Raw genomic sequence first — 57,671 nt, forward strand, 5'->3', positions numbered from 1 at the left:
AGCACCAGCGCCGCCATATGCAGGCAATCCAGCCAGGTATCGAGCGCGTCGAACAGCCCTTCTTTATCTTCCTGCATGTCTTTGTTGTACGCCAGCGGCAGACCTTTCAGGGTCATCATCATCCCGGTCAGCGCGCCCTGAACACGGCCACATTTACCACGGATAAGCTCCAGCGCATCCGGGTTTTTCTTCTGCGGCATCAGAGAGGAGCCGGAGGTGACACGGTCGGACAACTCAATAAAACCGGCTTCCCCGGTATTAAAGAAAATCAGGTCTTCGGCAAAGCGTGACAGATGCACCATGCCAATCGATGCATCAGAGAGCAGTTCCAGCACGTGGTCACGGTCAGAAACGCTATCGAGGCTGTTGCGGGTCGCCGAGGCAAAGCCCAGCCAGTCGGCCAGCTGATCGCGGTCGATTTCATAGGCGGTTCCCGCCAGAGCACCGCAGCCCAGCGGGCTGACATCCAGACGTTTCAGAGCATCCTGCAGACGGCTTTCATCACGCGCCAGCATTTCAACATACGCCAGGCACCAGTGGGCAAAAGTCACCGGCTGCGCGCGCTGCAGGTGGGTATACCCCGGCATCACCGCATCCTGGTTGCTCTGTGCCGTCTCCACCAGCGCGCTTTGCAGCTGGCGGTTGGCCGACAGCAGCTCGGCGACCGTGTCTTTACACCACAGTTTCAGGTCGGTGGCGACCTGATCGTTACGGCTTCGCCCGGTATGCAGCTTCTTGCCCAGTTGACCCACTTTGTCGATCAGCTTGCCTTCTACCCAGCTGTGAATATCTTCCGCGTCGCTTTCAAGGATTTGCTGCGGGTTCGCCCGCACCTCTTCCAGCAGCACACCTAATGCCTCTTCCAGCTGCTGTTGCTCGGCGGCACTCAACACGCCCACCGTCACCAGCGCTTTAGACCAGGCGACAGAGCCAACAATATCCTGCTCCGCCAGGCGATAGTCGAAGCGCAAAGAGTCGTTGAACTGTTTGAACCGCTGATCGGCTGCCTGAGTAAAACGCCCGCCCCAAAGTGCCATAATGTGCTTCCTTCAAATTGGTTTTATGCTGCCGGGAAGCCCTGTGCTTCCCGTCTTCAACTGTGTTAAATCAGGCCAGAATGCGCGTACCAATAGGCGTGCCGTTAAACAACGCCGGCAGCTGCTCCGCATGGCGCCACGAGGCGATATCCACCGGACGGCCCAGGGTGCGTGCCGCATCCAGTGCCGCATTCACCTTCACAATCATACCGTCGGTAATAATGCCTTGTTCGATCAGCTGCTCTGCCTTCGCCGCGGTCATCTCCGCAATGCGCTGGCCCTTGCCATCGAGAATGCCGCTGACATCGGACAGCAGAATCAGGTCCGCACCGAGTGTCGCCGCCAGCGCGGTCGCCGCCTGATCGGCATTCACGTTCATCAGTTGCCCTTCATCGGTGACCCCAATGGAGCTGACCACCGGCAGATAGCCGCCCGCCAGCAGGGTGTTAATCAGCGCAGGCGAACCCGGCTGCGCCAGACCAACGTGACCCAGCTCTTCGTCCAGCTGCGTCACCTTAACGCTATCGCCATCGCCGAGGAACAGGCCCACGGAAGCCAGATGGTGTTTTTTTGCCCAGGCCAGCAGCGTTTTATTGGCGGTTCCCGCCAGCGCGCCGGTAATAATGTCGATCTGATCCGCCGGCGTAACCCGCAGACCATTTTTCTTGTTCACCGGCAGGTTGAGCTGCTTCATCAGCTCATCCACCACACAACCACCGCCGTGCACGATAATCAGCGGGCGATGATGGGCTTCACGGTAATTCACCAGCGCGGTAAACAGGCGCTCCAGCGCTTCTTCGCTATCGAGTAACACGCCGCCGAGCTTAATTATTAATGGGTTCATCATCACACCTTAAATAAGAGACTGCGTCTCAGCGTAGCCGAAACGAATATTCGCGCACTGTATTGCCTGTGCCGCCGCACCTTTCAACAGATTATCTTCTGCCGCCACCACAATAATGTGCTGGTCCTGAACGGCAAAACCGATATCACAGAATGGCAGACCCACGACGTTTTTCAATGCCGGCACGCCTTTATCATATAAACGGACCAGGGGCTTATTGGCATAGGCCTGCTGGAACACGGCGGCAACTTGATCTTTGCTCACGCCAGGCTTCAGGCGGCAGGTGATGGTTTCGAGGATCCCACGTTTAAAATTACCAAGGTGAGGGGTAAAAATAACCTCCGCGCCAAGGTGGGTGGAGATTTCCGGGTGGTGACGATGATTGAATACGCCATACGGCTGCAGGCTGACTTCACAGAAGCTATTGCTGATAGCCGCTTTACGCCCTGCGCCGCTGACGCCGCTGGTCGCATTGATCACCGGCCACTGGTTCAGATCCAGCAGGTCCGCATCGATCAACGGTTTCAACGACAACTGGGCCGCCGTCGGATAGCAGCCCGGGACAGCGACTAAGTTCGCCTCTTTCAGCGCGTCAGCGTTCCACTCAGCCAGACCGTAAACCGCCTGCTCAAGCAGGGCCGGATGCTGATGAGTGAAACCGTAATATTTTTCGTAGAACGCACCGTCATTCACGCGGAAGGCGCCGGACAGGTCGAACACCACGCAGCCTGCGGCAAGAAACTGCGGCGCCAGGTCGTGGCTCACTTCATGTGCGGTCGCGAGGAAGACAACATCGACGCCGGCGCTAAATTCGCTGATATCTGACATCGGCTGCAGCGGCAGATCCACAATGCCTTTCAGCTGCGGATGCAAATCGGAAACTAATTTCCCTGCATCATTGCTTTGCGCGGAGACCGTCAAAGCGGTTATGGTCATATGAGGATGGCGATTTACATAGGTCACTAGCTCTGCGCCGGCATAACCGCTGGCACCCACAATCAGCGTCTTCAACATCGGGGCTCTTCACCTTCTTACGTCATATTTGCCCAGGAAGCATCTCGCTTCCTCACCCAGTTAAGCCGTAAGAGTCTCCCTGCATTTTATGGGTTTTCTTACGCTCAACGATAATGTATTTTTATTCACAAATAATGCATGAATATTGATACTATCATGACCCGAGGTGTGTCAACAATGAAAAACAATTTACCGCCCTTTATCGAGATTTACCGCGCATTGATCGCCACACCTTCCATCAGTGCAACCGAAGAAGCACTGGACCAAAGTAATGAGACTTTAATCAATTTACTCGCTGGCTGGTTCCGCGATATTGGCTTCAATGTTGAAGTCCAGCCGGTGCCGGAGACGCGCAATAAATTCAATCTGCTGGCCAGTACCGGCCACGGCGCTGGCGGCCTGCTGCTCGCCGGGCATACAGACACCGTGCCGTTTGATGACGGCCGCTGGACCCGCGATCCTTTCTCCCTGACCGAGCACGACAACAAACTGTACGGTCTCGGCACTGCCGACATGAAAGGCTTTTTCGCCTTTATCCTTGATGCCCTGCGCGATGTCGATGTCAGCACGCTGAAAAAGCCACTCTACATCCTGGCCACCGCCGATGAAGAGACCAGTATGGCCGGCGCCCGCTACTTTGCCGAAACCACCCAGTTGCGTCCGGACTGCGCCATCATCGGTGAACCCACTTCTCTGCAACCGGTGCGAGCGCATAAAGGCCATATGTCCAACGCGATTCGAATCCAGGGCCAGTCCGGCCACTCCAGCGATCCGGCGCGCGGCGTGAATGCCATTGAGCTGATGTACGATGCCATCGGCCGCATCATGCAGCTACGCGACGACTTAAAAGAGCGTTATCACTACGCCGCATTTACCGTGCCGTATCCGACGCTTAACCTCGGCGCGATTCACGGCGGCGATGCCTCAAACCGCATCTGCGCCTGCTGCGAGCTGCATATGGATATTCGCCCGCTGCCGGGCATGACGCTCAACGATCTTAACGGACTGCTGGATGAAGCGCTGGCGCCGGTAAGCGAACGCTGGCCGGGCCGCCTGACGGTATCCGAACTGCATCCGCCGATTCCCGGCTACGAATGTCCGCCGGACCATCGTCTGGTTCAGGTCGTGGAAAAGCTGCTCGGCGCACAAACCGAAGTGGTGAACTACTGCACCGAGGCACCGTTTATCCAGACGTTGTGTCCGACGTTAGTATTAGGCCCAGGCTCCATCAACCAGGCGCACCAGCCGGATGAATACCTGGAAACCCGGTTTATTAAGCCGACCCGGGAGTTAATTACCCAGGTTGTCCATCATTTCTGCTGGCATTAAAGGCAGTCCGTTCCCGCCGCTTTTACCAGGGCGGGACGGTGATTCTGGTCACATTTCCATAAGTAATGCTTATCAGGCGACCTCTGAGTTAAATTTCGCAAATTGCCGTCATTTATTCGTTTGCTGAAGCGATTTCGCAACAATTGACGTGGGGGTTTTTACGTGGCTTTATAAAAGACGGCTGCTTATCCGATGCTCACTGTTGCAGAGCGCCGGATATAACAAAATAAAATGAGATGGGGTGTCTGGGGTAACATGAACGAACAATATTCCGCTTTGCGTAGTAATGTCAGTATGCTCGGTAAGGTGCTAGGCGATACCATCAAGGATGCACTGGGAGAGAACATTCTTGATCGTGTCGAAACTATCCGTAAATTGTCCAAGTCTTCTCGCGCCGGCAATGAAGCCAACCGCCAGGAATTGCTGACCACGCTGCAAAACTTGTCCAATGACGAGCTGCTGCCGGTGGCCCGTGCTTTCAGCCAGTTTCTGAATCTGGCGAATACCGCAGAGCAATACCACAGCATTTCACCGAACGGTGAAGCGGCCAGCAACCCGGAAGTGATTGCCCGCACCCTGAGAAAGCTCAAAGACCAACCTCATCTCAACGAAGAGACCATTAAGAAAGCGGTGGAGTCCCTGTCTCTGGAGCTGGTGCTTACCGCTCACCCCACCGAGATCACCCGCCGTACGCTGATCCACAAAATGGTGGAAGTGAACAACTGCCTGAAGCAGCTTGATAACAAAGATATCGCTGACTACGAGCATCACCAGCTGATGCGCCGACTGCGCCAGCTGATTGCCCAGTCCTGGCATACGGATGAAATCCGTAAATACCGCCCGACGCCGGTTGATGAAGCAAAATGGGGTTTTGCCGTTGTTGAAAACAGCCTGTGGGAAGGGGTACCAAACTACCTGCGCGAGCTGAACGAACAGCTGGAAGAGAACCTCGGCTATCAGTTGCCGGTAGACTTCGTCCCGGTGCGTTTCACCTCCTGGATGGGCGGCGATCGCGACGGTAACCCGAATGTCACCGCCGATATTACCCGTCACGTGCTGCTGCTGAGCCGCTGGAAGGCGACCGACCTGTTCCTGAAAGATATTCAGCTGCTGATCTCTGAACTGTCGATGGTTGAATGTACCGACGAACTGCGCGAACTGGCCGGCGCGGAAGGGGCACAGGAACCGTATCGCTATCTGATGAAAAAGCTGCGTACCCAGCTGATGGAAACTCAGACCTGGCTGGAAGCCCGCCTGAAGGGGCAGAAACTGCCGAAGCCGGCAGGCCTGATTACCCAGAACGAACAACTGTGGGAACCGCTTTACGCCTGCTATAAGTCGCTGCAGTCTTGCGGCATGGGCATCATCGCCAACGGCGAGCTGCTGGATACACTGCGCCGCGTGAAATCTTTTGGCGTGCCGCTGGTGCGTATCGACATTCGTCAGGAAAGCACCCGTCATACCGAAGCGCTGGGCGAAATGACCCGCTATCTGGGTATCGGCGATTACGAAAGCTGGTCAGAAGCCGACAAACAGGCGTTCCTGATCCGCGAACTGAATTCCAAACGTCCGCTGCTGCCACGTCAGTGGGAGCCAAGTAACGAAACCCGTGAAGTCCTCGACACCTGTAAAGTGATCGCCGAGGCGCCGTACGGATCCATCGCCGCGTATGTGATCTCAATGGCGAAGACCCCGTCCGACGTACTGGCCGTGCATCTACTGCTGAAAGAGTCCGGTATTGGCTTCGCCCTGCCGGTCGCGCCATTGTTTGAAACCCTGGACGACCTGAATAACGCCAATGACGTTATGACCCAGTTGCTGAATATCGACTGGTATCGCGGCTTTATTCAGGGCAAACAGATGGTCATGATTGGCTACTCTGACTCCGCTAAAGATGCCGGCGTCATGGCAGCATCGTGGGCGCAGTATCAGGCGCAGGACGCGTTGATCAAAACCTGCGAAAAAGCCGGGATTGAACTGACGCTGTTCCACGGCCGCGGCGGTTCCATCGGTCGTGGCGGCGCACCGGCACACGCCGCGCTGCTGTCTCAGCCTCCAGGCAGCCTGAAAGGTGGCCTGCGCGTGACCGAACAGGGCGAGATGATTCGCTTTAAATACGGCCTGCCTGAAGTCACCATCAGCAGCCTGTCGCTGTATACCAGCGCGGTGCTGGAAGCCAACCTGCTGCCACCGCCGGAACCAAAACCGGAATGGCGCCATATCATGGCCGAGCTGTCTGACATCTCCTGCACGATGTACCGTGGCTATGTGCGTGAAAATAAAGACTTCGTCCCGTACTTCCGTTCCGCAACGCCGGAGCAGGAGCTGGGTAAACTGCCGCTGGGTTCCCGTCCGGCAAAACGCCGTGCGACCGGTGGCGTCGAGTCTCTGCGCGCCATTCCGTGGATTTTCGCCTGGACGCAAAACCGTCTGATGCTACCGGCCTGGCTTGGTGCAGGTACCGCGCTGCAGAAAGTGGTGGAAGATGGCAAACAGAGCGAGCTCGAAACTATGTGTCGCGACTGGCCGTTCTTCTCTACCCGTCTCGGCATGCTGGAAATGGTGTTCTCGAAAGCTGACCTGTGGCTGGCGGAATATTACGATCAGCGTCTGGTGACTCCGGAGCTGTGGAAGCTGGGTGCAGAACTGCGCGAGCTGCTCTCTACCGGGATCAACGTGGTACTGGATATTGCGAACGATTCCCACCTGATGGCCGACCTGCCGTGGATCGCCGAGTCTATCCAGCTGCGTAACATCTATACTGACCCGCTGAACGTTCTGCAGGCAGAACTGCTGCACCGTTCGCGTCTGGCGGAAGAAGAAGGCAAAGAGCCGGACCCGCGCGTCGAACAGGCGCTGATGGTCACCATCGCCGGCGTTGCTGCCGGTATGCGTAACACCGGCTAATCTCGCCGCAAACCAGCCCCGGATAGCGCCGTTTACGCCTTATCCGGGCAACAAAAACCCCGGCCAGCATCGCGCGACCGGGGTTTTTTATTAACTGGCTTTTTGCATTAATGGTGCAGCATCTCGTCGACGATCTGTTCTTTGTGCAGGGCATACGGATAATAGGTCGGCCAGTTATCCATCTCTTTCAGCAGCGCCTCCTGTGATTCATTGCCCATAAAGATGTGGAAGTGCTGCGATTTGCGCGGACCGATAATATGATCGCTGAACTGCACAAATTTCGGCGCTTTTGAATCAGCCTGCTGGCATTCAAACAGATAGCGCACGCCCTTCTTACCGGAGGCATAGGTCAGGATCTTCTTGCCGGCATAGGCGTACTGGCAGGTATTGACCGTTTTGCCAATGTGGAACTCCATCACGTTGTCCTCAATCCCAATCAGGTCAACATCGGTGGCATAGCCTTTCTTATAATATTCCCGATACTCGGCTACGCTCTTATCGCCCGCTTTTTTGGCTTTTTGCTCCAGCACCGGATCCAAATCGCCATTGAGCAGATAAGGGTTCACTGACTGCCAGATCCCGTCCCAATCGCTTAGCGAGCGATCCTTCACATCCCCATCGGCAAAAATGCCCTCGCTTGCTTTTATCTCCGCCTCGGTTAACGCGGGTCCATGGCTATGATTGCCGTGAGCAAAGGTCTGAGCGCTGGCCAATAGCAGGCCAACGCCCAACGCAAGGGCAGACATCTTTGTGGTCATTACATTCTCCTGAGTTAACGCTTGCAACGATATGTTACGATATAACATATCACACATATCATGCAACATCGTTGTCCCGCCATCCTGCGCCGGCTTTTACCCTTTCAGCTCTGTCCGGTATGATAAATACGAGGCGCCTTGTATGGAGCAAGTATGGATACCGATCTCAATCAACTCATCGACGCGTTAATCACCGGTCCGGCGGCGATCCGGCAGATCCGCTTTGCCAGCACCCACCGTCCGCTTGCCGATGAAGTACAGAAGGCTGATTTTTCACGTCTTGAAATCATGCTTGAAGGCCAGCTGTACGATCCTGGTGTAAAGGCCGATCCGCCCATACTTTCCCGGTATGACGCGCTGTATATCCCCGCCGGAGGATGGCATTTTCCTCAGTGGAGCTCTCCCTGTCGCACCCTGAGCATCATGTTTGGCAAACAGCAGCTGGTGTTTACTCTGCAACGCTGGGACGGTAGCCATCTGCAGGTTGAGGAAAAGCTGCAGGTTCCGCGCCGCGGCCCTCGTACCGGCTCCTTCCTGCTACAGGCACTCAACGAGATGCTGATGCAACCCCAGGAACAGCGCACGACGCGCTGCATTGTTATCAGCCTGCTGAGCCACTGCGCCGATCTGCTCGGCAGCCAGGTACAAACCGCGTCCCGCAGCCAGGCGCTGTTTGAGGCGATCCGTCAGTATATCGAGGCCCACTTTGCCGAGCCGTTAACCCGCGAAGCGGTCGCGCAGGAATTTTATCTCTCGCCAAACTATCTCTCCCACCTGTTCCAGAAATGCGGGCCAATGGGGTTTAACGAGTACCTGAATCACGTCCGGCTGGAACAAGCCAGGATGCTGCTAAAGGGTCATGACATGAAGGTCAAAGATGTCGCCCACGCCTGCGGCTTTGCTGACAGCAACTATTTCTGCCGCCTGTTTCGTAAAAATACCGAACGCTCACCCTCCGAGTATCGCCGCCAGTACCACAGCCAACTGACAGAAAAAGAAACCCCGTAAAACTAGATTTTTGTAAGTATTTCTTCATATTTCGCTGATTAACCTGCCCAGGCGCATCAGGTATCACGGGAGAAATGTGATCTAAATCATCCTTAACCGTAATGCGTACATTTATCCAGTTTTTGGCAAATTTGTCATCTGGCGACCCGCCGGTGAGAAGCCGTATCCTTATCTCAACATCACTAAATTGAGCATCGAGGAAAGGCTATGGAACTCTATCTGGACACCGCAAACGTAGCAGAAGTTGAACGCCTGGCGCGCATCTATCCCCTGGCTGGCGTCACCACCAACCCCAGCATTATCGCCGCCGGCAAAACGCCGGTCTGGGAGGTACTCCCGCGCCTGCAAAAAGCCGTCGGGCCAGAGGGAACGCTGTTTGCCCAGACCATGAGCCGCGATGCCGAAGGCATGGTGGCGGAAGCCAAACGCCTGAGCAATGCCGTTCCGGGAATCGTGGTTAAGATCCCGGTTACCGCCGAGGGCCTCGCCGCGATCAAGCTGCTGAAGAAAGAAGGTATCCCGACTCTGGGCACCGCGGTCTATAGCGCCTCCCAGGGGCTGCTGGCCGCGCTGGCGGGCGCAAAATATGTTGCCCCTTACGTCAATCGCGTTGATGCCCAGGGCGGTGACGGCATCCGCATGGTGCAGGAACTGCAATCCATGCTGGAGCTCCATGCGCCAGAGAGCAAAGTGCTGGCCGCCAGCTTTAAAACCCCACGTCAGGCGCTGGATTGTCTGTTAGCGGGCTGCGAAGCTATCACCCTTCCTTTAGACGTAGCGCAACAAATGCTTGGCACCCCTGCGGTAGAGTCAGCCATAGAGAAGTTTGAGCAAGACTGGAATAACGCTTTTGGAAATCTGAACCTGTAACCCGATCGGCGCGCCGACAAAGGGCGGCGCCACGATCATCCAGGAGGAAAAGAAATGGATCACATTATTCAATCCCCGGGCAAATACATTCAGGGCGCGAACGCCATCACCCGCCTTGGCGAATACCTCAAACCACTGGCCGAACGCTGGCTGATTGTGGGCGACAAGTTTGTACTGGGTTTTGCCGAAGAAAAACTGCGTAAAAGCCTGACAGACGCCGGCCTGGTGGCCGAAATTGTCCCGTTTGGCGGCGAATGCTCACGCAATGAAATCAACCGTTTGCAGGACATTGCCAGTTCAGCCAACTGTCATGCCGTGCTGGGTATCGGCGGTGGCAAAACGCTGGATACCGCAAAAGCATTGGCTCACTTTATGCAGCTTCCGGTGGTGATTGCCCCGACCATTGCCTCAACGGATGCCCCCTGTAGCGCCCTCTCGGTTCTCTATACCGATGAAGGGGAGTTTGACAGCTATCTGATGCTGCCACGCAACCCGAATATGGTAATTGTCGATACGCAAATCGTTGCCGGTGCGCCACCGCGCCTGCTGGCAGCCGGCATCGGCGATGCGTTGGCGACCTGGTTTGAAGCACGCGCCTGTTCACGCAGCGGCGCCACGACCATGGCGGGAGGTCAATGCACTCAGGCCGCGCTGGCGTTGGCCGAGCTGTGCTACAACACGCTGATTGAGGAAGGCGAAAAAGCGATGCTGGCGGCGGAGCAACATGTCGTCACGCCGGCGCTGGAGAAAGTGATTGAAGCCAACACCTATCTGAGCGGCGTGGGCTTTGAAAGCGGCGGTCTGGCCGCGGCGCACGCCATCCATAACGGGCTGACGGTGCTGGCGGATGCCCACCATTTCTATCACGGTGAAAAAGTCGCTTTCGGTACGCTGACCCAGCTGGTGCTGGAAAATGCCCCGGTGGAAGAGATCGAAACCGTTGCCGCTCTGTGCCACAGCGTCGGCCTGCCGATCACCCTGGCGCAGTTGAATATTAAAGGGGAGATTCCGGCCAAGATGCGCGCCGTGGCGGAAGCCGCCTGCGCAGAGGGCGAAACTATCCACAATATGCCTGGCGGCGCGACGGCCGATCAGGTCTACGCCGCGCTGTTGGTCGCCGATCAGTACGGCCAACGTTTTCTGCATGAGTGGGAATAAAAAACAACATGGCCCTCATTGAGGGCCATCGTTTTATACCGCCGGGCGAACGCCCAGCGTGTGGCAAATCGCGTAGCTCATCTCAGCACGGTTCAGCGTGTAGAAGTGGAAATCCTTCACTCCTTCCCGGCTTAAAATCTTCACCATGTCCATGGCGATGTTCGCCCCGACCAGCTGGCGAGTTTCCGCATCGTTATCCAGGCCTTCAAACATTTTCGACATCCAGGTAGGGATGCGCACGTTGGTCATGTCGGCAAACTTCTTCGCCTGTTTGAAGTTAGAGACCGGCAGGATCCCGGGAATAATTTCGACATCAATGCCGGCCGACACGCAGCGATCGCGAAAGCGCAGATAGCTTTCAACGTCGAAGAAAAACTGGGTGATTGCCCGGTTGGCGCCCGCATCGACCTTACGCTTCAGATTCAGCAGATCCGCCTGCGCGCTTTTGGCCTCGGGGTGCACTTCAGGATAGGCCGCCACGGAGATATCAAAATCGCCCACCTCTTTAAGCAGCGTCACCAGATCGGCGGCGTACATATCCGGCTTGCCGCTACCCGGCGGTAAATCACCACGCAGGGCGACAATATGACGAATGCCGTTGTTCCAGTAGTCCTGGGCGATGGCGCGCAGCTCGTCGCGGCTGGCGTCAATACAGGTCAGATGCGGTGCCGCTTCCAGACCAGTACGCTCTTTAATGCCTTTGATGATGCTGTGGGTACGGTCGCGCTCGCCGGAGTTCGCACCGTAGGTCACCGACACAAACTTCGGCTTCAGGCTGCTTAAACGATCGATGGACTTCCACAGGGTTTGCTCCATTTCACTGGTGCGCGGCGGGAAGAATTCAAAAGACACATTAATCTGGCCCTGCACTTCTGCCAGGCTCTGATTCAGCGCTTCCCGCTGATTGGCGTGAAAAAAGCTCATACCTTACCTCATCAATCGCATTTTATTGTTTGTTGTGTTGCGAACTTCTATACGTTTAGACGTCCAGATGTAAAAATGACGGAAAAGCGGGCAGGCGTCAATAGAAAAATCAGCGTAAACAGTGAGGAATATTCAGTGAAGATGAGATTAATTCATGTCGCCCGACGCTAAGTTAATGATTCTTCAATTAACGGCAGGAGCCAATCGCGCAATGCGTCATCTTCCGGCCGGGTTAATAATCCCAGCATCAGATGCAAACGGGCATCCTCCAGCGTCTGGAACACCACCCCCTGACGCTGAATAGCCGCAAATGAGGCGGGCAGCAGAATCATCCCTTCGCCACGCGCAATACGCGCCAGCAGGACATCATGCTCGGCAGGCTCTTCAACGTAGGTTGGGGTAAAGTCAGCACGTTCAAAGATGCGCCGGGTCTGGTCAAAAAACGCCGGATTACGCTCCCGCTTGAACCAGAACAGCGGTCGATGGTTCAGGGCGTTTAAGGTAAGTTGGGCCATGGTGGCTTGCGGCCATGAAGCCGGCAACGCCGCAATCAGCGGTTCATCATAGGGCAGCGGCGAAAACGTTAAGCCGTCGGCATCCAGCGGCAGCGCTACCAGCGCGGCGTTCAGCTTGCCTCTGCGCACCTGTTGAGCGAGGGCCGGTGAAGCGTGTCGGCTGAGGTGCAGGGCGCTGACGTGACCGCTCAGGGCCGATTCCAGCGGCGCAAAGATCCCCTGTTCAAACGCGGTGGTCAGCCCCAGTCGTAACGGCTGCTGACGGTCGCGGGAGAGCTGGCTTAACGCGCTCAACGTCTGCTCCTGCAGCGCCAGCAACGGCCGGATCGTCTCCAGCACCCGCTCACCTTCTGCGGTCAGTATCAGTCCTTTGGTGTGACGGACAAACAGCGTCACCCCCAGCAGCATTTCCAGCTGGCGGATATGCCGGCTCAGCGGCGGCTGTGAAATAAACAACCGCTGCGCTGCCCGACTGATGTTGTTCTCTTCCGCCACCACCGCGAAATAACGCAGCAGCCGCATGTCCAGAGTAGATAAGCGCGAATTTGTCATACCGGAAAGGTATCACGAAAAGGGTATTACTCAACGCTTCCTGATGCCTCTACTCTCCTTACAGCACATTATCACTATGAGGAAAGATCATGACATCAGAACGTTATACTACCGGCCTTGAGATGCTGCAGCGCGTTGATGGTAAGGGCGGCGATGCCGTCGTGGCCAGCCTGCAGGCTATCGCCCCGGACTTTGCCCGCTATCTGATTGAGTTCCCGTTCGGCGATATCTACGCCCGTCCGGGGCTGGATTTGCGCAGCCGTGAAATCGCCACCATTGCCGCGCTCACCGCGCTGGGCAACGCCGCCCCACAGCTCAAAGTACACATTGCTGCCGGGTTACACGTGGGTTTATCACAGGAAGAAATTCTCGAAGTGATCATGCAGATGGCGGTATATGCGGGGTTCCCCGCAGCGCTGAATGGCCTGTTTGCCGCCAAAGAGGTGTTCGCTGCACGCTGATACCACGAGACCAGAGCAACGCCTGGTCTCGTGGCAGAGTTGAATTACAGCAACTGCGCCAGACGGTTGATGTCCGACTGAATGGCGCCAGCGGTCACATCGCGGCCGGCACCCGGGCCGCGGATCACCAGCGGGTTATCGCGGTACCAGCGGCTCTCGATCGCAAACACGTTGTCGCACGGCAGCAGCGCCGCCAGAGGGTGCTCCTCACGTACCGCTTCCACGCCAACTCGTGCTTTGCCGTTGGCATCAAAACGCGCCACATAGCGCAGAACCAGCCCCATTTCACGGGCCGCTTCCAGACGCTGCAGCATCTGCTCGTTCAGCTCTTCACCATTCTCGAAGAAGTGATCGACAGAGCCCTCTTCGCAGTGCGCAGGCACCAGCGATTCCACACGAACCTGATCTGGCTCGATGTCATACCCCGCCTCACGCGCGAGGATCACCAGCTTACGCATAACGTCTTTCCCCGCCAGGTCAACGCGCGGATCCGGCTCCGTCAGCCCTTGCTGCCACGCCTGATCGACCAGGTCGGTGAACGGCACGGTGCCATCAAACTGCAGGAACAGCCAGGAGAGCGTACCGGAGAAAATGCCGCTCAGCGCCAGGATGGTATCGCCGCTATCAATCAGATCGCGCACCGTGTGGTTCACAGGCAGGCCTGCGCCTACGGTGGCGTTGTACAGCCAGTGACGACCGGTTTTCTCAAACGCATCGTGGATCTGACGGTATTTATCGCTGCTACTGGCACCCGCCAGTTTATTCGCGCTGATCACATGGAAGCCATGGCTGGCGAAATCCAGGTATTGATCGGCCAGTTGCTCGCTGGCGGTTACGTCCAGCACCACTAAATCATCGTATGGGTGGGCGCGCATCCACAAGAACAGCGACTCTTCATCCTGAGCGACAGCCTCGTCGTTGAAGAAGGCCAATGCGCGGCTGGCATCCAGGCCCTCGTAGTTCAGCAAGCTGCGGCGGCTGTCCACCACCCCGGCGAGAATAAATTCAAAACCGGTGCGCGCGGAAAGCGTGGTTTGTTCGCGAGCGAACAGCTCCAGCCAGCGCGAACCAATGTTGCCTTTGCCAAACAGCACCAGGCCAATGCGTTTCTCTGCGCGGAACAGCGACTGGTGCAGACCCTGAATCAGGCTTTCCGTCGGGCCAGCACGCAGCACCGCGACCAGGCTGATACCCTCTTCGGACTGCCAGGTAAACTCAACCGGCTGCCCTTTCAGCTGCTGCCAGAAACGGTGACAGTGCAGTGGGTTACGGCTGACGCCAGCCCCCACCATAGCCACCAGCGCCAGTTTCTGACGCAGACGCAGCTCGCCCGGGAGACCGGCTTCGTCGAGCAGGCGCAGCGCGCTGTCGGCGACTTCCGAGGTATAGCAGAACTGCAGCAGCTTACGGTCGGCATGAACACCGACCGCCAGCGGGCGCAGCTGTGCGCGTTTAAAGATAAGATCCAGCTCTTTATGCGCCAGCTTGAAATCCTGGCCCCCAGGCACCTGGAACTCAATCAGGCACACATCATCGTGGCTGGTCACAATACGTGCGCCGGTACCGGAGGCCAGCACACGTTCAATACGCGTTGAGCCCTGTTCAGGGTTATAGCTACAGCGCAATTGCAGATCGATATCGCTACCGGAGACCGGCTGCAGAGTACGGGCATGCAGTACTGGCGCGGCCAGACGTGCCAGCTCGCTGGCTTCATCCAGGCGCAGCAGCGGCAACAGGCAGGCATCTTTTACCTTACGCGGGTCGGCACTGTAGACCCCGGCCACGTCGCTCCAGATCGTGACGCGCGAAGCCCCGGCCAGCGCGCCAATCTGGGTCGCGGAATAGTCGGAGCCGTTGCGTCCCAGCAGAACCGTCTCTCCCGCGTTGTTACGCGAGATAAAACCGGTCACCACCAGGCGTTTGTTCGGGTGCTGCGCCATCAGTTGCTGCAACAGCGGATAGGACAAGCCTTCATCCACCTGCGGCTGGGCGGCGCGTTCGGCACGCAGGAAGCTGCGGGCATCGAGCCAGGCCGCCTCCTGCCCTAAGTGGTTCAGGACTGCCGCCATCAGGCGTGCGGACCAGACTTCCCCGTGACCAACCACTTCGGCGTAGACCGCATCGGTCACGCCGCTGTCAAGCAAGCCGGCAAGACGCTCGAGATCGTGAATAAAAGTGGCGATCAGCGTATCGGCAGCGTCTGCTGGCAGCAGGCTGGCGATCAGCTCCATGTGATAACGGCGCAGCGACTGCTGCACCTGATGCGCAGAAAGGCGATCGGTCTGGCTGAGTTTCAGCCAGCTAATCAGCTGGTTGGTGGTGCTACCCGCGGCGGAGACAACCATCATGTCACCCGCCTGCGAGTATTCCGTCATGATCCCCGCGACGCGCAGGTAACATTTCGCATCCGCTAAACTACTCCCACCAAATTTGTGCAGCTGACGACCCTTCGCCCCTGCCTGCGCATTCACACTCATGTTTATTCCTCGTTTGCTGCCCGGAAGCCATTTTCCAGGTCGGCAATTAAATCTTCACCATCTTCAATACCGGTCGAAATACGCAGAAGCGTTTCTGAAATCCCAGCCGCCGCACGTGCTTCAGGCGACATACCTGCATGCGTCATCGTCGCGGCATGCGAAATCAGACTTTCTACGCCCCCCAGCGATTCGGCCAGCGTAAACAGCGACAATCCGCTCAGAAAACGACGCAACGTCTGCTCATCCCCGTCCAGTTCAAAGCTTAACATTGCGCCAAAACCTTTTTGCTGACGCGCAGCAATCTCATGCCCCTGATTTTCCGGCAGGGACGGATGATACAGTTTTTTCACCAACGGCTGGGCTTTCAGATAGTCGACAATCGCCTGAGCATTGCGCTGCGCCACTTCCATACGCGGAGAGAGCGTACGCAAACCACGTAGCAACAGGTAACTATCGAATGCACCGCCGGTGACGCCGATATTATTCGCCCACCATGCCAGTTCGGTGACAAGGGCCGGATCTTTGGCAATCACCACGCCCGCCACCACGTCAGAGTGGCCATTCAGGTATTTGGTGCACGAATGCAGCACCAGGTCGGCGCCCAGCGCCAGCGGGTTTTGCAACGCCGGGCTCAGGAAAGTGTTATCCACCACGCTTACCGCACCCGCTTCACGAGCCAGCGAGCAGATTTTCGCAATATCCACCACCCGCAGCAACGGATTACTTGGGCTTTCGACCAATACCAACTTCGGTTTTTCAGCCAATGCCGCATTCAGCGCCTGTTCATCATTCTGATCGACAAACAGCACGCGATAGCACCCGCGTTTCGCCAGGCTATCAAATAAGCGATAGCTGCCGCCGTAGCAGTCATGTGGTGCCACCAGCACATCACCAGGCTTCAGGAACACGGTGGTCACCAGCAGAATGGCCGACATACCGGTGTTGGTCAGCACGGCACCCGCGCCGCCTTCCAGCTCCGCCAGTGCGCGCTGCACGACATCACGCGTCGGGTTGCCGCGACGGGAATAGTCATGGGCACGAGGTTCATTAAAGCCGGTGAAGTTGTAGGTACTGGAAAGGTGAATCGGCGGGACAACGCAACCGTACTGTTCGTCGTCATTTAAACCGCTACGCACTGCGATGGTGGCCTGTTTACGCGTCATGTTGGGCAGTTCCTGGGCTGAATCGGTGAAAAGTCAGGCACCAGAGTAATCATTGTCACAATGGACGTCAATACATCTGGACATCTAAACTTCTTTGCGTATAGATTGAGCAAAAAGCGAATAGCCGTTAAAATTATATGCATTGGCGCACATCCGCAGGGGCTAATCAGATGTCAGACACGCCCCGCTACGGTAAACTACGCGCAATTATGGCCAGACAAGACGTTCTGGTCCTTAACTAATGAATAGAGGATTAAGGTATCTCATGGCTGAATGGAGCGGCGAATATATCAGCCCATACGCTGAGCACGGTAAGAAGAGTGAGCAAGTAAAAAAAATTACGGTTTCCATTCCTCTGAAGGTGTTAAAAATCCTCACCGATGAACGCACGCGTCGCCAGGTGAACAACCTGCGGCATGCCACCAACAGCGAACTGCTGTGTGAAGCGTTCCTGCATGCCTTTACCGGTCAACCGTTGCCGAACGATGAAGACCTGCGTAAAGAGCGCAGCGATGAGATCCCGGAAGCGGCGAAGCAGATTATGCGTGAGATGGGCATCGACCCGGATACGTGGGAATACTAAGCGCATGAAAAAGGGCGGAGTTTATCTCCGCCCTTTTTGACGTCGCTGACCGGCCATCGACTACAGCGCGGTCTGGTGACAAAAACAAAAAAAGCCGCCCTGAGGCGGCTTTTTCTTTCAGCAAATTACTTGCTGGTACCCGGCACGCTGAAGCGCTTGTTGAAGCGGTCAACACGGCCACCGGTAGCAACGTCACGCTGCTTGCCAGTGTAGAACGGGTGACATTTACCGCACACGTCGAGGTTCAGGTCGTGACCAACGGTAGAACGGATTTTCATGACGTTACCGCAAGAGCAGTTAGCAGTAACTTCTTCGTATTTCGGGTGAATATCTTTTTTCATGGGAGAACCTCAGTTAAGGCCGCGTCGCTCTTCCAGCCCTAACGCCAGACACCACGCGATGTTAATAATTGCCTGTCACCTTCTACGCTACCGGCACATTGACCACAGCGCGAGACTTTCAGGTAATACGTTTAGTTTGATGCTGCACGAAGCGCACCAAAGGCGGCGAATCATACAGAATTTGACCAGCATATGCAAACTGATCCGCGAGCCCTTATCACAATGTGTATACTAAGCGGCCAGATTTCAAGTCAGGAAGATGACATGTCCGTCGCCCACGTTGCCCTGCCCGTTCCGCTGCCCCGTACTTTTGACTACCGCCTCCCTGAAGGCATGACGGTCAAAGCAGGCTGTCGCGTGCGTGTGCCCTTCGGGAAACAGGAGAAGATTGGCATTGTCACCGCCATCAGCGAGCACAGCGAACTGCCGCTGGATGAGCTAAAACCGGTTGCCGAAGCGCTGGATAGCGAACCGGTGTTTTCATCTACCGTCTGGCGGCTGCTGCTATGGGCGGCCGATTATTATCACCACCCTATCGGTGATGTGCTGTTCCACGCGCTACCGATCCTGCTACGTCAGGGTAAACCGGCCAGCGCAGCGCCGCAGTGGTACTGGTTTGCCACCGAACAGGGGCAGGCCGTCGACATCAACAGCCTCAAGCGTTCGCCGAAGCAACAGCAGGCGCTGTCGGCGCTGCGTCAGGGAAAAATATGGCGCTATCAGGTAGCAGAGCTGGAGTTTAACGATGCGGCGCTGCAGGCGCTGCGTGGTAAAGGGCTGTGTGAGCTGGCGAGCGAAACCCCGGCCCTTACCGACTGGCGAAGCCATTTTTCCATTCCCGGCGAACGGCTGCGTCTGAATACCGAACAGGCCACCGCCGTGGGCGCCATTCACAGCGCTTCAGACCGGTTTTCAACCTGGCTGCTGGCCGGTATTACCGGTTCCGGCAAAACGGAAGTCTATCTCAGTGTCCTGGAAAACGTGCTGGCACAGGGCCGTCAGGCGCTGGTGATGGTGCCGGAGATTGGCCTCACGCCGCAAACCATCGCCCGCTTCCGCCAGCGCTTTAACGCGCCGGTTGAGGTGCTGCACTCCGGGCTGAATGACAGCGAACGTCTTTCTGCATGGTTAAAGGCTAAAAATGGCGAGGCGGCTATCGTCATCGGGACGCGCTCGTCGCTGTTTACGCCGTTTAAAGACCTCGGGGTGATCGTTATCGATGAGGAGCACGATAGCTCCTATAAGCAACAGGAAGGCTGGCGCTATCATGCCCGCGACCTGGCGGTCTGGCGCGCCCACAGCGAGCAAATCCCGATCATTCTGGGCTCCGCCACGCCAGCGCTGGAGACGCTCTATAACGTTCGTCAGGGCAAGTATCGTCAGCTAAAGCTGACCAAGCGAGCGGGCAACGCGCGTCCGGCTCAGCAGCACGTGCTGGATTTAAAAGGCCAGCAGCTGCAGGCGGGACTTTCTCCGGCCCTGATTAGCCGCATGCGGCAACATCTGCAGGCCGATAACCAGGTGATCCTGTTTTTAAACCGCCGCGGTTTTGCCCCTGCACTGCTGTGCCACGACTGCGGGTGGATTGCCGAATGTCCACGCTGCGACAGCTATTACACCCTGCACCAGGCCCAGCATCACCTGCGCTGCCACCACTGCGACAGTCAGCGCCCCATTCCGCGTCAGTGTCCCTCTTGCGGGTCGACGCACCTTGTTCCCGTCGGGCTGGGAACCGAACAGCTGGAGCAGGCGCTGGCTCCGCTGTTTCCCGGCGTTCCGATCTCCCGCGTCGACCGGGATACCACCAGCCGCAAAGGGGCGCTCGAGCAGCACCTCGCCGATATCCACCGCGGCGGCGCGCGTATCCTGATCGGCACGCAGATGCTGGCTAAAGGTCACCACTTCCCGGACGTGACGCTGGTGTCTCTGCTGGACGTTGACGGCGCGCTGTTTTCCGCCGACTTCCGTTCCGCCGAGCGCTTCGCCCAGCTCTATACCCAGGTCTCTGGTCGTGCCGGGCGCGCGGGTAAACAGGGCGAGGTGATTCTGCAAACGCACCATCCGGAGCATCCGCTGCTGCAAACGCTGCTGTATCAGGGTTACGACGCTTTTGCCGATCAGGCGCTGGCCGAACGTCAGACCATGCAGCTGCCGCCGTGGACCAGCCACGTCCTGATTCGTGCCGAAGATCACAACAATCAGCAGGCGCCGCTGTTCCTGCAACAGTTGCGCAATTTGCTTCAGGCCAGCCCGTTGGCCGACGACAAACTTTGGGTGCTTGGTCCCGTACCGGCGCTGGCCCCCAAACGCGGAGGCCGTTGGCGCTGGCAGATCCTGCTCCAGCATCCGTCGCGCGTTCGCCTGCAGCATATTGTCAGCGGGACATTAGCGCTGATCAACACCCTGCCGGAAGCACGTAAGGTAAAGTGGGTTCTGGATGTCGATCCTATTGAAGGTTAAGCCTTCTCTTGCGAGACGGATCGAAAAAATTCAACAACCATCACGTTTTTCATGAAAATTCTGTAACTCTCTGCATCGACTATCTGCTAAAAATGTTGCTGATGTCAGAGCACAAGGGATGTGTCTGCACGAGTCAGTGAGGAGAAAACAGGTGAAGCCCAAAAAACAGGTGGTTGCCGCCACGATGAAAGACGTCGCCCTGAAGGCAAACGTTTCCACGGCAACCGTGTCCCGAGCGTTAATGAATCCCGATAAGGTTTCTCAGACTACCCGTAACCGGGTGGAACAGGCAGCGCTTGAAGTCGGCTATTTGCCACAGTCGCTCGGCCGTAACATGAAACGCAATGAATCGCGTACGATTCTGGTCATCGTGCCTGATATTTGCGATCCCTTTTTCAGCGAGATCATTCGAGGCATTGAGATCACCGCGGCAGAACAGGGATATCTGGTGCTGATCGGTGACTGCGCTCACCAGAACCGCCAGGAAAAAACCTTTATCGACCTGATTATCACCAAGCAGATCGACGGTATGCTGCTGCTCGGTTCACGACTGCCCTTCGACGCTGGCGTTGAAGAGCAACGCAATCTACCGCCGATGGTCATGGCGAATGAGTTTGCGCCGGAGCTGGAGCTGCCGACGGTGCATATCGATAACCTCACCGCGGCGTTTAATGCTGTCAATTATCTGCATGAACTGGGACACCAGCGCATTGGCTGTATCGCCGGTCCGGAAGAGATGCCGCTGTGCCATTACCGGCTTCAGGGCTATGTGCAGGCGCTGCGCCGCAGTGGGATAACTATCGACCCGCATTATATTGCGCGCGGTAATTTTACCTATGAAGCTGGTGCCAACGCGCTGGAGCAGCTTCTGGCGCTCCCGGTGCCGCCCACCGCGGTTTTCTGCCACAGCGATATCATGGCGCTTGGTGCGCTGTCGCTGGCAAAACGCCGGGGCCTGAAAGTGCCTGACGACCTGTCGATTGTGGGTTTCGATAATATCTCTTTATCTGAATTTTGCGATCCGCCATTGACGACCGTTGCGCAACCGCGCTTTGATATCGGCCGCGAAGCGATGCTATTGCTACTGGATCAGCTACATGGTCATAATGTGAACAGTGGTTCACGATTGCTGGACTGCGAACTGATCGTTCGCGGCAGTACACGTAAAATCAGAGCATAACCATCCGGTTCTGGTCAAAGCCTTGCCGCTTAAGTAACATGGCGGACTGACGAACGAATAAGACAGCGAAACGATAGTGGCACAACGAGATTATGTACGCCGCAGCCAACCGGCTTCTTCGCGGCGCAAAAAGGGTAATACCCGAAGCTCAAGGAACAAACAGAGCAGCCTGGCGGCGGTTTCACCAACAATGGTTGCGATCGCGGCGGCAGTGCTGGTGGCCTTTATCGGTGGGCTGTACTTCATCACGCACCATAAAAAAGAAGAAGCGGAAGCCCTGCAAAACCGTCAGGCTGCAGGAAACGGCTTACCGCCGAAGCCGGAAGAGCGCTGGCGCTATATCAAAGAGCTGGAAAGTCGCCAGCCTGGCGTACGTGCGCCTACTGAACCGACGGCCGGCGGGGAAGTGATGAAACCCGAACAGCTAACCAACGAACAGCGTCAGCTGCTGGCACAAATGCAGGCGGATATGCGCCAGCAGCCAACTCAGCTGACTGAAGTTCCGTGGAACGAACAAACCCAGGCCCAGCGCCAGCAAACGCTGCAACGTCAGCGTCTGGCTCAGCAGCAGGTGCAACAGCAGCAACAGGTTGCCCAGCAGCAGTGGACTCAGACGCAAACGCAGGCGCCGGTACAACAGCCGCGTGCGCAACAGCGAGTAGCAGAACAGCCAAAACCAGCTGCGCAACCAAAACCGGTGCAGCAGCCGAAGCAAACCGCGTCTACCCAGCAGCCATATCAGGATCTGCTACAAACGCCAGCACATACAACGTCGCAGCCTAAAACCCAGGCCGCCGCGCCAGTTGCTCGCGTTGAAGAAGCGCAGAAAGCGCCGGCTGAGAAGAAAGACGATCGTAGCTGGATGATTCAGTGCGGCTCCTTTAAAGGCGCTGAGCAGGCAGAAACCGTGCGCGCACAGCTGGCATTTGAAGGGTTCTCGTCACGCATTACCACCAACAACGGCTGGAACCGCGTGGTGATTGGACCGCTGAAAGGCAAAGAAAGCGCCAACGATATGATCACTCGCCTGAAGATGGCCGGGCATGCAAACTGCATTCGTCTTGCCGCCAGGGGTTGAAACCCTAAAAATCCCCCCCATCTATAATTGCATTCTGCCCCGCGTCATCCGCGGGGCCCCTATTCTGCATTTGTAACCAAGGGGTCTGCTCGTGACAACAATAGTAAGTGTTCGCCGTAACGGCCATGTGGTTATCGCCGGTGATGGCCAGGCCACGCTTGGCAATACCGTCATGAAAGGTAACGTGAAAAAGGTTCGTCGCCTGTACAACGACAAAGTGATCGCAGGTTTCGCCGGCGGCACTGCTGATGCCTTCACGCTGTTCGAACTGTTTGAACGTAAACTGGAAATGCACCAGGGACACCTGGTCAAGGCCGCCGTGGAACTGGCAAAAGACTGGCGTACCGATCGTATGTTGCGCAAACTGGAAGCCCTGCTGGCGGTCGCGGATGAAAACGCCTCGCTAATCATCACCGGTAACGGTGACGTGGTGCAGCCCGAAAACGATCTGATCGCTATCGGTTCTGGTGGCCCCTACGCTCAGGCCGCGGCTCGTGCTCTGCTGGAAAACACCGATATGGGCGCACGCGACATCGCAGAGAAGGCGTTGAATATTGCAGGTGATATCTGCATATATACCAACCATTTCCACACCATCGAAGAATTAGCCTCTAAAGCGTAAGGATCTCCCATGTCTGAAATGACCCCACGCGAAATTGTCAGCGAACTGGACAAACACATTATCGGTCAGGATGCAGCCAAGCGTTCTGTGGCTATCGCGCTGCGTAACCGCTGGCGCCGTATGCAGTTAGACGAAGAGCTGCGCCACGAAGTCACGCCGAAAAACATTCTGATGATCGGCCCGACCGGCGTCGGTAAAACCGAAATTGCTCGTCGTCTGGCAAAACTGGCCAACGCGCCGTTCATCAAAGTTGAAGCAACGAAATTCACCGAAGTGGGCTATGTCGGTAAAGAAGTGGATTCGATTATCCGCGATCTGACCGATGCGGCGATCAAAATGGTCCGCATGCAGTCCATTGATAAAAACCGCTATCGCGCCGAAGAGATGGCCGAAGAGCGTATTCTCGACGTGCTGATCCCGCCGGCAAAAAATAACTGGGGCCAGGCAGAACAGCCTCAGGAGCCGTCAGCGGCACGCCAGGCATTCCGTAAGAAACTGCGTGAAGGCCAGCTCGACGACAAAGAAATCGAGATTGACCTTGCCGCTGCGCCAATGGGTGTTGAAATCATGTCCCCTCCGGGCATGGAAGAGATGACCAGCCAGCTGCAGTCTATGTTCCAGAACCTCGGTGGCCAGAAGCAAAAGCCGCGTAAGCTGAAAATCAAAGACGCGATGAAGCTGCTGATTGAAGAAGAAGCGGCGAAACTGGTGAACCCGGAAGAGCTGAAGCAGGATGCCATCGATGCCGTTGAACAGCACGGTATCGTGTTTATCGACGAAATCGACAAAATCTGTAAGCGTGGTGGCAACAGCTCTGGCCCGGATGTCTCTCGTGAAGGCGTTCAGCGTGACCTGCTGCCGCTGGTGGAAGGCTGCACCGTCTCAACCAAACACGGCATGGTCAAAACCGACCATATCCTGTTTATCGCCTCCGGCGCATTCCAGGTGGCCAGCCCGTCTGACCTGATCCCGGAACTGCAGGGACGTCTGCCGATCCGCGTTGAGCTGAAAGCGCTGACTACTGAAGATTTCGAGCGCATCCTGACCGAGCCGAATGCCTCCATCACCGTGCAGTACAAAGCACTGATGGCCACCGAAGGGGTTAACATCGAGTTTACCCAAGAAGGTATCAAGCGCATCGCACAGGCAGCATGGCAGGTAAACGAAACCACCGAAAACATCGGTGCACGTCGTCTGCACACCGTGCTGGAGCGTCTGATTGAAGATATCTCCTACGACGCCAGCGAAATGAACGGTCAGAGCATCACGATTGATGCGGAATATGTTGGTAAACATCTGGATGTACTGGTGGCAGATGAAGATCTGAGCCGTTTTATCCTATAATCCGGTCCAATATATTTTCATCACTATAGATGGGGCTATATAAACCCAACATAATTCGAGTTGCAGGAAGGCGGCGACGCAGAGAATCTCCGGGAGCTTACTCAGGTAAGTGACCGGGGTGAGCAGGCGAAGCCAACAAAGAGGCAGCTTGAAGGATGGCGGGTATAGCCCCATTTTTATTGGCCGGAACCTATGACTGAAAAACCAATAACCCGCACCCAGGCCTGGCTCGAAAGCCTGCGGCCAAAAACACTTCCTCTGGCCTTTTCCGCCATCGTGGTTGGCACAACGCTGGCCTGGTATCAGGGGCACTTCGATCCCTGGGTCGCGCTACTGGCGCTGATCACCGCTGGATTGCTGCAAATACTGTCGAATCTCGCCAACGATTATGGCGATGCCGTGAAGGGCAGCGATAAACCCGACCGTTTAGGGCCACTGCGCGGCATGCAGAAAGGGGCTATCACCCAGCCGCAAATGAAGCGCGCGCTGATCGCCACCGTGGCGCTGATTTGCCTCTCCGGGCTGGCGCTGCTGTTCTGCGCCTGGCAAACGATGGCCGATTTTATTGGCTTTATGGTGCTCGGCAGCCTTTCGATTATCGCCGCCATTACCTATACCGTCGGAACCCGTCCTTACGGTTATATCGGCCTGGGCGATATTTCGGTACTGCTGTTCTTTGGCTGGCTTAGCGTCGCCGGGAGCTGGTATCTACAGGCCCACACCATTGAAGCCGTCATTTTCCTGCCTGCCACCGCCTGTGGCTTGTTAGCTGCTGCGGTGCTGAATATCAATAATCTGCGCGATATCGATAGCGATAGAGAGAACGGCAAAAACACCCTGGCGGTACGCCTGGGGCCGGTCAACGCCCGCCGCTACCACGCAAGCCTGCTTATCGGCGCTCTGCTGTGTCTGGCGCTGTTTAATCTGATATCGCTACAAAACCTATGGGGTTGGCTGTTCATGCTCGCTACGCCGCTGCTGGCGAAGCAGGCGCGATTTGTGATGCGCGAGCGCGAGCCGGTCGCCATGCGTCCAATGCTCGAACGGACGGTCAAAGCTGCGCTGTTAACCAACCTGCTGTTTGTCATTGGAATTGTTTGCAGCAAGCTCGCGGGTTAACTGACAAATATCAATTAACAATTGATGATTTTGCCAACAATACGATTCGCGAGATATACTAAAAACTCTCGCAGCAACTGAACGTTAAGCCTATGAAATACGATACTTCCGAGCTTTGTGACATCTACCAGGAAGATGTCAACGTAGTGGAACCTCTGTTCTCCAACTTTGGGGGGCGGTCGTCGTTTGGTGGACAAATCATCACGGTGAAATGTTTCGAGGATAACAGGTTGCTATACGATATGCTCGAACAGAACGGCCGTGGTCACATCTTACTGATCGATGGCGGGGGCTCCGTCCGCCGTGCATTAATTGACGCCGACCTGGCGCGTCTGGCCGTACAAAACGAGTGGGAAGGGTTAGTGGTCTATGGCGCAGTGCGTCAGGTTGACGACCTGGAAGATCTGGATATTGGCATCCAGGCGCTGGCCGCTATTCCTGTTGGCGCCGCTGGCGAAGGCATCGGCGAAAGCGACGTTCGCGTCAATTTCGGCGGCGTGACCTTCTTCTCCGGCGACCATCTGTATGCTGATAATACCGGCATCATCCTTTCCGAGGATGCGCTGGATATCGAATAACCCGCCCGATAAAAAAAGGCCTTCTCTCTGAGAAGGCCTTTTTGTTTGTCTCGCGCCAGAATTAGTACAGTTTCTTCGCGCAATCCAGCCAGTCGTTTTTGAACGGACGCTTCATGTTCTCGATAGCATCGATGATGTCATGGTGCACCAGTTTTTCGTTCTGAATGCCGACACAGCGGCCACCGAAGCCCTGCAGCAACAGTTCAATCGCGTAGGCGCCCATGCGGGAAGCCAGGATACGGTCATAAGGAACCGGAGAACCACCACGCTGAATGTGACCCAGTACCGTTGCACGGGTTTCACGACCGGTTTCTTTCTCGATGTAGTGAGCCAGTTCGTCCACGTCGCACATGTGCTCAGTGATCGCCACGATGGCGTGTTTCTTACCTTTCGCAATACCGGCTTTGATTTCAGACACCAGGTCATCGCGGGTGTATTCAACTTCGGGAACCATGATGAACTCACAGCCACCGGAAATCGCCGCCGCCAGGGTCAGGTCGCCACAGTAGCGGCCCATCACTTCAACAACAGAAATACGCTGATGAGAAGAAGAGGTATCACGCAGACGGTCAATCGCTTCAACTACAGTGCTCAGCGCAGTGAAGAAACCGATGGTGTAGTCGGTGCCTTTGATGTCGTTATCGATAGTGCCAGGCAGGCCGATGCACGGGAAGCCCATTTCGGTCAGGCGCATTGCCCCCATGTAGGAACCGTCGCCGCCAATAACAACCAGCGCATCCAGACCACGCTTTTTCATGTTCTCAAGGGCTACGGCACGCACGTGTTCTTCACGGAATTCAGGAAAACGCGCTGAACCCAGGAAAGTACCGCCACGGTTGATCATGTCGGAAACGCTATAGCGATCGAGTTGAACCATGCGATCTTCATACAGGCCGAGGTAACCGTCATAGATTCCAAAAACTTCCAGACCTTCCGTTAATGCTGCGCGCACAACGCCACGAATTGCTGCGTTCATGCCCGGCGCATCACCGCCACTTGTCAATACACCGATTTTCTTAATCATGACTACCTCTGAACTTAGGAAGCAAAAAATAATCCTGTTGCCTGAAGCGCTCCTCGATCAGGAGAGCACGACGATAATTGCAATAGTATATCAAACGCTTCTGGCTGAATTGATTCAGGTCAGACCAAATGGCGGTAATTTATACAAATAATGCCGATCCGCCCCACATTTTAAAATCGAATTTACAGACTATAACTCAACGCTCAAAAAACGCCCTGGCGTGCCAGCGGCACGACGGAGCAGGGGTCTTGATGGATAATGACATCAGAACCCGGGAAACGGTGCAGAATCGCCTGCTCAACCTGGTCGGCAATCACATGCGCCTGAACCAGAGGGAGGTTATCTTCCATTTCCAAATGTATTTGAATAAAGCGAGTCGGCCCTGACTGCCGCGTTCGTAGATCGTGCGCCCCGCTGACGCCAGGCCATGCGGTCACGATATTGATAATGTCCTGACGTTCCTCGTCAGGAAGTGCGCGGTCTAATAACGACTGAACAGCGTCATAGCCCATACGCAGAGCGCTATATAAAATATAGATGCCAATCCCGAGAGCAAACAGCGCATCGGCACGATGCCAGCCATACCAGGACAGGCCCAGCGCCACCAGAATGGCGCCATTCATCATAACATCAGACTGATAATGAAGCATATCTGCTCGCACCGCCTGACTTTGCGTTTTTCTCACCACCCAGCGCTGAAAAGTGACCAGCACCAGCGTGCTGAGCAGCGCAATCAGGGTCACGATCATGCCGATACCTGCCGCCTGCATAGGCTCTGGACGTGCCAGATGCTGTATGCCGGTCAAAAACAGGAACAGGGCCGACCCGGAGATAAACATACTTTGCGCCAGCGCGGCCAGCGATTCCGCCTTGCCGTGACCAAAAGTATGCTCTTCATCAGCGGGTTGCAGCGAATATCGCACTACCAGCAGGTTGGTTAACGAGGCGGCAATATCCACCAGCGAGTCCACAAGCGCAGCCAGAATACTGACAGAACCGGTATACCACCACGCAAAAATCTTGATCAAAAGTAACGTGGAGGCCATCACCGTCGCCGCAATAGCCGCCCGGCTCACCAGCCGCCCATAAGATTGATTCATAAACTCTCCTTTTCGGCGATGCGCTTAGTATAACCTGAACTTTTACCGCAACGAGGCGCAAGGAGAAGAAGTCGTATTGCTGAGTGACAGGCAAAAAAAACCCCCACATCATGTGGGGGAAGACAGGGATGGTGTCTATGGCAAGGAAAACAGGGTTTACTACTGGGGTTGCACGGTATTGCTACTACTCGACAGCATGGTTGCTGATCCTTTCTGCATCCTTGCAACCTCACGCAACTGATCCATTCGTTGCTGGTGTTTAGCATTGAGAACCGCTTGCTGCTCTGGCGTTAACAGGTGGTACATCTGGTTGCGAACTTTTGCCATTTCGATCTGGCGGGCAACCTGTTCCTGCGCCATCTTATCTGCCTGAGCGCGCACAGCGTTTTCATCAAAATTTTCTGCGGTGACAAGGCGATGCATTGTCTCCATTTCGCTAACATTAATGGGTGGCCTGTCGTGGCGCGCCCGTCGCATAAGATCTCGTAACTGCTGACGTTGCTGTTCGGTTAAACTTATGCCGTCAAACATATGACTCTGGCTGGTGCGCTGCACCCCGTCGTCTCCGGGGAGCCAGTTAACGCTGGTAACGACTTCAGCGGCCTGGCTATATGCACTTAACGCCAGCGTTGAGGCCATGACGGCAGCTATAACATTGCGCATCACATACTCCCAATACGTTTGTGTCTGTGTAGCGATTCAACGAGATACAGTCTACGATTCGGGCTGCAAACATGCGTCAGGGGGTGTAAAACAACGTAAAGTCATGGATTAGCGAGCCTTGATGACGTAATTTCTGCCTCGGAGGTATTTAAACAATGAATAAAATCCTGTTAGTTGATGATGACCGGGAGCTCACCTCCCTGTTAAAAGAGCTGCTTGATATGGAAGGATTTAATGTGCTCGTGGCCCATGACGGGGAACAGGCACTGGCTCTTCTTGACGACAGCATCGATTTACTTTTGCTTGATGTGATGATGCCGAAGAAAAACGGCATCGATACACTGAAAGAGTTACGTCAGACACACCAGACCCCGGTCATTATGCTCACTGCCCGCGGTAGCGAGCTGGATCGCGTGCTTGGCCTTGAGCTGGGCGCAGATGATTACTTGCCTAAGCCGTTCAACGATCGTGAACTGGTGGCGCGTATACGCGCGATTCTGCGCCGTTCGCACTGGAGCGAGCAGCAGCAAACCACCGAAGCAGGTTCCCCGACGCTGGAAGTTGATGCATTAAGCCTCAATCCGGGTCGTCAGGAGGCCAATTTCGATGGGCAAACCCTGGAGCTGACCGGTACCGAGTTCACCCTGCTCTACCTGCTGGCGCAGCATCTCGGTCAGGTGGTATCTCGTGAACACCTGAGCCAGGAAGTGTTGGGAAAACGCCTGACGCCATTCGACCGCGCTATCGATATGCATATTTCGAATCTGCGTCGTAAGCTGCCGGAGCGCAAAGATGGTCATCCGTGGTTTAAAACCCTGCGTGGCCGAGGCTACCTGATGGTTTCAGCTTCATGATAGGAAGTTTAACCGCACGCATCTTCGCTATTTTCTGGCTTACGCTGGCACTGGTGTTGATGCTGGTTCTGATGTTGCCCAAGCTGGACTCGCGCCAGATGACCGAATTGCTGGAAAGCGAACAACGTCAGGGCATCATGATTGAACAGCACGTCGAAGCAGAACTGGCGACCGACCCGCCCAACGACCTGATGTGGTGGCGTCGTCTGTTCCGCGCGATCGATAAATGGGCCCCGCCGGGGCAGCGTTTGCTGCTGGTCACCAGCGAAGGGCGCGTTATCGGCGCAGAACGCAACGAAATGCAGATCATTCGCAACTTTATCGGCCAGGCCGATAATGCCGATCATCCGCAGAAAAAACGTTACGGCCGCCTGGAAATGGTTGGCCCGTTTTCCGTCAGGGATGGGGAAGATAATTACCAGCTTTATCTGATCCGCCCCGCCAGTACCTCCCAGTCAGACTTTATCAACCTGCTGTTCGACCGTCCGTTGCTTCTGCTCATCGTGACGATGCTGGTCAGTTCTCCCCTGCTTCTGTGGCTCGCATGGAGCCTGGCCAAGCCGGCGCGTAAGTTGAAAAACGCTGCCGATGAGGTCGCACAGGGTAACCTGCGTCAACATCCAGAGCTGGAAGCCGGCCCGCAGGAGTTTTTAGCCGCCGGGGCCAGTTTTAACCAGATGGTGACGGCGCTGGAACGCATGATGACCGGGCAGCAGCGCTTGTTATCCGATATTTCTCACGAGCTGCGTACCCCGCTCACTCGCCTGCAACTGGGAACCGCCCTGCTGCGTCGTCGCAGTGGCGAGAGCAAAGAGCTTGAGCGAATTGAGACCGAAGCCCACCGGCTGGACAGCATGATCAACGACCTGCTGGTGATGTCGCGCAACCAGGCGAACAACGCCCTGGTGAGCGAAACGGTGAAGGCGAATCAGCTGTGGGGTGAAGTGCTGGATAACGCAGCGTTTGAGGCCGAGCAGGTAGGGAAATCCTTCACGGTAGAGTATCCGCCAGGCCCCTGGCCGCTCTACGGCAACCCGAACGCTCTGGAAAGTGCGCTGGAAAACATTGTGCGTAACGCGCTGCGTTACTCGCATACCAAAATTTCAGTGAGCTTCTCCGTCGATAAAGACGGCATCACGATTAACGTTGATGACGACGGTCCAGGCGTTAGCCCGGAGGATCGCGAGCAGATATTCCGGCCGTTCTACCGCACCGACGAGGCGCGCGATCGCGAGTCTGGCGGCACCGGTCTGGGGCTGGCAATTGTCGAAGCGGCTATTCAGCAGCATCGGGGTTGGGTCAAGGCCGATGACAGCCCTCTGGGTGGATTGCGTTTAACGATTTGGCTGCCGTTGTACAAACGGACCTGATGAGGTCTCTCCCGGTGACACGGACATGTAGCCCGGACAGGCGCAGCGCGCCACCTCAGGGAACACGTCCGGCAAGGCTCTAATGGGGGGAATTATTCCCCCATAATCTCCGCGAATTGTCTTCTATCTGCCCGCTTAAACGCCGCTTCTGCATGGTGCGGGTCCAGCTCACCGACAGCCCCGCTGCAGATAGCAGACGATGATACTGCTCATCATCGAACGGCATATGCCAGGCAATGGCTCCGGCTTCGTAGACGCTCACATCACTGACCTGAGAGACCCGCTCCAGCGGCGCATCGCTGGAGACATGACCGCCCGCCACCACCCGATAGAGCCAGCCCGTTTTACCACTTTGCTGCATCCGCTGTGCCATATCGCTGATAGCAAAATGGAAGTTGAGTTTGAAGCAGGGTGAACGCGGCTGCGTGACCTGAATCAGCGCCTCGCCCCAACGAAAGATATCGCCAATGTGGACGTTATGCTCCGTCAGCCCTTCGGTAGAGAGGTTTTCGCCAAACGCCGGCGAGCAGAAAAGGTCGGCCTGTTCAGGAAACTCGCGGATCCAGTCGGCATAGTGTTCACGGGGATAGTGGCAAAGCGCGCGGTCCGGCCCGCCGTGAATTTTCTTTTCCGCCTGCTCATCACCTTCCAGGCCCAGCTCACCGAGGGTTAACTCGCCGTCGACCTGAATTTTTTTGATAGCGCTCGGGCGGCTGCCGGGAAAGTCGCGAACACGACCGATATAGACGTTGAGCGGATAGTGCATCTGCTGCTCCTTATGCCGATACAAAAAAAGCGAGTCATCAGACTCGCTTCTCAGTCAGCACAATGCAACCTTATTTTTTGGCGGCAAAACGCGCTGCAGCTTCGTCCCAGTTAACCACGTCCCAGAATGCTTTGATGTAGTCCGGGCGGCGGTTCTGGAATTTCAGGTAGTAAGCGTGTTCCCACACGTCCAGACCCACAATTGGGAAACCGGAAGCGCCAGAGATAGCTTCGCCCATCAGCGGGGAGTCCTGGTTAGCGGTAGAAACTACAGCCAGTTTATCGCCTTTCAGCACCAGCCACGCCCAGCCGGAGCCGAAACGGGTAGCTGCCGCTTTTTCAAATTCCGCTTTGAAGTTGTCAACGGAACCGAAATCGCGCTCGATAGCCGCTTTCAGGTCGCCCTGCAGAGTGGTACCGGTTTTCAGGCCTTTCCAGAACAGGCTGTGGTTCGCGTGACCGCCGGCGTTGTTACGCAGAACGCCTTTTTTGTCAGCCGGCAGCTGATCCAGTTTGGTGATCAGCTCTTCAGCGGACAGGCTAGCGAATTCCGGCAGGCTCTCCAGCGCAGCGTTAGCATTGTTAACGTAGGCCTGGTGGTGCTTAGAGTGATGGATTTCCATCGTCTGCTTGTCAAAGTGCGGTTCCAGGGCGTCATAAGCGTACGGCAGGGCTGGCAGTGTATAACTCATAATCATCTCCATTATTGTCGAGCGGCAGGAAGTGTTAATGCCGCGTAAGCAGTTGGTTCATTATAGTTAATTAAATGATATTGAAAACGCTTATCAATGCCGTATTTTTAATAAGGTTATAACAGTCAGTTATAGATGTATTTTTGTGATATAGAACAACTAATTAAGTTTTTGGTTGCCAGGATTAAGCGTCTGATGGCAACAGATTAAAGGCGGGAAAACTGACCGATTTTTACACTCATTGGGTCGGAAGAAGATTTATCCGATAAAAAATAGATGAGGATAAAATCAATGAATCACGCGATTACGATGGGTATTTTTTGGCATTTGATAGGTGCGGCCAGTGCAGCCTGTTTCTATGCTCCGTTCAAGAAAGTTAAACATTGGTCATGGGAAACCATGTGGTCGATTGGCGGAATTGTCTCCTGGCTGATCCTGCCCTGGGCCATCAGCGCCATGCTGCTCCCCGATTTTTGGGCCTATTACGGCTCGTTTGATGCCTCCACGCTTCTGCCCGTCTTCCTTTTCGGCGCAATGTGGGGTATCGGCAATATCAACTATGGCCTGACCATGCGCTATCTCGGCATGTCGATGGGGATCGGTATCGCCATTGGCATTACGTTGATTGTCGGCACGCTAATGACCCCAATCCTCAACGGTCAATTCGATGTCTTAATTAACACCAAAGGCGGCCAGATGACGCTGCTCGGCGTGCTGGTTGCGGTAATTGGCGTGGGGATAGTCACCCGCGCAGGCCAGCTCAAAGAGCGCAAAATGGGCATCAAAGCTGAGGACTTCAACCTGAAAAAGGGGCTGGTACTGGCGGTAATGTGCGGTATTTTCTCGGCCGGTATGTCCTTTGCGATGAACGCCGCCAAGCCGATGCATGAAGCCGCCGCCGCGCTCGGCGTTGACCCACTTTACACTGCGCTGCCAAGCTACGTGGTGATTATGGGCGGCGGCGCGCTGGTCAACCTCGGTTTCTGCTTTATTCGCCTGGCCAAAGTGAAAAATCTGTCGATCAAAGCCGACTTCTCGCTGGCGAAACCGCTCATCATCAGCAATATCCTGCTTTCCGCATTGGGCGGCCTGATGTGGTACCTGCAGTTCTTCTTCTACGCCTGGGGCCACGCCAGCATTCCGGCGCAGTACGACTACATGAGCTGGATGCTGCATATGAGCTTCTATGTCCTGTGCGGCGGCCTGGTAGGGCTGGTGCTGAAAGAGTGGAGCAACGCCGGTCGTCGCCCGGTTGGCGTGCTAAGCCTCGGCTGCGTGGTGATTATCATCTCCGCCAATATCGTTGGGCTGGGAATGGCGAACTAGCTTTGTTATGCGGCAGTGCGACTGCGCTGCCGCCACTGCCCCGGCGTCATGCCAATCTCACGGTTAAACACCACCGAAAAGTAGTTACTGTCTTCAAAGCCACACTGCATCGCTACTTCGCCAATCAGGCGTTCAGTATGCTGCAATAAGTATTGGGCGTGGCAAATCCGCAGCTGACGCAGGTAGTGGTTGATGGTCATTCCCGTCTGCTGACGAAACTGCTGGCGTAGCGCCCGTTCGCTGCACCCTTCCCGCTCACAAAATTTATCCAGAAAGAAAGGACGGTTCAGGCTGCCCGCCAGCTTGGTAAGCAGCTTATCAAGCAACGCTTCGCTTTGGGTTGCCGCCAGATTATCGGTGGCGTAGCGGTAACGCTGGAGAATAAGCACCAGTTGGGCAAACAGCAGCTCCGCCATATTATTGGCCTGCGCATCGCTGCGGCTACTCTCATGCTCCAGTTGGGTAATCACCTGCCGAACCTGAGCCATCCCGCTGCTGCCAATCCGCCAGTGCGGAACCCACGGCGTACCAAACAGGCCGGGAATATGCGCCGCCCAGTCAAAATTAAGCCGCAGCCGGTCCGGGCAATAGATAACGTTTTGCAGGACTAAATCATTCACCGAGGCATAGGAGTGTTTATCTTCAGCGCGGATATAAAACAGGTCGCCGCGGGTAATACGCCATGGGCGATCGTTAAGGACGTGCAGGCCGTTGCCCCGCCACACCAGCACCAGCTCACAAAACTCGTGAGTGTGCTCGGCGAAGACGTTTTGCGGATAGCGATCCGCCACCGCCACCGCCTGCGAAGGAGATGCGAAGAACTCATCTTTACGAAGAATCAGCTGACCTGCCACCACGCACACTCCAACGCCAATAACGGTTAATTATTGGCATTTTTACTCGCTAAAACGTTGACTGCTCTCGCGTTATTGAAGAATGGCGTCACGCCCCTGGCGAATATCGCGCGGCGACCAGTCAAACTCGCGGCGAAAAAGCGTCGAAAAGTGGTTACTGTCGCCGAAACCGCAGTGATAAGCGATATCCGTCACACTCTCATCGCTGTGGCGCAGCAGATGGCGGGCTTTCATCAACCGCACCCGGTTGAGATAGCGCTGCGGCGTTAGCCCGGTTTGCTGCTTTAGCTGGCGATGCAGGGTACGCAGGGACAGCGAAAACTGCGCCGCCACCTCTTCCCAGCAGACATCTTCGGCAAAATGATCTTCCAGCCAGGCCATTAAATGGTTCAGCCGCGCATCGTTATCAGATGCCCCTTCCGCAAGGCTGCTTTTACGTAGAAGCACCAGCAACTGCATAAAGTAAATCTCACGGCTGGCAATAGCGTGCATATCTGAATCCACGCCAACGTTCTCCATCTGCCCCACAATCTGGCGCACCTGCTGCAAAGCATTCTGATTCACCCGCCAGTGCGAGAGATAATTCCCCTCCTGCTCCTGCGGTAGCAGCTCGTGCAGACCGGACAAAAAACGAAACGCGTCCGGCGCGCGATAAAGCACGTTGGTCAGGCATAAATTATCCGTGTGCTCGTAGAGATGGCGATCGTGATCGCGAATAAAGCACACCGACCCGCCGCTGATGGTATAGGGCTGACCGTTGAAAACGTGAATCCCGGTACCGTGTTCAACGATGACGATTTCATGGAAATCATGATGATGTTCCGGAAAAGCCGATTGCGGGAGCCGCGGCTCAATGGCAACAGCTGAAACACCGGACTTAAAGAAATCCACACTGTGCAACATGGTCATAGCAGCTCCTCGAAATGAGAAATGTTATCAATCAGTGGAGCAAATAGTAATTAAGGGTCGGCGATCCGGCCTTCAATTTTTGACCGCAAAATTCGTAAAGGCTGCCGCTTTTTCAAGAAATGGCGGGAAAGATCGGGAACTGCGGACAACATCACATCCCCTCCCCATCCCCAGATAAAACGAAATTGTGACCTCTCTCACGGTCACCTTTGCTTTCTTGCCAGCGGCGAATTTTCCCTGTCAGTAACAAGAAGGTGAGCTTGACCCGACTTTTTTAGACTGCATGCAATGATTTTCACAAGGATCTTCCCATGAGTTTTCGTCATTGTGTCGCCGTCGATTTAGGCGCTTCCAGCGGGCGGGTGATGCTCGCCAGTTATCAACCCGGCCAGCAAACGCTGGCGCTGCGTGAAATTCACCGCTTTACCAATAGCTTAAAAAAGGTGGATGACTTCGACTGCTGGGATATCGATAGTCTGGAAGCTGAAATTCGCTGCGGGCTGGTGAAAGTATGCGAACAGGGCATCCTGATCGATAGCATCGGTTTTGATACCTGGGGTGTGGATTATGTCCTGCTGGATAAACAGGGTCAGCGCGTTGGTCTGCCGGTTTCCTATCGCGACTCCCGCACTCAGGGCTTGATGCGCCATGCTGAAGAGCAAATGGGTCGGGCGGAAATCTACCGCCGCAGCGGCATTCAGTTTCTACCATTTAACACGCTGTATCAGCTGCGCGCGCTGGTTGAACAGCAGCCGGAACTGGTCAGCCAGGCCGCGCACGCGCTGCTGATCCCGGACTACTTTAGCTTCCGCCTGACCGGCCAAATGAACTGGGAATACACCAACGCCACCACCACCCAGTTGGTCAATATTAATAACGATAACTGGGATGAAGAGTTGCTGAACTGGACCGGCGCGCCGCGCGAGTGGTTCGGTACGCCGACGCATCCGGGCAACGTTATTGGTCACTGGATTTGCCCCCAGGGCAATCATATCCCGGTGGTCGCCGTCGCCAGCCACGATACCGCCAGCGCGGTTATCGCCTCGCCGCTGGCCAGCAAAAACGCCGCCTACCTCTCTTCCGGCACCTGGTCGCTGATGGGCTTTGAAAGCAAAACCCCCTGCACCAGCGACGAGGCGCTAAAGGCCAATATCACCAACGAAGGCGGGGCTGAAGGTCGCTATCGGGTACTGAAAAATATTATGGGCCTGTGGCTGCTGCAGCGGGTGCTCAAAGAGCAAAACGTTGGTGACCTGTCGGCGCTGATCGCCCACACCACCACGCTTCCAGCCTGCCGTTTCGTTATTGATTGCAACGACGACCGCTTTATCAACCCGGACAATATGAGCGCTGAAATTCAGGCCGCCTGCCGTGAATCCGGACAGCCGGTGCCTGATAACGATGCCGAGCTGGCACGCTGCATTTTCGACAGCCTGGCGCTGCTCTACGCCCAGGTTCTCAACGAGCTGGCAGCACTTCGCGGTCAGCCATTCAGCCAGTTGCATATCGTCGGCGGCGGCTGTCAGAACGAACTGCTTAACCAGCTGTGCGCTGACGCCTGCGGTATCACCGTGGTCGCAGGCCCCATTGAGGCCTCCACGCTAGGCAATATCGGCATACAGCTGATGACCCTTGATGAGCTGAACAACGTCGATGAATTCCGTCAGGTGGTGCGGCAAAACTACGCCCTCACCACCTTTACCCCTAATCCTGAAAGTGAAATTGCCCGCTTCGTCGCGCAGTTTCAGCCCCAACAGACCAAGGAGCTTTGCGCATGACCACTCAACTTGAACAAGCCTGGGAAATTGCCAAACAGCGCTACGCCAGCGTAGGCGTGGACGTCGAGGAGGCCTTGCGCCAGCTGGACCGCCTGCCCGTTTCCATGCACTGCTGGCAGGGCGACGATGTTGCCGGCTTCGAGAACCCGGAAGGAAGCCTGACCGGCGGTATTCAGGCCACCGGCAACTATCCGGGTAAAGCGCGTAACGCCACCGAGCTGCGCGCTGACCTTGAGCAGGCACTGAGCCTGATCCCTGGGCCAAAGCGCCTGAATCTGCATGCACTCTATCTGGAGTCCGAAACGCCGGTACCGCGCAATGAAATCAAACCAGAGCACTTTAAAAACTGGGTTGAGTGGGCGAGAGCTAACAAGCTGGGGCTGGATTTTAACCCTTCCTGCTTCTCCCATCCGCTAAGCGCCGACGGCTTTACCCTTTCGCATGCCAACGACGACATCCGCCAGTTCTGGATCGATCACTGTAAGGCCAGCCGCCGCGTGTCGGCCTATTTCGGCGAGCAGCTCGGCACCCCTTCCGTGATGAATATCTGGATCCCCGACGGCATGAAAGATATTACCGTTGACCGCTTTGCTCCGCGCCAGCGCCTGCTGAATGCGCTTGATGAAGTGATCAGCGAGAAACTCAACCCGGCGCACCATATCGACGCCGTGGAGAGCAAGCTGTTCGGGATCGGCGCCGAAAGCTACACCGTCGGCTCCAATGAGTTCTATATGGGCTACGCCACCAGTCGCCAGACCGCTCTGTGCCTGGATGCCGGCCACTTCCATCCGACGGAAGTGATCTCCGACAAAATCTCCGCCGCCATGCTGTATATCCCGCGCCTGCTGCTGCACGTCAGCCGCCCGGTACGTTGGGACAGCGATCACGTAGTGCTGCTGGATGATGAAACCCAGGCCATTGCCAGCGAAATTATTCGCCACGATCTGTTCGACCGCGTGCATATCGGTCTCGATTTCTTTGATGCCTCCATCAACCGCATCGCCGCCTGGGTAATCGGCACCCGCAACATGAAAAAAGCGCTGCTGCGCGCCCTGCTGGAGCCGACCGGACAGCTGCGTCAGCTGGAAGTCGACGGCGATTACACCGCCCGCCTGGCCCTGCTGGAAGAGCAGAAATGCCTGCCGTGGCAGGCCATCTGGGAGATGTATTGCCAGCGCCACGATACCCCGGCGGGCAGCCAGTGGCTGGATAGCGTGCGGGCGTATGAAAAAACGGTGTTGGCCCAACGCGGGTAGCGTCAGCACATCCCCGGTCGCGCCGTACTGAGCGGTCGACCGGCATATAAACAACATATTTATGGTGAGGGGCGCTCCCCGCATCGCATTAACAGGAAACGCAAGACTATGCAGAACATCAACCACTCCTGGTTCGTCCAGGGCATGATTAAAGCCACTTCCGACGCCTGGCTGAAGGGCTGGGACGAGCGCAACGGCGGTAACCTGACGCTGCGTCTCGACGAGGCGGATATTGCACCGTTCACGGCCGATTTTCACGCCAAACCGCGCTATATCTCGCTGAGCCAGCCGATGCCAACCCTGGCTAATCAGCCGTTTCTGGTCACCGGCTCAGGTAAATTCTTCCGTAATGTTCAACTCGACCCGGCCGCCAACCTTGGCGTGGTAAAAGTCGACAGCGATGGCGCGGGATATCATATTCTGTGGGGGCTGACCGACGACGCGGTGCCGACGTCTGAACTGCCAGCGCATTTCCTGTCGCACAGCGAGCGCATCAAGCTCACCCACGGCAAAGACCGCGTGATCATGCATTGCCATGCCACCAATCTGATTGCCCTGACCTATGTGCTGGAAAACGACAGCGATCTGTTCACCCGCAAACTGTGGGAAGGCAGCACCGAATGTCTGGTGGTGTTCCCGGACGGCGTCGGCATTCTGCCGTGGATGGTGCCGGGCACTGACGAAATCGGCCAGGCCACCGCCCAACAAATGCAGCAACATTCTCTGGTACTGTGGCCTTTCCACGGGGTCTTCGGCAGCGGCCCGACGCTGGACGAAACCTTTGGGCTGATTGATACCGCAGAGAAATCGGCCGAAGTACTGGTGAAAGTCTATTCGATGGGAGGCATGAAACAGACCATTACCCGGGAAGAGCTGATCGCGCTGGGCAAGCGCTTTGATGTGCAACCGATGCAGTCCGCGTTAGACCTTTATCCATAATAACATCGCGCCCCGCTCACTGAGACGGGGCGAACTCTGTCACCTGCAAACCCAACTCAAATATGTGGAGTAAAAGCAATGAAAATAAAGACAAGCTTGATCCTCACCGTTGCCGCTCTGGCGTTGTCCGGTTCCGCTTTAGCTGAAGTAAAAATCGCCCTCGTGGCGAAATCGTTAGGCAATGGCTTCTTCGAAGCAGCAAACGTGGGTGCCCAGGAGGCAGCCAAAGAGTTAGGTGATGTAAAAGTTATTTATACCGGCCCTACCACCACCACGGCAGAAGCGCAGATCGAAGTGCTTAACGGGTTGATCGCCCAGGGGGTTGATGCGATCGCGATATCCGCCAACGATCCGGACGCGGTCGTGCCGGTGTTGAAAAAAGCAATGCAGCGCGGCATCAAGGTGGTCTCCTGGGACTCCGGTGTCGCACAGGCCGGACGGCAAATCCATCTCAATCCGTCGAATAACGCCTTAATTGGCGAAACCAACGTCAAGCTTGCCGCCGACGCGCTGAAAGCGTTGAACGTCGAAAAAGGCGATGTGGCGATCCTCAGCGCCACCCCGACGTCCACCAACCAGAACATCTGGATTGAAGAGATGAAAAAGGTGCTGCCGCAGTACCCGTCTATCAATCTGGTTACCGTCGCCTACGGTGACGATCTGTCTGATAAGAGCTACCGCGAAGCGGTGGGCCTGTTGAAGTCTTATCCGGATCTTAAAGTGATCGTGTCGCCTTCATCGGTGGGGATCGTGGCCGCCGCACAGGCGGTGAAGGATCAGGGCAAAATCGGCAAGGTGTACGTCACCGGGCTGGGGCTGCCGTCTGAGATGGCCGGGGCGATCAAGTCCGGCGCCAGCAAAAGCTTCGCCATCTGGAACCCGATCGACCTCGGCTATGCCGCGACATATCTGGCTGACGATTTAGTCAAAGGGACCGCCACCAAAACCGAAGCCAACATGGGCAAGCTGGGTAAAGTGCAGCTGGATGCAAACGGCAACGGCGCCATGGCGCAGCCGTTCGTTTACGATGCCAGCAACATCGATAAGTTCTCGAAGATTTTCTAATCCTCATCCCCTGCTTCTCCTGGCAGCAGGGGAAAAACCGGAGAACTATCATGTCAGCACCCACTCCTCTGCTGTCTCTTAAGGGCATCACCAAGATTTTTCCCGGTGTGCGTGCCCTCGAGAACGTGCAGCTCGATCTCTGGCCCGGCAAAGTGACCGCCTTAATCGGCGAAAACGGCGCGGGCAAGTCCACGCTGGTCAAAGTGATGACCGGCATTTATCAGCCCGAAGAGGGCGACATTCTCTATAAAGCGATCCCCATTCAGCTGCCGAACCCGGAGTCGGCGCATAAGGTGGGGATCACCGCGATTCATCAGGAAACCGTGCTGTTTGACGAGCTGTCGGTCACCGAAAATATTTTCGTCGGCCAGTATCTGCATACCGGCCTGCTGAAGAAGCTCGACTGGCCGGCGATGCATCGTAAAGCCGGTGAAATCCTCAATCGCCTTGAGGTGCAGATTGACCCGCGGGCGACGCTGAAAACCCTCAGCATCGCCCAGCGTCATATGGTGGCAATTGCCCGGGCGCTCTCTTTTGAGGCGCAGGTGGTGATTCTCGACGAGCCTACCGCGGCGCTCTCCCAGCATGAAATTCTGGAGTTTTATCAAATCGTTGAACGCCTGAAGCTCGACGGCAAAGCGATTTTGTTTATCTCGCATAAGTTCGACGAAATTTTCGAACTGGCAGATCACTACACCATTCTGCGCGACGGCGTGTACGTCAGCTCCGGCGATATTCACGCGATCACCGAAGAACAGATGGTGGCGATGATGGTCGGCCGGGCTATCACCCAGACCTACCCGAAGGTCGACTGCACGCCTGGAGAAACGGTGCTTGAGGTGAAAAATCTGTGCCACCCGACCGAGTTTGCCGATATTACCTTTTCGCTGCGCAAAGGCGAGATTCTGGGCTTCTATGGCCTGGTCGGCGCAGGGCGTACCGAACTGATGCAGGCGCTCTCTGGGGTCTCCCGACCGTCATCCGGAGAAATCGTGCTCAACGGCAAAACGGTGCGCTTTCGCCAGCCGGCGGACGCCATCCAGGCCGGGATTGTCTGCGTACCGGAAGAGCGGCAGAAACAGGGGGCAATTATCGCCCTGCCCATCGCCCAGAACATCAGCCTGCCGCAGCTCAGCAAGCTGAACCCCAACGGCGTGCTGAACGATGCCCGCGAATGGCGACTGGCGGATGAATACGCCACGCGCCTGCAGGTCAAAGCCTTTAGCTGGCGGCAGGCGGTGGAGACGCTCTCCGGCGGCAACCAGCAGAAAGTGGTGATCGGCAAATGGCTGGCGACCCATCCGGACGTGATTATTCTCGATGAGCCGACCAAAGGCATCGATATCGGCTCCAAAGCGGCGGTGCATCAGTTTATGTCCGAGCTGGTGAGCCAGGGGCTGGCGGTGATTATGGTCTCTTCGGAATTACCGGAAGTGATGGGAATGTCGGACCGGATTATCGTGATGCACGAAGGGTTGATGGTTGCCGAATATCGCGCAGGCGAAGCGACGGCAGAAACCATCGTCAGCGCCGCCAGCGGCACCGGCCAGGAGGCAGCATAATGGGGCGACAACTGCTTAAACACCGCGAAGCGCTGCTGGCAGCGGTGATCGTTTTGATGATCGGCGCCATCGGCAGCCGGGTGCCGTCGTTTATTTCCCCGGGCAATCTGGCGGAGATGTTTAACGACACCGCTATCCTGATCATCCTCGCGCTTGGTCAGATGATGGTGCTGCTGACGAAAGGCATCGATCTGTCGATGGCCGCCAACCTGGCGCTCACCGGAATGATCGTCGCGCTGCTCAATGCCCACTATCCGGGGATCCCGGTCGTGGCCCTGCTGGCGCTGGCGACCTTGTTGGGCCTGTTGATGGGGGTGATTAACGGCCTGCTGGTGTGGCGACTCGGTATTCCGGCCATCGTGGTCACCCTGGGGACCATGAGCATCTATCGCGGCATTATCTTCCTGCTCTCCGACGGCGGCTGGGTCAACTCGCACCAGATGAGCGCCGGGTTCCTCGGCCTGCCGCGGACCTCATTTTTGGGGCTGCCGTTGCTAAGCTGGTGCGCCATCGCCGCGCTGTGCCTGGTCGGCTATTTCCTGCGCTACAGCCGCACCGGCCGGGCGTTATACACCGCGGGCGGCAACGCCACGGCGGCCTATTACACCGGGATTAATGCCGGGAAAATGCAGTTCGTCAGCTTCTGCCTTTCCGGCGCGCTGGCCGGGTTCTGCGGCTATCTGTGGATTTCGCGCTTTGCCGTCGCCTACGTGGATGTCGCCAATGGCTTTGAGCTGCAGGTGGTTGCCGCCTGCGTCATCGGCGGTATCAGCACCATGGGCGGAACCGGACGGGTGTTGGGTTGCCTGTGCGGCGCGCTATTCCTTGGGGTTATCAATAACGCGCTGCCGGTGATCGGTATTTCGCCGTTCTGGCAAATGGCGATTTCCGGCGCGGTCATTGTGATTGCGGTGCTCCTGAACGAACGCAGCAATAAAGGGCACGGGCGGTTAATCCTGCGGAACGCAGCGTTAGCCCGGCAGAAACAGGCGGTGAAATCATGAGCAAAATGATGCTATCTGAAGAGATCAAAAGCGTGCCGGTTGCACCGTCACCGCTGCGCCGCCTGCTGTGCTGGGAGGGATTCCTGCTGGCGGTCACGCTGGCGGTGTTTATTGCCAATGCGCTGGCGTCTCCCTACTTCCTTAATATCTGGAACCTGTCGGACGCCACATTTAACTTTACCGAAAAAGCGATCATCGTCCTGCCGATGGCAATGCTGATTATTGCCCGGGAAATCGACCTCTCGGTGGCGTCGACGATGGCGCTGAGCTCCACGGTCATGGGCTTTTGCGCAGCGGCGGGGATGGATACGCCGCTGCTGGTCATGGTGGGTCTCGGCGTGGGGCTGCTGTGCGGCCTGTTTAACGGCATCCTGGTGACGCGCTTTAACCTGTCGTCGATTGTTATCACTATCGGCACCATGAGCCTGTATCGCGGGCTGACCTATATCCTGCTCGGCGATAAGGCTCTGAATCAGTACCCGGAAAGCTTCGCGTGGTTCGGCCAGGGCTACGTGTGGGGCGCGCTCTCCTTCGAGTTCGCGTTGTTTATCCTGCTCGCCGTCGCCTTTACCTTCCTGCTGCATAAAACCAACTTTGGTCGCCGGACTTACGCCATCGGCAATAACCCTACCGGGGCCTGGTTCTCCGGGATTAACGTCAAGCGCCACAACCTCGTGCTGTTTGCGCTGGTCGGGTTAATGGCAGGCCTGGCCGCAGTACTGCTGACCTCAAGACTCGGCAGCACCCGCCCGACCCTGGCGATGGGCTGGGAGCTGGCGGTGGTCACCATGGCGGTACTCGGCGGCGTCAACATTCTTGGGGGGGCCGGCAGCATGGTGGGGGTGATTATCGCCGCCTTCCTGATGGGGCTGGTGACCTTCGGCCTGAGCCTGCTCAACGTGCCGGGCATCGTTATGTCAATCATCATCGGCGCGATGCTGATTGTGGTGATTTCACTGCCCATCATTACCCGACGGGTGATGCAACGCAGGGGCAGCCAAAAGGATAACCCGTAGATATTAAGGAGAGTAATCATGAGCTTTATGTTGGCATTACCCAAAATTAGCCTGCACGGCGCAGGGGCCATCGGCGATATGGTGGAACTGGTGGCGAAAAAAACGTGGGGAAAAGCGCTGATTGTCACCGATGGTCAGTTGGTAAAGCTGGGCCTGCTGGACAGCCTGTTTGCCGCCCTCGATAAACACCAGCTGTCTTATCATCTGTTTGATGAAGTGTTTCCCAACCCCACCGAGGCGCTGGTGCAACAAGGCTATGCCACCTATCTGGCGGCAGGCTGCGACTACCTCATCGCCTTTGGCGGCGGTAGTCCGATCGATACTGCCAAAGCGGTGAAAATTCTGACCGCGAACCCGGCCCCGTCGACCGCCTATGCCGGCGTCGGCAAAGTGAAAAACGCCGGCGTGCCGCTGGTGGCCATCAACACCACCGCCGGTACCGCAGCGGAGATGACCAGCAATGCGGTGATTATCGATAGCGAACGCCAGGTCAAAGAGGTGATTATCGACCCCAATATCATCCCCGATATTGCAGTCGATGACGCCAGCGTTATGCTGGATCTCCCGGCCTCCGTCACCGCCGCCACCGGCATGGATGCCCTGACTCACGCTATCGAAGCTTTCGTTAGCGTCGGCGCGCACCCGTTGACCGACGCGAACGCCCTGGAGGCGATTCGCCTGATCAACCTGTGGCTGCCGCAAGCCGTAGACGACGGGCATCACCTCGAGGCCCGTGAGCAGATGGCCTTTGGTCAGTATCTGGCGGGAATGGCGTTTAACAGCGCCGGTCTTGGCCTGGTCCACGCGCTGGCCCATCAGCCCGGCGCCACCCATAACCTGCCGCATGGCGTGTGCAACGCTATTCTGTTGCCGGTGATCGAAAACTTTAACCGCCCGCATGCCGTCTCCCGCTTCGCCCGCGTGGCGCAGGCCATGGGGGTCGATACTCGCGGCATGAGCGATGAAGCCGCCAGCATGGAGGCCATCGACGCCATTCGCGCCCTGAGCAAACGCGTTGGGATCCCGCAAGGCTTCAGCCAGCTTGGCGTCAGTAAAGCCGATATTGAAGGCTGGCTGGATAAAGCGCTGGCCGACCCCTGCGCACCGTGCAACCCGCGCAGCGCCAGCCGCGATGAGGTTCGCGAGCTCTATCTGGAGGCCTTATGATCCGCAAAGCCTTCGTCATGCAGGTCAATCCCGACGCGCATGAGGAGTACCAGCGCCGCCATACGCCAATCTGGCCAGAGCTGGAGGCGGTGCTGAAAGCCCACGGCGCACACCACTACGCCATCTATCTCGATCCCGCGCGCCACCTGCTGTTCGCCACGGTAGAGGTGGAATCGGAAGCCCGTTGGGATGATATTGCCCGCACCGAAGTCTGCCAGCGCTGGTGGCAGCATATGGCCGATATTATGCCGACCAACGCCGATAGCAGCCCGGTGAGCGCCGCGCTGAAACCGGTATTTTATCTGGAATAAGTGGCGAGTTGCCCCGCGATATTCGCGGGGCAATGCTGACAGGTAATCAGAAGAAGTATTTAAAGCGTACGCGGGCGCCGTAGCGATCGTCGTCATCGCTCTGGCTCAGCTTATCGTTGCTATCGAGCAGAGAGTAATAAGCCCCGAGATAAATATTAAAGTTCTGCATATTCATCACGTTCGGGATTTGATACGAGGCGTGGAAGGTATGAATATTATAAGTGCCTTCATCTTTAATCCAGCAGTCGTTATCGCAAATTACCCCAGCATAATCGTTAATTTTATTATGCGCATAGACATATCCCAGCTCAAAGCGCTGCCATAGCGCATTCACCCCGGCGGTAAAATCTTTTTCATTACTGGCGTCCATATACGCAGTATTCAGATTCACCACCACGCCATTGTCCGGGTCGCTATTCAGGCCATCCCAGGTCATGGTCAGGCCATATCCGGTACGGTCAGATTGATCGACAAAATTCCCTTGGGCATTCTGATAACCATAGGCATTGTTTACCACGTTCGACTCCATCGCCGCAGCGACAGAAAAATCGTCTTTCGCCCACGAAATCACCGGACGCAAATAGGCGACGTTCTTTTTCTGCTTCATATTGCGACCGTGGTAGCCACCGTTGTCATACAGCGACGTGCCGTCTTCCAGTAGCGTATTGAGCTCAAAATACCAGTTGTCGATCTGCTTGCTCAGCAGGAAGTTACCGCCGGCATCGGAACGGCCACGACCCTCTTTCATCATATAGATATAGCCGTGGCCGTCGCTGTAGAGGTCATTTGCGGTATTGCCGGAGTGCTCAACAAAGGTGTCCTGGTTAAGCGGGAACATGTCGTAGGCTTCAAAGCGACCGACCTTCACCTTCCAGTCATCCTCCTGACCAAAAAAGAACACGGCGTCATCGAGGTTCATCGAGCCGGTCATATCCGCCAGAGGCTGAACCGAGAAGCCGGCAAAATAACCGTTATCCATTTTGCGCATGCCGTCAAACCCTAGCAGAATACGGCCATTGAGGTCCCAGCGATCGGAGGTCGGGTCGCTGCTGACATCGGCGTTGGTCATCGCCAGCAAGCCGCGTTTGCTTTCGGCATCCATGTTGAATTCAACATCACCATAGATTTTTAAATCGCCGTAGCCGCTGAGGGTCAGCGCAGGTACGCTGGTGTTTTTCTGCGTTTCAACATCTGGGGTCTGGCTTTTTACCGCCATCGTGCTTTGTGTGGTTTTAAGCTGCTGGATCTCTTGTGCTTGTTCAATCTTCAACTGCTGGATCTGATTTTCGGCTTGCGTGGCGCGACTCTCCGCCGCAGCAAGCCGCGATTCGAGCTGTTGCAGACGTTGTTCAAGCGTTTGTGACTGCGTTTTTGCCATACCGGCATTTGCCGTTAATAATAAACCAACGGCTACCGCTAATATTGTCTTATTCATCGTTATGTTTCCCAGAGATAAAATTTCAATGATTGGATTAATTAAAACCCACCACGTGAATATTTTTATATATGCCATACTTTATTGTTTTTGACTTATTAACGCCCAACAGATCCGAGACGCGTTACCGCAGGTAAACGAATAGTAACAACTCCTTTTAAACCATTAAAAACAATTAACAACCACACCACAACAATAGAAATAAGAGAACCAGACCGCAGAACAGGAATATTTCCGGTTCTGCATCTGGCGTCTTAATACATTAGTAATTTCAATATGATTATAGGCCTGGTCCCGGCCTACATCGCCATCGTCTTATTGCCGACGCTGTCGACGGACGTTTTCCCTGACAAGGTAAAGGCGGAGATAATAGTGACGACCAGCGCAATGCTCCCGAGGATCAGGTAGGTGTCCTGGAAACCAATCCGGTCATACATATTACCGGCAAATGCCGAGAGAAAAATCGCCGCCACCTGTTTGGCAAACTGAAAGCCCACCAGATAGATGGTCGCCGACAGCCGGGTATCGAACACCCCGGTAATATATTTGAATGCCCCCACCAGCAGGAACGGGACTTCCAGCGCGTGCAGCATTTTCAAAACCACGACCTCCGCCGCCGTCGTGGCGAACGACGAACCGATCATCCTCACCGCCATCACCATCCCGGCAATCAGCAGGGTATTCTTCGCACCGATGCGGTTAATGATCCACGGAGAGCTAAACATAATGATGGCATTGCAAATTTCTCCGGCGGTGGTCGCAAAACCAAAGGCGCGAGTGCCGGCTTCCGGGGTGGCAAAGTAAGATTTAAAGAAGGTCGCAAATTGCTGATCGAAGACGTCATACACGCAGGCCACGCCCACGACATACAGAATAAACATCCACATCTTGCGTTGGCGGAACATGCTGATGGCGGTTTTGAGATCCACAGCGGGACGGTTGGCGCCTAAGGAATCCAACACCTGCGCGGAAGAGCTGGCCTGCGGTCTGGCAATCGCCACCAGCATCAACAGCAGCAGCGCGGCGATCGACCCCATCCAGAACACCCACTCTGGGTTCACGCTAAACAGCATTCCGGCCGTGGTCGCACACAGCGCCCAGCCCAGGCAACCAAAGGTACGCGCCTTGCCGTACTCAAACCCGCTATTGCGGCTTACTCGTTCAATATAGGCCTCCATCGCCCCGGCGCCGGCAGAGAAAACAAAGCCGATATAGGCCCCACCGCTCAACGCACCGAGCCAGATATTGCTTTTCAGCAACGGCGCAAAGACATAGAGGAAGAAGGGGGCAATAAGGACCAACAACACTGTGACGATCCACATCAGATGCTTCTTCAGCCCCAGCTTGTCGGAAATCACCCCGAGGATCGGCTGAAAACAGATAGCGAACAGCGACAGGCTGGAGAAGACGATGCCGGTCTCGGTTTTATTCAGGCCAATGACATCCGACAGCCAGATCGGCAGAAACGGAAAGCAGGTGGCCATAATGAAGAAGTAGAGAAAAAAGAACAGTCCGAAAATCCAGAAGTTAGGGTTATTTTTATGAGTACAGACGGTCGGGTTCATTGTGTATTCCTCAAAAAGGGCCGATGCTCGGCCCGTCACCATCACACGCGTTGCAGGCCAATTAAAATGGCGCTTTCCGGGTCGAGAATGGGCAGCGCCAGTCCCGCTTGTTGTAACCACTCACCGCTTACCGTCAGCGGCGTCGTCATCCATTCCGGCAGCTTACGCATGGTATGGCCGCCCTCTCCTGTTATCTGAATATTCGGATGGTCCAGCAGCGTCACCCGATAGCGCGCGTCGGCTTGCAGGCCCGCCACCCGCAGCGGTGCCATCAGGGTGTAATCCGGCATCGCCAGCTGGCTTACGAGGAAAATCGCCTGGTGCTTATCTTCGCTAACCACGCCGTGGGCGAGCGTGGTCGCATCCGGCATATCTATCCGCCACTGCACACCGTGGTGCAGTAAGTCGCGCCACTGCTTATGCAGTGCTACATATTTGCGATAGCCCGCGCGTTCGTGCTCATCGACGCCCACCGGATCCAGCTCCAGCCCCATATGGCCAAACAGCGCCGTCAGGCCGCGGAAGGCAATATCATGCTGGCGGAAGGTGGCGTGGCAGTGGCGGTTGCCGACATGAGACCCCATCACTTCCGGCGGGAAGAAATAGCTCATCCCACGCTGGATGGTATTGCGCTCCAGCGCGTCGTTATTGTCTGAAGGCCAGAAACGGTGGCTGCGCTTAAGCACTTCATAATCGATACGCCCGCCGCCAGAGGAGCAGGACTCGAATTCAATCTGCGGGAAGCGAGCGACCAGCGTATCCAGCAGGCGATAGAACTGGCGGGTTTGCGCATCGGCGGCGGCTTTGCCGTTGTGGCCCGGCTGCACCAGCTCGCGGTTCATATCCCACTTCACATAGTCCACGGCGTGCTCGCCCAGCAGCCAGCTCATTCGCTCAAGGAGATAGTCAAAGGCCTCTGGGATATTCAGGTTCAGCACCAGCTGATGACGCCCGGGAAGCGGCGTATAGCCTGGCAGCGCCAGCACCCAGTCCGGGTGTGCGCGGTACAAATCAGAGTTCGGGTTGATCATTTCCGGCTCGACCCAGATGCCGAATTCCATGCCCAGCGACTTCACGTGATCGATAACCGGGGTCAGGCCGTTGGGGTACTTTTTCTCATCGAGATACCAGTCGCCCAGCGCCGCCCAGTCATCGTTACGCCCCTTAAACCAGCCGTCATCGATGATGAAGCGCTCGACGCCCAGATCCGCCGCCTCATCCGCCATGCGCATGATGTATTGCGGGTCGTGGTCAAAGTAGATCCCTTCCCAGGTGTTGAGATGCACCGGGCGCGGTTTGTTGTCAGGGAAGCGAATGATCTGTTCGCGCAGATAGCGGTGGAACTGCTGGCTCATGCCGTTCAGCCCCTGCGAGGAATAGCTGGCATAGAGGCTCGGAGTCCAGAGCGTTTTCCCCTCCTCCAGCACCATTTCGCCCGGCAGATAGAGCGCTTCGGCCTGCAGATAGCGACGACCGTCCGTTTTCGCTTCAGCCCGCAGACGATGGTTGCCGCTCCAGCCCAGATGCACGCCCCACACTTCGCCCTGCATTTCGCTGAAGGCCTGGCTGCCGGTAATCAGCGCCGGAAAATGTTCATGCGACGTTCGGCCCCGGCGGTTTTCCAGCACGATGCTGTCGTGCTCAAGCGTCAAACGGTGGGGCTGAAATTCGCGAGTCCAGCGACCATGAAAGGCCAGTACTTCCCGGGCGCGTTCGGCGACCGGCAGCGTGACCGCCAGACGATCCACCTGCCAGGGCTGCGGGTGCAGGTTGGTTAAACCGTGACGAACGCTCAGTACTCCGCTGCCGTCGAGCTGAATTTCGCTGCACAGGCGCAGACCGGCCTGAGCGTCTTCAGCGATCACGGTGAGCGCCTGCCCGTTCTGGATCACTTCAGTGGTCGTGAAAATCGGTGAGGCGTCGAGCCCCTGGCGGTGGCCTTCAATGCCCGGTGCGCCAAACAAACCGTGGCCCAGCTCGGCCATTAACGTCAGCGGTGAATCAACGTCCAGACGACCGTTGGCAACAGGACGCGCAATACTGTCAGCATCCTGCGGCGAAAAGTAACGTAAATGCGGCCCCCAGTAGACAATTTCGGCAAACGGGTGCGTTTTAATGATCACATCCGCCGTTGAACTTTGTAGGCGTAAAATCGAATCAGACATCAGACATCTCCACAACAAGGTATGTCTTACTGTTGATCCGAAACGTTTCGGGTAACAACCAAAACGTTTCGGATCCGTGATAGACCTCAGGAAATTAGTGTGGAGAGGTGTAAATCAGCTGGTTTCGCCGGGGATAAATTCTGGCTGCCAGAGCACCTGGAGTGAGGCGAGATCGTCACCTGCGATGAGCCGACGCACCATGCTGGCAATCTGGCGACCGACGCCCTGGCGAGTAGACTGGATCACCGCCCCGACCGGGGTTTCAATGATGCTGTCCTGCGGTAAACCATCGTACACCACCAGCGACACGCGGTTGTCACCGGTCAGACGCCCCTGCTGATAGAGCGCCATGGCGGCACCATCGCCGTGGGTATTGCAGTCAGTGATAATCGCCGTTGGCGGCTCTGGCAGGCGGAGCAGCTCCAGCGTGGCCTGGTAACCGCCGCGTCGGGTTGGCGGCACGCGGCGCTGCCAGCGATCGGACAGACCGGCCTCCCGGAGCGCATCCAGATAGCCGTTTCGCCGCTGTGAGATAAACGCCTGGTTGTTGTTTTCGCCGAGAAAAGCGATGCGCTGATGGCCCTGATTTATTAAATGACGGGCGGCGCGATAGGTCCCGGCATGGTTGTCGAAATCAAACCAGGCATAGGGCTGCGGCAGGCGGCTGCGTCCGAGGGCCAGAAAAGGAAAACCAGAAGCCAGCAGCTGCGTCAGGCGTGGGTCGTCGTCAAGGGTATGCGCCACGATCAGCGCATCAATCCGCCGGCTTTGCGCCATGCGCATATAGCCGTGCTGGTCGGCCTGCTCGTCGTCGGCAATCAGCAGCAGATCGATCTCATAGTGCGCCAGCTCGTGGCTGATCTCCCCGACCATGTCGTGAAACACGGTGTTATTCAGCGGCGCCGGGCTCATGGGGAACACCAGGCCGACGGCGTCGATTTTGCCCATTTTAAGCCGCCGCGCGAAGGTATTCGGCTGATAACCACGGCGCTTTGCTTCGGCTTGAACCCGGGCACGCGTCTCCTGCGACACGTCATCATAACCGTTTAACGCACGGCTGACGGTGGTGACCGAGATCCCAAGTTCTTTAGCAATGGCTTTCAGAGACATACATATCCTTGTCGACACGGGGGAGGCGGTTAGTGTCCCGCAATACGGGGATGGCGTCCAGCAACAGCATCGCCGCTTTACCCCAGATATGCCGCTAGTTTTGTTCCGCCACCAGCAGCGCCTGGGTATCCGGCTCCAGCGCCTGGAAAACATGCTCGCGATCGGCTGGATAGCAGATGTAATCCCCTTCCCCAAGCTCTTCCGGCGCCTCGGTCAGCCCAACCCGCGCCCGGCCCTGGGTAATAATAATATGCTCCACCGACCCTGCCGGATGCGGATGTGAAATACGATCGGCCCCCGGTTGCGTCAGCAAAAGATAGATGTCGCGACGCGCACCCGGCGGGCAGGCGGCCAGCAGGATCGCCTGATAGTTTGCCTGTTCAGCGACCACTTTTGTCCCCTCACCGCGGCGGATCACCTGGGTGGTGTTGACCTGCGGTTCCAGCAGGCGCGCAAAGGGGATATCGAGCGCCACGCAGAGCGCCCACAGGGTTTCCAGACTCGGGTTGCCGTTAGCCGACTCCAGCTGCGATAGCGTTGATTTAGCGATCCCGGCCCGTCGCGCGACTTCGGCGAGAGACAACCCGGTACGCGCACGTTCACGCACCAGACTTTTGGCAATCAGGCTTATTGGCTGCGTCATATAGCGCCCCACTGTTTTTTATATCGAACGTTTCGTTCGACTTGAAATGAATATGTGTTGCGTTCATTATAATGGAAATTCGTTCGATATGGCTAAAGAGTATGAAACAGCATTTTGCCAGCCTGAAAGGCGACACCATTAAAGCGATTACTTTAGTCTGCCTGGCGGTCGGTATCGTGGGCATGTCCTATGGCTCACTGGCCATCGCCTACGGCTTCCCCATTTGGGTGCCTTTTGTGCTCTCCGTCTCCGTGCTGGCGGGGGCTTCTGAGTTTATGTTTATCGGCATCGTCGCCAGCGGCGGCAATCCGCTAGCCGCCGCTGCTGCCGGGTTATTGGTTAACGCCCGCCATATTCCTTTTGGCGTCACCGTTCGCGACCTGGTCGGCAAACGCGCCGCCAGCTTTCTCGGCTGTCACATTATGAACGATGAAAGCGTGGTATTCGGCTTGTCACAAAAGACGCCGGAACAGCGCCGGGCAGCCTACTGGCTGTGTGGCCTGGGCGTAGCGATTATCTGGCCTCTGGGCGCCCTACTTGGCGCCGGGGTTGGCAAACTGTTGCCATCCCCGGAAACCATCGGTCTGGATGCGGTATTCCCGGCCATTTTGCTGGCGCTGGTAGTGCCGGCATTTAAAAACCGCACCACCCTGATCCGGGCCTGCAGCGGAGCGCTGGTATCCTTAGCCGCCGTGCCTTTTGCCCCGGTGGGTTTGCCGGTGCTGCTTTCTCTGTTTGGGCTACTGGCGAGGAAAAAATAATGGGTAACATGACGCTGTTTATCGCCGGTATCGCGATTCTGTCGCTGGGGACCTATTTAATGCGTTTAGGTGGGGCGAAATTGGGCAACCGCCTGGCCTTTTCCGAACGATCTCAGGCCCTGCTTTCCGATGCGGCGACGGTGCTGCTCTTTTCCGTGGCGCTGGCGACGACGTTTTATGAAGGTGAACATTTTGCCGGAGCGGCACGGGTATTGGGCGTGGGCTTCGCGGTATTTCTCGCCTGGCGCAAGATGCCGTTGATCGTGGTGATTATTGCTGCGGCGGTGGTGACCGCGCTGTTACGAATGGCCGGTATAAACTAAAAAAGCGCCCGCAGGCGCTCTTTCGACAATAGCTTTTGGCTTATTTATTCAGTTCCGCCGTCATATGCACGCGGTTACCGGTAAAGGCTTCGGTAATTTTGTAAGACGATGCCCCGGCAGCCTGAGCCTGTGCGGCGATTTTTGCTTCTGCACCGTCCATTGTCATGGCGGTCGCCGTTACGGTTTCAGCGGCAAAAGAACCAAAAGAGACGGTCATAGCGATAACTGCTGCAAAAGTTTTGATGCTGTTCATGATGTAAATCCTTTAAATTAGTTGTTTGGATAAGGCGCAGTGCCTTGATGTGATAAATAGTAGCCCTCACATCGCCAAACAAAAAGCGGAAGGATTTGTTCTCATCATTCAAAAAAATTGACTTAATTTTAACCGGCGATCAATCGCTGTGGATGGGTGTATACCGTGGCCCTGCCCGGCTTGCAGAAGCCGACCAGCGTCAGGTTGCAGCGCTCTGCGACCTCCACCGCCAGCGCCGTCGCAGCGGAGACCGCAAACAGAATTTCCACCCCGCACATCGCGGCTTTCTGCACCATCTCGTAGCTGGCCCGGCTGGAGACTAACGCAGCCCCGTCACGCCAGGCGCCTTCTACATCAACCCGATGCCCGAGCAGCTTATCTAGTGCCACGTGACGGCCAACATCTTCATGGCCTCCCGCCAGCTCGCCAGTAGGACGTACCCAGGCAGCAGCATGCGTGCAGCCGGTCAGACGGCCGATCGGCTGGAAATCGTTCAGATGCGCCAGCGCGCGGTCAAGATTCGCCAGATCGAAGGTCTGGGTAAACGGCAGCGGCTGCACCGGTTTGCCAATATCGTTGAGTTGTTCCACGCCGCACACGCCGCAGCCGGTACGCCCGGCAAGCGCCCGACGACGCGCTTTCAGCCCCATAAAGCGACGACTGGACAGCTCGATTTGCACTTCCAGCCCGTTGCAGGCCTGGGCGACATCTATCCCATAAATATCACGCCGGTCTTCTATAATCCCTTCAGAGAGAGAGAAACCAACGGCGAAATGCGCCAGATCCTTTGGCGTCGCCATCATCACGACGTGGGAGATGCCGTTATAGACCAGCGCGATCGGGACTTCTTCAGCTAACTCGTCCGGCTGAGGATGTTGCAAATCCTCGCGTTTCCAGAGCGTGACCCGGCGATAAGTTGTGACATCTGTCACATTTTCAATTTGTTCGTGAGGGTTCTTGTTCACTTTGTCTTAACCGTATTGGAACAGGCATACACACAATGTGGTATTCTCTCTATACCCCTTCAAGTGAAAGGGGGATCACCCCCAATTCTGAACCTTTGCGGCCCTGACCGCAAAGTAAATAACTACATGTGACAATGTCGATACAAGGAGTGAACCATGCAGGTCAGCAGAAGGCAGTTCTTTAAGATCTGCGCTGGCGGTATGGCAGGCACAACGGCAGCAACGCTGGGCTTTGCTCCAGCCATTGCGCTCGCGGAAACCCGGCAATATAAACTGCTGCGTACCCGTGAAACCCGTAACACCTGTACGTACTGTTCTGTCGGTTGCGGGCTGTTGATGTATAGCCTCGGCGACGGTGCGAAAAACGCCAAAGCATCCATCTTTCATATCGAAGGTGATCCTGACCATCCGGTCAACCGTGGTGCGCTCTGCCCTAAAGGGGCGGGTCTGGTCGACTTTATCCACTCTGAAAGTCGCCTGAAATTCCCGGAATATCGCGCCCCAGGTTCCGACAAATGGCAGCAAATCAGCTGGAACGAGGCGTTCGATCGCATCGCTAAGCTGATGAAAGAAGACCGCGATGCCAACTTCATGGCGAAAAACGACGCTGGCACCACCGTCAACCGCTGGTTGACCACCGGTATGCTGTGCGCCTCCGCCTCCAGTAACGAAACCGGTTATTTAACCCAAAAATTCTCCCGCGCGCTGGGTATGCTCGCGGTCGACAACCAGGCACGCGTCTGACACGGACCAACGGTAGCAAGTCTTGCTCCAACATTTGGTCGCGGTGCGATGACCAACCACTGGGTGGATATTAAAAACGCCAACCTGATTGTGGTGATGGGTGGTAACGCCGCTGAAGCGCACCCGGTAGGGTTCCGCTGGGCGATGGAAGCCAAAATTCGCAACGGTGCGAAGCTGATTGTTATCGACCCACGCTTTACGCGTACCGCGTCGGTAGCCGACTTCTATACCCCGATTCGTTCCGGTACTGACATCACTTTCCTGTCAGGCGTGATCCTGTACCTGCTAAACAACGAAAAAATTAACCGTGAATATACCGAAGCCTATACCAACGCCAGCCTGATCGTGCGTGAGGATTACGGCTTTGAAGACGGTCTGTTTAGCGGCTACGACGCTGAAACCCGCAAGTACGATAAAACGTCCTGGAACTACGAGCTGGACGAAAACGGCTTTGCTAAACGCGATACAACGCTACAGCATCCACGCTGCGTGTGGAACCTGCTAAAACAGCACGTTTCCCGCTATACGCCGGACGTGGTCGAAAATATCTGCGGGACGCCGAAAGCGGACTTCCTCAAAGTCTGCGAGTACATTGCGGAAACCAGCGCTCACGATAAAACCGCATCGTTCCTGTATGCCCTCGGCTGGACCCAGCACTCTGTCGGCGCGCAGAACATTCGTACCATGGCGATGATCCAGTTGCTGCTTGGCAATATGGGGATGGCAGGCGGCGGCGTTAACGCCCTGCGTGGCCACTCCAATATCCAGGGTCTCACCGACTTAGGATTGCTGTCGCAAAGCCTGCCGGGGTATATGACCCTGCCGAGCGAAAAACAGGCCGACCTGCAAACCTACCTCGCCGCCAACACGCCGAAGCCGCTGCTGCAAGGCCAGGTGAACTACTGGGGCAACTACCCGAAATTCTTCGTCTCAATGATGAAGGCTTTCTTTGGTGATAAAGCCACGGCGGAAAACAGCTGGGGCTTCGACTGGCTGCCGAAGTGGGATAAAGGCTACGATGTACTGCAGTACTTCGAGATGATGAACCAGGGCAAGGTCAACGGCTATATTTGCCAGGGCTTTAACCCGGTGGCCTCGTTCCCGAACAAAAACAAAGTTGTCGCTTCGCTGTCGAAACTGAAGTTCCTGGTGACCATCGACCCGCTCAACACCGAAACGTCCACCTTCTGGCAAAACCACGGTGAGTCAAACGATGTTGATCCGTCGAAAATCCAGACCGAGGTGTTCCGTCTGCCTTCCACCTGCTTCGCCGAAGAAAACGGTTCGATCGTTAACTCCGGCCGCTGGCTGCAGTGGCACTGGAAAGGCGCCGATGCCCCCGGGATTGCGGTCACCGACGGTGAGATCCTCGCCGGTATCTTCTTACGCCTGCGTAAGATGTATGCCGAGGAAGGCGGCCCAACGCCTGAGCCGGTGCTGAACATGACGTGGAACTATTCCACGCCGCATGAACCCGCGTCCGAAGAAGTGGCGATGGAAAGCAACGGCAAAGCGCTGGCGGACATTACCGATCCGGCGACCGGGGCGGTTATCGTCAAAAAAGGCCAGCAGCTGAGCTCGTTCGCCCAGTTGCGCGATGACGGCACCACCTCCAGCGGCTGCTGGATCTTCGCCGGAAGCTGGACGCCGGATGGCAACCAGATGGCGCGCCGTGATAACGCCGACCCATCAGGCCTGGGTAATACCCTGGGCTGGGCATGGGCATGGCC

General features: G+C 56.3%; 52 protein-coding genes (2 of these 52 running past the window's edge). 29 read left to right on the plus strand and 23 right to left on the minus strand.

Annotation, left to right across the window (positions count from 1 at the left end; translation table 11 throughout):
• The 3 genes from argH to argC form a co-directional block, all read right to left on the minus strand.
• A protein-coding gene (gene argH, locus ACMYSN_RS14240; RefSeq protein WP_462495256.1) for an argininosuccinate lyase crosses the window boundary here: on the minus strand, positions 1-1,037 show its 5' portion. 337 nt of this gene lie to the left of the window's left edge; 1,037 of the gene's 1,374 nt are visible here — the first part of the coding sequence; the start codon lies at positions 1,035-1,037; its stop codon lies beyond the left edge, outside the window.
• A 70-nt stretch (positions 1,038-1,107) separates the two neighbouring features.
• Complete coding sequence (gene argB / locus ACMYSN_RS14245) at positions 1,108-1,884, minus strand: acetylglutamate kinase (protein ID WP_434586925.1); 777 nt, start codon at positions 1,882-1,884, stop codon at positions 1,108-1,110.
• A 6-nt stretch (positions 1,885-1,890) separates the two neighbouring features.
• Positions 1,891-2,895, minus strand: coding sequence for an N-acetyl-gamma-glutamyl-phosphate reductase (gene argC, locus ACMYSN_RS14250; protein WP_434586926.1), 1,005 nt, complete (start codon positions 2,893-2,895; stop codon positions 1,891-1,893).
• A 177-nt stretch (positions 2,896-3,072) separates the two neighbouring features.
• Here argC and argE point away from each other — a divergent pair, with 177 nt between their 5' ends.
• The gene (gene argE / locus ACMYSN_RS14255) at positions 3,073-4,224 is read left to right on the plus strand and encodes an acetylornithine deacetylase (protein ID WP_462495257.1); all 1,152 of its coding nucleotides are present in this window, start codon (positions 3,073-3,075) and stop codon (positions 4,222-4,224) included.
• 255 nt (positions 4,225-4,479) lie between these two features.
• Positions 4,480-7,131 (plus strand): phosphoenolpyruvate carboxylase, encoded by a 2,652-nt coding sequence (ppc, locus tag ACMYSN_RS14260; RefSeq protein WP_462495258.1) that lies wholly within the window; start codon positions 4,480-4,482, stop codon positions 7,129-7,131.
• Positions 7,132-7,238: 107 nt separating this feature from the next.
• Here the strand turns inward: ppc and zinT are convergent, their stop codons facing one another.
• Complete coding sequence (gene zinT / locus ACMYSN_RS14265) at positions 7,239-7,889, minus strand: metal-binding protein ZinT (RefSeq protein ID WP_462495259.1); 651 nt, start codon at positions 7,887-7,889, stop codon at positions 7,239-7,241.
• 153 nt (positions 7,890-8,042) lie between these two features.
• Between zinT and ACMYSN_RS14270 the strand changes: the two genes are divergently transcribed.
• From ACMYSN_RS14270 to gldA, 3 genes are all read left to right on the plus strand, one after another.
• Positions 8,043-8,897, plus strand: coding sequence for a helix-turn-helix transcriptional regulator (locus tag ACMYSN_RS14270; protein WP_462495260.1), 855 nt, complete (start codon positions 8,043-8,045; stop codon positions 8,895-8,897).
• A gap of 207 nt (positions 8,898-9,104) precedes the next feature.
• Positions 9,105-9,767, plus strand: a complete 663-nt coding sequence (gene fsa / locus ACMYSN_RS14275; protein ID WP_462495261.1) for a fructose-6-phosphate aldolase — start codon at positions 9,105-9,107, stop codon at positions 9,765-9,767.
• Between the two features lie 54 nt (positions 9,768-9,821).
• The gene (gene gldA / locus ACMYSN_RS14280) at positions 9,822-10,925 is read left to right on the plus strand and encodes a glycerol dehydrogenase (protein ID WP_462495262.1); all 1,104 of its coding nucleotides are present in this window, start codon (positions 9,822-9,824) and stop codon (positions 10,923-10,925) included.
• A 33-nt stretch (positions 10,926-10,958) separates the two neighbouring features.
• Here the strand turns inward: gldA and metF are convergent, their stop codons facing one another.
• Positions 10,959-11,849, minus strand: coding sequence for a methylenetetrahydrofolate reductase (gene metF, locus ACMYSN_RS14285; protein ID WP_123758001.1), 891 nt, complete (start codon positions 11,847-11,849; stop codon positions 10,959-10,961).
• Positions 11,850-12,016: 167 nt separating this feature from the next.
• Positions 12,017-12,916: a LysR family transcriptional regulator gene (locus tag ACMYSN_RS14290; RefSeq protein ID WP_462495263.1), complete on the minus strand. Its 900-nt coding sequence runs from the start codon at positions 12,914-12,916 to the stop codon at positions 12,017-12,019.
• Between the two features lie 89 nt (positions 12,917-13,005).
• Here ACMYSN_RS14290 and ACMYSN_RS14295 point away from each other — a divergent pair, with 89 nt between their 5' ends.
• A complete protein-coding gene (locus ACMYSN_RS14295; RefSeq protein ID WP_123758003.1) occupies positions 13,006-13,377 on the plus strand; it encodes a carboxymuconolactone decarboxylase family protein in 372 nt (123 codons plus the stop codon).
• Between the two features lie 44 nt (positions 13,378-13,421).
• On the opposite strand, the gene ACMYSN_RS14300 is transcribed toward ACMYSN_RS14295, so the two are convergent.
• Both ACMYSN_RS14300 and metB read right to left on the minus strand, forming a co-directional pair.
• Complete coding sequence (locus tag ACMYSN_RS14300; RefSeq protein ID WP_462495264.1) at positions 13,422-15,854, minus strand: bifunctional aspartate kinase/homoserine dehydrogenase II; 2,433 nt, start codon at positions 15,852-15,854, stop codon at positions 13,422-13,424.
• Between the two features lie 2 nt (positions 15,855-15,856).
• Positions 15,857-17,017 carry a cystathionine gamma-synthase gene (metB, locus tag ACMYSN_RS14305; RefSeq protein WP_174510280.1) on the minus strand — a complete coding sequence of 387 codons (1,161 nt, stop codon included), beginning with the start codon at positions 17,015-17,017 and terminating at the stop codon, positions 15,857-15,859.
• A gap of 265 nt (positions 17,018-17,282) precedes the next feature.
• Here metB and metJ point away from each other — a divergent pair, with 265 nt between their 5' ends.
• Complete coding sequence (gene metJ / locus ACMYSN_RS14310; RefSeq protein ID WP_004869405.1) at positions 17,283-17,600, plus strand: met regulon transcriptional regulator MetJ; 318 nt, start codon at positions 17,283-17,285, stop codon at positions 17,598-17,600.
• A 125-nt stretch (positions 17,601-17,725) separates the two neighbouring features.
• Here metJ and rpmE read toward each other — a convergent pair whose 3' ends face one another.
• On the minus strand, positions 17,726-17,941 hold the full coding sequence (gene rpmE / locus ACMYSN_RS14315; protein ID WP_045853658.1) for a 50S ribosomal protein L31: 216 nt from the start codon (positions 17,939-17,941) through the stop codon (positions 17,726-17,728).
• A gap of 264 nt (positions 17,942-18,205) precedes the next feature.
• Between rpmE and priA the strand changes: the two genes are divergently transcribed.
• From priA to rraA, 7 genes are all read left to right on the plus strand, one after another.
• Entirely contained in the window at positions 18,206-20,401 is a 2,196-nt protein-coding gene (gene priA / locus ACMYSN_RS14320; RefSeq protein WP_462495265.1) for a primosomal protein N', read from the plus strand.
• 151 nt (positions 20,402-20,552) lie between these two features.
• Positions 20,553-21,581, plus strand: coding sequence for a DNA-binding transcriptional regulator CytR (gene cytR / locus ACMYSN_RS14325; protein ID WP_123758007.1), 1,029 nt, complete (start codon positions 20,553-20,555; stop codon positions 21,579-21,581).
• Between the two features lie 76 nt (positions 21,582-21,657).
• Positions 21,658-22,659, plus strand: a complete 1,002-nt coding sequence (gene ftsN, locus ACMYSN_RS14330; RefSeq protein ID WP_462495266.1) for a cell division protein FtsN — start codon at positions 21,658-21,660, stop codon at positions 22,657-22,659.
• Positions 22,660-22,750: 91 nt separating this feature from the next.
• Entirely contained in the window at positions 22,751-23,281 is a 531-nt protein-coding gene (gene hslV / locus ACMYSN_RS14335) for an ATP-dependent protease subunit HslV (RefSeq protein WP_095105382.1), read from the plus strand.
• Positions 23,282-23,290: 9 nt separating this feature from the next.
• Positions 23,291-24,625: an ATP-dependent protease ATPase subunit HslU gene (gene hslU / locus ACMYSN_RS14340; protein ID WP_462495267.1), complete on the plus strand. Its 1,335-nt coding sequence runs from the start codon at positions 23,291-23,293 to the stop codon at positions 24,623-24,625.
• A 192-nt stretch (positions 24,626-24,817) separates the two neighbouring features.
• Complete coding sequence (gene menA / locus ACMYSN_RS14345) at positions 24,818-25,744, plus strand: prenyltransferase (protein WP_462495268.1); 927 nt, start codon at positions 24,818-24,820, stop codon at positions 25,742-25,744.
• A gap of 92 nt (positions 25,745-25,836) precedes the next feature.
• Positions 25,837-26,322, plus strand: a complete 486-nt coding sequence (rraA, locus tag ACMYSN_RS14350; protein WP_462495269.1) for an RraA family protein — start codon at positions 25,837-25,839, stop codon at positions 26,320-26,322.
• A gap of 61 nt (positions 26,323-26,383) precedes the next feature.
• Here rraA and pfkA read toward each other — a convergent pair whose 3' ends face one another.
• The 3 genes from pfkA to cpxP all read right to left on the minus strand — a co-directional run bounded on the left by pfkA (position 26,384) and on the right by cpxP (position 29,109).
• Positions 26,384-27,346, minus strand: a complete 963-nt coding sequence (gene pfkA / locus ACMYSN_RS14355) for a 6-phosphofructokinase (RefSeq protein WP_123758012.1) — start codon at positions 27,344-27,346, stop codon at positions 26,384-26,386.
• A 203-nt stretch (positions 27,347-27,549) separates the two neighbouring features.
• A complete protein-coding gene (gene fieF, locus ACMYSN_RS14360) occupies positions 27,550-28,446 on the minus strand; it encodes a cation-efflux pump (RefSeq protein ID WP_462495270.1) in 897 nt (298 codons plus the stop codon).
• Positions 28,447-28,605: 159 nt separating this feature from the next.
• Entirely contained in the window at positions 28,606-29,109 is a 504-nt protein-coding gene (gene cpxP, locus ACMYSN_RS14365) for a cell-envelope stress modulator CpxP (RefSeq protein ID WP_123758014.1), read from the minus strand.
• Between the two features lie 155 nt (positions 29,110-29,264).
• On the opposite strand from cpxP, the gene cpxR reads away from it, so the two are divergent.
• Both cpxR and cpxA read left to right on the plus strand, forming a co-directional pair.
• Positions 29,265-29,963, plus strand: coding sequence for an envelope stress response regulator transcription factor CpxR (gene cpxR, locus ACMYSN_RS14370; protein WP_004203671.1), 699 nt, complete (start codon positions 29,265-29,267; stop codon positions 29,961-29,963).
• Complete coding sequence (cpxA, locus tag ACMYSN_RS14375) at positions 29,960-31,333, plus strand: envelope stress sensor histidine kinase CpxA (protein WP_123758015.1); 1,374 nt, start codon at positions 29,960-29,962, stop codon at positions 31,331-31,333. Before cpxR ends, cpxA begins: the two co-directional genes overlap by 4 nt.
• Positions 31,334-31,412: 79 nt before the next feature.
• Here the strand turns inward: cpxA and yiiM are convergent, their stop codons facing one another.
• Complete coding sequence (gene yiiM / locus ACMYSN_RS14380; protein ID WP_462495271.1) at positions 31,413-32,099, minus strand: MOSC domain-containing protein; 687 nt, start codon at positions 32,097-32,099, stop codon at positions 31,413-31,415.
• Positions 32,100-32,169: 70 nt separating this feature from the next.
• On the minus strand, positions 32,170-32,790 hold the full coding sequence (gene sodA / locus ACMYSN_RS14385; protein ID WP_123758017.1) for a superoxide dismutase [Mn]: 621 nt from the start codon (positions 32,788-32,790) through the stop codon (positions 32,170-32,172).
• Positions 32,791-33,081: 291 nt separating this feature from the next.
• Here sodA and rhaT point away from each other — a divergent pair, with 291 nt between their 5' ends.
• Positions 33,082-34,116 carry an L-rhamnose-proton symporter family protein gene (rhaT, locus tag ACMYSN_RS14390; protein ID WP_462495272.1) on the plus strand — a complete coding sequence of 345 codons (1,035 nt, stop codon included), beginning with the start codon at positions 33,082-33,084 and terminating at the stop codon, positions 34,114-34,116.
• Positions 34,117-34,121: 5 nt separating this feature from the next.
• On the opposite strand, the gene rhaR is transcribed toward rhaT, so the two are convergent.
• Positions 34,122-34,970, minus strand: a complete 849-nt coding sequence (rhaR, locus tag ACMYSN_RS14395) for an HTH-type transcriptional activator RhaR (protein ID WP_462495273.1) — start codon at positions 34,968-34,970, stop codon at positions 34,122-34,124.
• Between the two features lie 72 nt (positions 34,971-35,042).
• Positions 35,043-35,879, minus strand: a complete 837-nt coding sequence (gene rhaS, locus ACMYSN_RS14400; RefSeq protein WP_462495274.1) for an HTH-type transcriptional activator RhaS — start codon at positions 35,877-35,879, stop codon at positions 35,043-35,045.
• A gap of 311 nt (positions 35,880-36,190) precedes the next feature.
• Here rhaS (ACMYSN_RS14400) and rhaB point away from each other — a divergent pair, with 311 nt between their 5' ends.
• The 9 genes from rhaB (at position 36,191) to rhaM (ending at position 45,977) form a co-directional block, all read left to right on the plus strand.
• Positions 36,191-37,657: a rhamnulokinase gene (gene rhaB / locus ACMYSN_RS14405; RefSeq protein WP_462495275.1), complete on the plus strand. Its 1,467-nt coding sequence runs from the start codon at positions 36,191-36,193 to the stop codon at positions 37,655-37,657.
• Positions 37,654-38,913 carry an L-rhamnose isomerase gene (gene rhaA, locus ACMYSN_RS14410; RefSeq protein ID WP_462495276.1) on the plus strand — a complete coding sequence of 420 codons (1,260 nt, stop codon included), beginning with the start codon at positions 37,654-37,656 and terminating at the stop codon, positions 38,911-38,913. The genes rhaB and rhaA overlap by 4 nt, the downstream gene beginning before the upstream one ends.
• 108 nt (positions 38,914-39,021) lie before the next feature.
• A complete protein-coding gene (rhaD, locus tag ACMYSN_RS14415; RefSeq protein WP_462495277.1) occupies positions 39,022-39,852 on the plus strand; it encodes a rhamnulose-1-phosphate aldolase in 831 nt (276 codons plus the stop codon).
• Positions 39,853-39,930: 78 nt separating this feature from the next.
• Positions 39,931-40,917 (plus strand): rhamnose ABC transporter substrate-binding protein, encoded by a 987-nt coding sequence (gene rhaS, locus ACMYSN_RS14420; protein WP_123758026.1) that lies wholly within the window; start codon positions 39,931-39,933, stop codon positions 40,915-40,917.
• A 50-nt stretch (positions 40,918-40,967) separates the two neighbouring features.
• Positions 40,968-42,479 carry a sugar ABC transporter ATP-binding protein gene (locus ACMYSN_RS14425; protein ID WP_462495278.1) on the plus strand — a complete coding sequence of 504 codons (1,512 nt, stop codon included), beginning with the start codon at positions 40,968-40,970 and terminating at the stop codon, positions 42,477-42,479.
• Entirely contained in the window at positions 42,476-43,483 is a 1,008-nt protein-coding gene (locus ACMYSN_RS14430; protein ID WP_187043064.1) for an ABC transporter permease, read from the plus strand. The genes ACMYSN_RS14425 and ACMYSN_RS14430 overlap by 4 nt, the downstream gene beginning before the upstream one ends.
• The gene (locus tag ACMYSN_RS14435) at positions 43,480-44,499 is read left to right on the plus strand and encodes an ABC transporter permease (RefSeq protein WP_123758029.1); all 1,020 of its coding nucleotides are present in this window, start codon (positions 43,480-43,482) and stop codon (positions 44,497-44,499) included. The genes ACMYSN_RS14430 and ACMYSN_RS14435 overlap by 4 nt, the downstream gene beginning before the upstream one ends.
• 18 nt (positions 44,500-44,517) lie before the next feature.
• Positions 44,518-45,666: a dehydroquinate synthase/iron-containing alcohol dehydrogenase family protein gene (gene fucO, locus ACMYSN_RS14440; protein ID WP_462495279.1), complete on the plus strand. Its 1,149-nt coding sequence runs from the start codon at positions 44,518-44,520 to the stop codon at positions 45,664-45,666.
• The gene (gene rhaM, locus ACMYSN_RS14445) at positions 45,663-45,977 is read left to right on the plus strand and encodes an L-rhamnose mutarotase (protein WP_123758031.1); all 315 of its coding nucleotides are present in this window, start codon (positions 45,663-45,665) and stop codon (positions 45,975-45,977) included. Before fucO ends, rhaM begins: the two co-directional genes overlap by 4 nt.
• A gap of 46 nt (positions 45,978-46,023) precedes the next feature.
• On the opposite strand, the gene ACMYSN_RS14450 is transcribed toward rhaM, so the two are convergent.
• From ACMYSN_RS14450 to ACMYSN_RS14470, 5 genes are all read right to left on the minus strand, one after another.
• Complete coding sequence (locus tag ACMYSN_RS14450) at positions 46,024-47,412, minus strand: carbohydrate porin (protein WP_462495280.1); 1,389 nt, start codon at positions 47,410-47,412, stop codon at positions 46,024-46,026.
• 299 nt (positions 47,413-47,711) lie between these two features.
• Complete coding sequence (locus ACMYSN_RS14455; RefSeq protein ID WP_462495281.1) at positions 47,712-48,977, minus strand: MFS transporter; 1,266 nt, start codon at positions 48,975-48,977, stop codon at positions 47,712-47,714.
• Positions 48,978-49,018: 41 nt separating this feature from the next.
• Complete coding sequence (locus ACMYSN_RS14460) at positions 49,019-51,142, minus strand: alpha-galactosidase (protein WP_462495282.1); 2,124 nt, start codon at positions 51,140-51,142, stop codon at positions 49,019-49,021.
• A 114-nt stretch (positions 51,143-51,256) separates the two neighbouring features.
• Positions 51,257-52,252: a helix-turn-helix transcriptional regulator gene (locus ACMYSN_RS14465; RefSeq protein ID WP_462495283.1), complete on the minus strand. Its 996-nt coding sequence runs from the start codon at positions 52,250-52,252 to the stop codon at positions 51,257-51,259.
• Between the two features lie 94 nt (positions 52,253-52,346).
• The gene (locus ACMYSN_RS14470; RefSeq protein WP_462495284.1) at positions 52,347-52,895 is read right to left on the minus strand and encodes a helix-turn-helix domain-containing protein; all 549 of its coding nucleotides are present in this window, start codon (positions 52,893-52,895) and stop codon (positions 52,347-52,349) included.
• Between the two features lie 101 nt (positions 52,896-52,996).
• On the opposite strand from ACMYSN_RS14470, the gene ACMYSN_RS14475 reads away from it, so the two are divergent.
• Entirely contained in the window at positions 52,997-53,656 is a 660-nt protein-coding gene (locus ACMYSN_RS14475; protein ID WP_462495285.1) for an AzlC family ABC transporter permease, read from the plus strand.
• Complete coding sequence (locus ACMYSN_RS14480) at positions 53,656-53,979, plus strand: AzlD domain-containing protein (protein WP_123758038.1); 324 nt, start codon at positions 53,656-53,658, stop codon at positions 53,977-53,979. Before ACMYSN_RS14475 ends, ACMYSN_RS14480 begins: the two co-directional genes overlap by 1 nt.
• A 40-nt stretch (positions 53,980-54,019) precedes the next feature.
• Here ACMYSN_RS14480 and ACMYSN_RS14485 read toward each other — a convergent pair whose 3' ends face one another.
• The gene (locus ACMYSN_RS14485) at positions 54,020-54,232 is read right to left on the minus strand and encodes a YdgH/BhsA/McbA-like domain containing protein (protein ID WP_123758039.1); all 213 of its coding nucleotides are present in this window, start codon (positions 54,230-54,232) and stop codon (positions 54,020-54,022) included.
• 128 nt (positions 54,233-54,360) lie between these two features.
• Positions 54,361-55,197 (minus strand): formate dehydrogenase accessory sulfurtransferase FdhD, encoded by an 837-nt coding sequence (gene fdhD, locus ACMYSN_RS14490; RefSeq protein WP_462495286.1) that lies wholly within the window; start codon positions 55,195-55,197, stop codon positions 54,361-54,363.
• 156 nt (positions 55,198-55,353) lie between these two features.
• Here fdhD and fdnG point away from each other — a divergent pair, with 156 nt between their 5' ends.
• Positions 55,354-57,671: the 5' portion of a molybdopterin-binding domain-containing protein gene (fdnG, locus tag ACMYSN_RS14495; RefSeq protein WP_462495287.1), read on the plus strand. Its footprint extends 733 nt past the window's final position; only the first 2,318 of its 3,051 coding nucleotides appear in the window; it begins with the start codon at positions 55,354-55,356; its stop codon lies beyond the right edge, outside the window.

It is taken from the genome of Klebsiella sp. R445 (assembly GCF_051131755.1).
Lineage (GTDB): Bacteria > Pseudomonadota > Gammaproteobacteria > Enterobacterales > Enterobacteriaceae > Klebsiella > Klebsiella lignicola.

Bases quoted from the DNA above. Each gene is read 5' to 3' on its own strand.
- fsa (WP_462495261.1), top strand. From the start codon at position 9,105: ATGGAACTCTATCTGGACACCGCAAACGTAGCAGAAGTTGAACGCCTG.
- rhaD (WP_462495277.1), top strand. From the start codon at position 39,022: ATGCAGAACATCAACCACTCCTGGTTCGTCCAGGGCATGATTAAAGCC.
- argB (WP_434586925.1), bottom strand. From the start codon at position 1,884: ATGATGAACCCATTAATAATTAAGCTCGGCGGCGTGTTACTCGATAGC.
- ACMYSN_RS14425 (WP_462495278.1), top strand. From the start codon at position 40,968: ATGTCAGCACCCACTCCTCTGCTGTCTCTTAAGGGCATCACCAAGATT.
- zinT (WP_462495259.1), bottom strand. From the start codon at position 7,889: ATGACCACAAAGATGTCTGCCCTTGCGTTGGGCGTTGGCCTGCTATTG.
- fieF (WP_462495270.1), bottom strand. From the start codon at position 28,446: ATGAATCAATCTTATGGGCGGCTGGTGAGCCGGGCGGCTATTGCGGCG.
- ACMYSN_RS14465 (WP_462495283.1), bottom strand. From the start codon at position 52,252: ATGTCTCTGAAAGCCATTGCTAAAGAACTTGGGATCTCGGTCACCACC.
- pfkA (WP_123758012.1), bottom strand. From the start codon at position 27,346: ATGATTAAGAAAATCGGTGTATTGACAAGTGGCGGTGATGCGCCGGGC.
- rraA (WP_462495269.1), top strand. From the start codon at position 25,837: ATGAAATACGATACTTCCGAGCTTTGTGACATCTACCAGGAAGATGTC.
- ACMYSN_RS14450 (WP_462495280.1), bottom strand. From the start codon at position 47,412: ATGAATAAGACAATATTAGCGGTAGCCGTTGGTTTATTATTAACGGCA.
- fucO (WP_462495279.1), top strand. From the start codon at position 44,518: ATGAGCTTTATGTTGGCATTACCCAAAATTAGCCTGCACGGCGCAGGG.
- rhaS (WP_123758026.1), top strand. From the start codon at position 39,931: ATGAAAATAAAGACAAGCTTGATCCTCACCGTTGCCGCTCTGGCGTTG.
- yiiM (WP_462495271.1), bottom strand. From the start codon at position 32,099: ATGCACTATCCGCTCAACGTCTATATCGGTCGTGTTCGCGACTTTCCC.
- cpxP (WP_123758014.1), bottom strand. From the start codon at position 29,109: ATGCGCAATGTTATAGCTGCCGTCATGGCCTCAACGCTGGCGTTAAGT.
- ACMYSN_RS14470 (WP_462495284.1), bottom strand. From the start codon at position 52,895: ATGACGCAGCCAATAAGCCTGATTGCCAAAAGTCTGGTGCGTGAACGT.
- ACMYSN_RS14480 (WP_123758038.1), top strand. From the start codon at position 53,656: ATGGGTAACATGACGCTGTTTATCGCCGGTATCGCGATTCTGTCGCTG.
- ACMYSN_RS14485 (WP_123758039.1), bottom strand. From the start codon at position 54,232: ATGAACAGCATCAAAACTTTTGCAGCAGTTATCGCTATGACCGTCTCT.
- rhaS (WP_462495274.1), bottom strand. From the start codon at position 35,879: ATGACCATGTTGCACAGTGTGGATTTCTTTAAGTCCGGTGTTTCAGCT.
- gldA (WP_462495262.1), top strand. From the start codon at position 9,822: ATGGATCACATTATTCAATCCCCGGGCAAATACATTCAGGGCGCGAAC.
- ACMYSN_RS14295 (WP_123758003.1), top strand. From the start codon at position 13,006: ATGACATCAGAACGTTATACTACCGGCCTTGAGATGCTGCAGCGCGTT.
- argC (WP_434586926.1), bottom strand. From the start codon at position 2,895: ATGTTGAAGACGCTGATTGTGGGTGCCAGCGGTTATGCCGGCGCAGAG.
- metB (WP_174510280.1), bottom strand. From the start codon at position 17,017: ATGACGCGTAAACAGGCCACCATCGCAGTGCGTAGCGGTTTAAATGAC.
- ACMYSN_RS14460 (WP_462495282.1), bottom strand. From the start codon at position 51,142: ATGTCTGATTCGATTTTACGCCTACAAAGTTCAACGGCGGATGTGATC.
- menA (WP_462495268.1), top strand. From the start codon at position 24,818: ATGACTGAAAAACCAATAACCCGCACCCAGGCCTGGCTCGAAAGCCTG.
- ACMYSN_RS14300 (WP_462495264.1), bottom strand. From the start codon at position 15,854: ATGAGTGTGAATGCGCAGGCAGGGGCGAAGGGTCGTCAGCTGCACAAA.
- ACMYSN_RS14290 (WP_462495263.1), bottom strand. From the start codon at position 12,916: ATGACAAATTCGCGCTTATCTACTCTGGACATGCGGCTGCTGCGTTAT.
- hslU (WP_462495267.1), top strand. From the start codon at position 23,291: ATGTCTGAAATGACCCCACGCGAAATTGTCAGCGAACTGGACAAACAC.
- ACMYSN_RS14435 (WP_123758029.1), top strand. From the start codon at position 43,480: ATGAGCAAAATGATGCTATCTGAAGAGATCAAAAGCGTGCCGGTTGCA.
- ACMYSN_RS14270 (WP_462495260.1), top strand. From the start codon at position 8,043: ATGGATACCGATCTCAATCAACTCATCGACGCGTTAATCACCGGTCCG.
- rpmE (WP_045853658.1), bottom strand. From the start codon at position 17,941: ATGAAAAAAGATATTCACCCGAAATACGAAGAAGTTACTGCTAACTGC.
- cpxR (WP_004203671.1), top strand. From the start codon at position 29,265: ATGAATAAAATCCTGTTAGTTGATGATGACCGGGAGCTCACCTCCCTG.
- metF (WP_123758001.1), bottom strand. From the start codon at position 11,849: ATGAGCTTTTTTCACGCCAATCAGCGGGAAGCGCTGAATCAGAGCCTG.
- argE (WP_462495257.1), top strand. From the start codon at position 3,073: ATGAAAAACAATTTACCGCCCTTTATCGAGATTTACCGCGCATTGATC.
- rhaB (WP_462495275.1), top strand. From the start codon at position 36,191: ATGAGTTTTCGTCATTGTGTCGCCGTCGATTTAGGCGCTTCCAGCGGG.
- metJ (WP_004869405.1), top strand. From the start codon at position 17,283: ATGGCTGAATGGAGCGGCGAATATATCAGCCCATACGCTGAGCACGGT.
- rhaM (WP_123758031.1), top strand. From the start codon at position 45,663: ATGATCCGCAAAGCCTTCGTCATGCAGGTCAATCCCGACGCGCATGAG.
- ACMYSN_RS14455 (WP_462495281.1), bottom strand. From the start codon at position 48,977: ATGAACCCGACCGTCTGTACTCATAAAAATAACCCTAACTTCTGGATT.
- priA (WP_462495265.1), top strand. From the start codon at position 18,206: ATGTCCGTCGCCCACGTTGCCCTGCCCGTTCCGCTGCCCCGTACTTTT.
- ppc (WP_462495258.1), top strand. From the start codon at position 4,480: ATGAACGAACAATATTCCGCTTTGCGTAGTAATGTCAGTATGCTCGGT.
- rhaA (WP_462495276.1), top strand. From the start codon at position 37,654: ATGACCACTCAACTTGAACAAGCCTGGGAAATTGCCAAACAGCGCTAC.
- rhaT (WP_462495272.1), top strand. From the start codon at position 33,082: ATGAATCACGCGATTACGATGGGTATTTTTTGGCATTTGATAGGTGCG.
- sodA (WP_123758017.1), bottom strand. From the start codon at position 32,790: ATGAGTTATACACTGCCAGCCCTGCCGTACGCTTATGACGCCCTGGAA.
- ACMYSN_RS14475 (WP_462495285.1), top strand. From the start codon at position 52,997: ATGAAACAGCATTTTGCCAGCCTGAAAGGCGACACCATTAAAGCGATT.
- cpxA (WP_123758015.1), top strand. From the start codon at position 29,960: ATGATAGGAAGTTTAACCGCACGCATCTTCGCTATTTTCTGGCTTACG.